The 56519-nt window shown below is 63.2% G+C and carries 51 protein-coding genes and 2 riboswitches (2 of these 53 cut by a window edge); of the genes, 34 read left to right on the forward strand and 17 right to left on the reverse strand.

Going from position 1 to position 56519, the window contains the following annotated elements; genetic code table 11:
• The 10 genes from QQF40_RS09975 to QQF40_RS10020 all read left to right on the forward strand — a co-directional run.
• Positions 1-1809, forward strand: the 3' portion of a protein-coding gene (locus QQF40_RS09975; protein WP_285461210.1) for a response regulator. The gene continues 1005 nt to the left of window position 1, outside the view; the window shows 1809 of its 2814 coding nt (coding positions 1006-2814); its start codon lies off the left edge, out of view; the stop codon is at positions 1807-1809.
• Between the two features lie 73 nt (positions 1810-1882).
• Positions 1883-2665, forward strand: coding sequence for a sulfite exporter TauE/SafE family protein (locus tag QQF40_RS09980; RefSeq protein ID WP_175088491.1), 783 nt, complete (start codon positions 1883-1885; stop codon positions 2663-2665).
• A gap of 127 nt (positions 2666-2792) precedes the next feature.
• Entirely contained in the window at positions 2793-3596 is an 804-nt protein-coding gene (gene lgt, locus QQF40_RS09985; protein ID WP_175088492.1) for a prolipoprotein diacylglyceryl transferase, read from the forward strand.
• Between the two features lie 214 nt (positions 3597-3810).
• Complete coding sequence (locus QQF40_RS09990) at positions 3811-4605, forward strand: thymidylate synthase (RefSeq protein WP_043331428.1); 795 nt, start codon at positions 3811-3813, stop codon at positions 4603-4605.
• Positions 4602-5153 carry a dihydrofolate reductase gene (locus QQF40_RS09995; RefSeq protein ID WP_253061289.1) on the forward strand — a complete coding sequence of 184 codons (552 nt, stop codon included), beginning with the start codon at positions 4602-4604 and terminating at the stop codon, positions 5151-5153. Before QQF40_RS09990 ends, QQF40_RS09995 begins: the two co-directional genes overlap by 4 nt.
• 103 nt (positions 5154-5256) lie before the next feature.
• The gene (locus tag QQF40_RS10000; RefSeq protein ID WP_285461270.1) at positions 5257-6255 is read left to right on the forward strand and encodes a ProQ/FINO family protein; all 999 of its coding nucleotides are present in this window, start codon (positions 5257-5259) and stop codon (positions 6253-6255) included.
• A 406-nt stretch (positions 6256-6661) separates the two neighbouring features.
• A complete protein-coding gene (locus tag QQF40_RS10005; protein ID WP_285461211.1) occupies positions 6662-7651 on the forward strand; it encodes a TRAP transporter substrate-binding protein in 990 nt (329 codons plus the stop codon).
• Positions 7652-7748: 97 nt separating this feature from the next.
• The gene (locus QQF40_RS10010; RefSeq protein ID WP_285461212.1) at positions 7749-8333 is read left to right on the forward strand and encodes a TRAP transporter small permease; all 585 of its coding nucleotides are present in this window, start codon (positions 7749-7751) and stop codon (positions 8331-8333) included.
• Positions 8330-9715 carry a TRAP transporter large permease gene (locus QQF40_RS10015; RefSeq protein WP_285461213.1) on the forward strand — a complete coding sequence of 462 codons (1386 nt, stop codon included), beginning with the start codon at positions 8330-8332 and terminating at the stop codon, positions 9713-9715. The genes QQF40_RS10010 and QQF40_RS10015 overlap by 4 nt, the downstream gene beginning before the upstream one ends.
• 592 nt (positions 9716-10307) lie before the next feature.
• The gene (locus QQF40_RS10020) at positions 10308-11348 is read left to right on the forward strand and encodes a porin (protein ID WP_285461214.1); all 1041 of its coding nucleotides are present in this window, start codon (positions 10308-10310) and stop codon (positions 11346-11348) included.
• Positions 11349-11591: 243 nt separating this feature from the next.
• On the opposite strand, the gene QQF40_RS10025 is transcribed toward QQF40_RS10020, so the two are convergent.
• From QQF40_RS10025 to edd, 5 genes are all read right to left on the reverse strand, one after another.
• The gene (locus QQF40_RS10025) at positions 11592-12575 is read right to left on the reverse strand and encodes a carbohydrate kinase family protein (RefSeq protein ID WP_285461215.1); all 984 of its coding nucleotides are present in this window, start codon (positions 12573-12575) and stop codon (positions 11592-11594) included.
• On the reverse strand, positions 12575-14257 hold the full coding sequence (gene pgi / locus QQF40_RS10030; protein ID WP_285461216.1) for a glucose-6-phosphate isomerase: 1683 nt from the start codon (positions 14255-14257) through the stop codon (positions 12575-12577). The genes QQF40_RS10025 and pgi overlap by 1 nt, the downstream gene beginning before the upstream one ends.
• 204 nt (positions 14258-14461) lie before the next feature.
• Complete coding sequence (locus tag QQF40_RS10035; RefSeq protein WP_285461217.1) at positions 14462-15340, reverse strand: D-hexose-6-phosphate mutarotase; 879 nt, start codon at positions 15338-15340, stop codon at positions 14462-14464.
• Positions 15341-15377: 37 nt separating this feature from the next.
• On the reverse strand, positions 15378-16394 hold the full coding sequence (gene glk / locus QQF40_RS10040; RefSeq protein WP_285461218.1) for a glucokinase: 1017 nt from the start codon (positions 16392-16394) through the stop codon (positions 15378-15380).
• Between the two features lie 55 nt (positions 16395-16449).
• Positions 16450-18300, reverse strand: coding sequence for a phosphogluconate dehydratase (edd, locus tag QQF40_RS10045; RefSeq protein WP_285461219.1), 1851 nt, complete (start codon positions 18298-18300; stop codon positions 16450-16452).
• A gap of 365 nt (positions 18301-18665) precedes the next feature.
• On the opposite strand from edd, the gene gap reads away from it, so the two are divergent.
• The 4 genes from gap (at position 18666) to QQF40_RS10065 (ending at position 24409) form a co-directional block, all read left to right on the forward strand.
• Complete coding sequence (gene gap / locus QQF40_RS10050; RefSeq protein ID WP_043331416.1) at positions 18666-19670, forward strand: type I glyceraldehyde-3-phosphate dehydrogenase; 1005 nt, start codon at positions 18666-18668, stop codon at positions 19668-19670.
• A 695-nt stretch (positions 19671-20365) separates the two neighbouring features.
• Positions 20366-20758: a hypothetical protein gene (locus QQF40_RS10055; protein WP_285461220.1), complete on the forward strand. Its 393-nt coding sequence runs from the start codon at positions 20366-20368 to the stop codon at positions 20756-20758.
• Between the two features lie 283 nt (positions 20759-21041).
• A complete protein-coding gene (locus QQF40_RS10060) occupies positions 21042-23447 on the forward strand; it encodes a PAS domain-containing protein (RefSeq protein WP_285461221.1) in 2406 nt (801 codons plus the stop codon).
• 95 nt (positions 23448-23542) lie between these two features.
• A complete protein-coding gene (locus QQF40_RS10065) occupies positions 23543-24409 on the forward strand; it encodes a dienelactone hydrolase family protein (RefSeq protein WP_254626978.1) in 867 nt (288 codons plus the stop codon).
• 4 nt (positions 24410-24413) lie between these two features.
• Here the strand turns inward: QQF40_RS10065 and QQF40_RS10070 are convergent, their stop codons facing one another.
• From QQF40_RS10070 to QQF40_RS10080, 3 genes are all read right to left on the reverse strand, one after another.
• Positions 24414-24566 (reverse strand): hypothetical protein, encoded by a 153-nt coding sequence (locus QQF40_RS10070; RefSeq protein WP_285461222.1) that lies wholly within the window; start codon positions 24564-24566, stop codon positions 24414-24416.
• Between the two features lie 66 nt (positions 24567-24632).
• Positions 24633-25805, reverse strand: a complete 1173-nt coding sequence (gene pncB, locus QQF40_RS10075) for a nicotinate phosphoribosyltransferase (protein WP_285461223.1) — start codon at positions 25803-25805, stop codon at positions 24633-24635.
• Between the two features lie 159 nt (positions 25806-25964).
• Positions 25965-26207, reverse strand: a complete 243-nt coding sequence (locus tag QQF40_RS10080; protein WP_054555740.1) for a DUF4190 domain-containing protein — start codon at positions 26205-26207, stop codon at positions 25965-25967.
• A 238-nt stretch (positions 26208-26445) separates the two neighbouring features.
• Between QQF40_RS10080 and QQF40_RS10085 the strand changes: the two genes are divergently transcribed.
• The 4 genes from QQF40_RS10085 (at position 26446) to QQF40_RS10100 (ending at position 30440) form a co-directional block, all read left to right on the forward strand.
• The gene (locus tag QQF40_RS10085) at positions 26446-27762 is read left to right on the forward strand and encodes a GNAT family N-acetyltransferase (protein WP_285461225.1); all 1317 of its coding nucleotides are present in this window, start codon (positions 26446-26448) and stop codon (positions 27760-27762) included.
• Between the two features lie 122 nt (positions 27763-27884).
• Complete coding sequence (locus tag QQF40_RS10090; protein WP_285461226.1) at positions 27885-29180, forward strand: nuclease-related domain-containing protein; 1296 nt, start codon at positions 27885-27887, stop codon at positions 29178-29180.
• 412 nt (positions 29181-29592) lie between these two features.
• Positions 29593-29961, forward strand: coding sequence for a phasin family protein (locus QQF40_RS10095; protein ID WP_175088510.1), 369 nt, complete (start codon positions 29593-29595; stop codon positions 29959-29961).
• A gap of 200 nt (positions 29962-30161) precedes the next feature.
• Positions 30162-30440: a peptidylprolyl isomerase gene (locus tag QQF40_RS10100; protein ID WP_043331408.1), complete on the forward strand. Its 279-nt coding sequence runs from the start codon at positions 30162-30164 to the stop codon at positions 30438-30440.
• 132 nt (positions 30441-30572) lie between these two features.
• Here QQF40_RS10100 and thiC read toward each other — a convergent pair whose 3' ends face one another.
• From thiC to QQF40_RS10130, 6 genes are all read right to left on the reverse strand, one after another.
• Positions 30573-32582, reverse strand: a complete 2010-nt coding sequence (gene thiC, locus QQF40_RS10105) for a phosphomethylpyrimidine synthase ThiC (RefSeq protein ID WP_285461227.1) — start codon at positions 32580-32582, stop codon at positions 30573-30575.
• Between the two features lie 126 nt (positions 32583-32708).
• Positions 32709-32849: riboswitch (TPP riboswitch) on the reverse strand.
• 160 nt (positions 32850-33009) lie between these two features.
• Positions 33010-33669, reverse strand: coding sequence for a thiaminase II (tenA, locus tag QQF40_RS10110; RefSeq protein ID WP_043331406.1), 660 nt, complete (start codon positions 33667-33669; stop codon positions 33010-33012).
• Positions 33670-33815: 146 nt separating this feature from the next.
• Positions 33816-33942: riboswitch (TPP riboswitch) on the reverse strand.
• A gap of 153 nt (positions 33943-34095) precedes the next feature.
• Positions 34096-34821: a TIGR04282 family arsenosugar biosynthesis glycosyltransferase gene (locus QQF40_RS10115; RefSeq protein ID WP_285461228.1), complete on the reverse strand. Its 726-nt coding sequence runs from the start codon at positions 34819-34821 to the stop codon at positions 34096-34098.
• A complete protein-coding gene (locus tag QQF40_RS10120; RefSeq protein WP_285461229.1) occupies positions 34814-35626 on the reverse strand; it encodes a TIGR04283 family arsenosugar biosynthesis glycosyltransferase in 813 nt (270 codons plus the stop codon). Before QQF40_RS10120 ends, QQF40_RS10115 begins: the two co-directional genes overlap by 8 nt.
• 453 nt (positions 35627-36079) lie before the next feature.
• Entirely contained in the window at positions 36080-37201 is a 1122-nt protein-coding gene (locus tag QQF40_RS10125) for a PQQ-dependent sugar dehydrogenase (protein ID WP_285461230.1), read from the reverse strand.
• Positions 37202-37487: 286 nt separating this feature from the next.
• Positions 37488-38522 carry a lysophospholipid acyltransferase family protein gene (locus QQF40_RS10130; RefSeq protein WP_285461231.1) on the reverse strand — a complete coding sequence of 345 codons (1035 nt, stop codon included), beginning with the start codon at positions 38520-38522 and terminating at the stop codon, positions 37488-37490.
• A gap of 329 nt (positions 38523-38851) precedes the next feature.
• On the opposite strand from QQF40_RS10130, the gene QQF40_RS10135 reads away from it, so the two are divergent.
• On the forward strand, positions 38852-39586 hold the full coding sequence (locus QQF40_RS10135; RefSeq protein WP_175088515.1) for a class I SAM-dependent methyltransferase: 735 nt from the start codon (positions 38852-38854) through the stop codon (positions 39584-39586).
• Positions 39587-39855: 269 nt separating this feature from the next.
• Positions 39856-41346 carry an MFS transporter gene (locus tag QQF40_RS10140; protein WP_285461232.1) on the forward strand — a complete coding sequence of 497 codons (1491 nt, stop codon included), beginning with the start codon at positions 39856-39858 and terminating at the stop codon, positions 41344-41346.
• Positions 41347-41402: 56 nt separating this feature from the next.
• Here the strand turns inward: QQF40_RS10140 and QQF40_RS10145 are convergent, their stop codons facing one another.
• Both QQF40_RS10145 and QQF40_RS10150 read right to left on the reverse strand, forming a co-directional pair.
• A complete protein-coding gene (locus QQF40_RS10145) occupies positions 41403-42068 on the reverse strand; it encodes a 2OG-Fe(II) oxygenase (protein ID WP_285461233.1) in 666 nt (221 codons plus the stop codon).
• A gap of 197 nt (positions 42069-42265) precedes the next feature.
• Positions 42266-42895: a CoA pyrophosphatase gene (locus tag QQF40_RS10150; protein WP_285461234.1), complete on the reverse strand. Its 630-nt coding sequence runs from the start codon at positions 42893-42895 to the stop codon at positions 42266-42268.
• A 142-nt stretch (positions 42896-43037) separates the two neighbouring features.
• Here QQF40_RS10150 and QQF40_RS10155 point away from each other — a divergent pair, with 142 nt between their 5' ends.
• Positions 43038-43622, forward strand: coding sequence for an NUDIX hydrolase (locus QQF40_RS10155; protein ID WP_285461235.1), 585 nt, complete (start codon positions 43038-43040; stop codon positions 43620-43622).
• Between the two features lie 52 nt (positions 43623-43674).
• Here QQF40_RS10155 and QQF40_RS10160 read toward each other — a convergent pair whose 3' ends face one another.
• Positions 43675-43986 carry a YqfO family protein gene (locus QQF40_RS10160; RefSeq protein ID WP_166018843.1) on the reverse strand — a complete coding sequence of 104 codons (312 nt, stop codon included), beginning with the start codon at positions 43984-43986 and terminating at the stop codon, positions 43675-43677.
• Between the two features lie 153 nt (positions 43987-44139).
• On the opposite strand from QQF40_RS10160, the gene ftsB reads away from it, so the two are divergent.
• From ftsB to QQF40_RS10225, 13 genes are all read left to right on the forward strand, one after another.
• A complete protein-coding gene (gene ftsB / locus QQF40_RS10165; protein WP_054555736.1) occupies positions 44140-44514 on the forward strand; it encodes a cell division protein FtsB in 375 nt (124 codons plus the stop codon).
• The gene (locus QQF40_RS10170) at positions 44511-45308 is read left to right on the forward strand and encodes an IspD/TarI family cytidylyltransferase (protein WP_285461236.1); all 798 of its coding nucleotides are present in this window, start codon (positions 44511-44513) and stop codon (positions 45306-45308) included. Before ftsB ends, QQF40_RS10170 begins: the two co-directional genes overlap by 4 nt.
• An 85-nt stretch (positions 45309-45393) precedes the next feature.
• Positions 45394-45900 (forward strand): 2-C-methyl-D-erythritol 2,4-cyclodiphosphate synthase, encoded by a 507-nt coding sequence (gene ispF / locus QQF40_RS10175; RefSeq protein ID WP_175088667.1) that lies wholly within the window; start codon positions 45394-45396, stop codon positions 45898-45900.
• Positions 45893-47068 carry a tRNA pseudouridine(13) synthase TruD gene (truD, locus tag QQF40_RS10180; protein ID WP_285461237.1) on the forward strand — a complete coding sequence of 392 codons (1176 nt, stop codon included), beginning with the start codon at positions 45893-45895 and terminating at the stop codon, positions 47066-47068. Before ispF ends, truD begins: the two co-directional genes overlap by 8 nt.
• 51 nt (positions 47069-47119) lie before the next feature.
• A complete protein-coding gene (surE, locus tag QQF40_RS10185) occupies positions 47120-47866 on the forward strand; it encodes a 5'/3'-nucleotidase SurE (protein WP_043331401.1) in 747 nt (248 codons plus the stop codon).
• 185 nt (positions 47867-48051) lie between these two features.
• Positions 48052-48708: a protein-L-isoaspartate(D-aspartate) O-methyltransferase gene (locus QQF40_RS10190; protein ID WP_285461271.1), complete on the forward strand. Its 657-nt coding sequence runs from the start codon at positions 48052-48054 to the stop codon at positions 48706-48708.
• Positions 48705-49658, forward strand: coding sequence for a DUF368 domain-containing protein (locus tag QQF40_RS10195; protein ID WP_285461238.1), 954 nt, complete (start codon positions 48705-48707; stop codon positions 49656-49658). Before QQF40_RS10190 ends, QQF40_RS10195 begins: the two co-directional genes overlap by 4 nt.
• On the forward strand, positions 49651-50913 hold the full coding sequence (locus QQF40_RS10200; RefSeq protein ID WP_285461239.1) for a peptidoglycan DD-metalloendopeptidase family protein: 1263 nt from the start codon (positions 49651-49653) through the stop codon (positions 50911-50913). The genes QQF40_RS10195 and QQF40_RS10200 overlap by 8 nt, the downstream gene beginning before the upstream one ends.
• A gap of 61 nt (positions 50914-50974) precedes the next feature.
• Positions 50975-51952 carry an RNA polymerase sigma factor RpoS gene (gene rpoS / locus QQF40_RS10205; protein WP_043331399.1) on the forward strand — a complete coding sequence of 326 codons (978 nt, stop codon included), beginning with the start codon at positions 50975-50977 and terminating at the stop codon, positions 51950-51952.
• Between the two features lie 374 nt (positions 51953-52326).
• Entirely contained in the window at positions 52327-53697 is a 1371-nt protein-coding gene (locus QQF40_RS10210; protein WP_285461240.1) for a TolC family outer membrane protein, read from the forward strand.
• A gap of 380 nt (positions 53698-54077) precedes the next feature.
• Complete coding sequence (alr, locus tag QQF40_RS10215) at positions 54078-55229, forward strand: alanine racemase (protein WP_285461241.1); 1152 nt, start codon at positions 54078-54080, stop codon at positions 55227-55229.
• 60 nt (positions 55230-55289) lie between these two features.
• Entirely contained in the window at positions 55290-56207 is a 918-nt protein-coding gene (lpxL, locus tag QQF40_RS10220; RefSeq protein WP_285461242.1) for an LpxL/LpxP family Kdo(2)-lipid IV(A) lauroyl/palmitoleoyl acyltransferase, read from the forward strand.
• 8 nt (positions 56208-56215) lie between these two features.
• Positions 56216-56519: the 5' portion of a TlpA family protein disulfide reductase gene (locus QQF40_RS10225; protein WP_285461243.1), read on the forward strand. The gene runs 80 nt beyond the window's last position; 304 of the gene's 384 nt are visible here — the first part of the coding sequence; the start codon lies at positions 56216-56218; its stop codon lies off the right edge, out of view.

Genomic DNA, 56519 nt, shown 5'->3' on the forward strand with positions numbered 1-56519 from the left:
CCGCGCGGGACTCAGGTGGTGGTGTGGGACAGCTTGCCAGTCACGGGTTGGCGCCTGGTGTCCAGTACGCGACTCGAGGTGCCCGGTCAGGTGCCGTTGCTGACCCTGTTGCTGGGCAGTGGTGGCGCGCTGCTGCTGGTGTTTGCCGTCATCATGCTCATCTTGCAGTGGCGGCTCAGGCGCATGGATCAGCGCCTGGGGCAGCCCCTGGAATGGTTGGCGCGCCAGAGCGAGCGTATCGAGAACGGTGAAGTGATGGAGGAGTACCCGCCGGTGGGGCGGCAGGCCTATCCGGCGGATGACATCCTGCGTCGCCACCGTGGGGCGGTGGCCTTGCTGCGTCGTGGTCGCGGCCATGAGCTGGATGCCTTGCCGCTGCCGGCCTTCGTGATGCGTCATGGGCTGTTGGCGATGGCCAACCCGGCCTTCGAGAAGCTGTTCGGGCTGGTATTGCATGAGGCGCTGGGCCGGTCGGTGGGCAGCTTGCTGATGCTGGAGCCCAACCCCAGCGTGCCCAGCAGTCGTGAACTCCGGGTACATGACGCCGAGGGGCGCATGCGGCGCATGCGTCTGGAGCTGTGTCGCTTCAACAATGACCCGGCGCAGGTGCTTGGCGTGATGATCGATGAGTCAGAGCACGATCAGGCCAGCCAGCAATTGCTGGTCGCGCGTGACCGTGCTCGCGAAGAGGCGCGTCTGAAGAGTGATTATCTGGACATGCTGCACGCTGAGTTGACGCCGCCGCTGCAAGGCCTGGTGCGCAAGCTTGGTCAGCTCCGGCGTGAGCGCCATATCGAGGATGCCGAGCTCAGCCTGCTGCAGGGCCGCCTCGACAGCGTGGCGCAACTGCTGGATGCCCTGACCGAGCGTGAGGAAGTGGTACGAACGCCGCTGGAAGAGAATGACTTCTCGCCGACCGAGACGCTGGGGGCGCTGCTCGAGGACATGCAGCAGCGTCATCATGATGTCGGCTGCCCCTTCGAGTGGCAGCTGGGACCGATGCCGGAGGCATTGCGCGGTGATGTGCGTCGGCTTGCACAGCTGTTCGAGCATCTGGCGGAAGGCTGCATGCGCCACGAAAGCGCCAGTCATCAATCCTTGCTGCTTGAGCTGCAGCAAGGCTGTGAGCTGCCGGCCTGTCGCGATGCAGCGTTCTCTGCCGAGGGTTCAGATGACGAGGGCGCTGGCTGCTGTTGCCTGCGACTTGAGCTGCGTGGGCATGTCGGGCTCGATATCGGTCATCAATCGCCCTCGAGTCTTGTCATGGCGCGGCGCTTGATCGACGAGCTGGGCGGCAGCTATCGCCAGATCAACCTGGACGACGAGCAGGCGCTGGAAATCCTGCTGCCGATGACATGGCCGGGCAAGCCCACCGAAACCCGTATCCTGGTGGTCGATGACGGGCCAGTGAATGCGATGCTGGCGCGCACGGTGCTCGGGCGGCAAGGGTTGTTGGTCGATACCGCCAGCAGCGGCGAAGAGGCGCTGGCCGCACGTGGACAGCATTTCTACGCCCTGGTGTTCATGGATATCTTCATGCCCGGCATGGACGGCGTCAGTGTCAGCCAGCGCTGGCGCGAGCAGGAAGCCGCCGCCGGCAGTGAGCGGCGCAGTGTCATCATCGCGCTGACCGCCAATGCCAGTGAAGCTGATCGCGAGCGCTTCTTCGCCGCCGGGCTGGATGATTATCTGGGCAAGCCCTACCGGCCCCAGGCGCTGATCGACAAGGTCAGCATGTGGCTGCCTGACGTGACGCTCACGCCACGCGCGTCCGGCAGCGGCGAAGGTCCAGTATCAACAGAGGGCTGACGGTCATGGCGTTGAGAGGCCCTGGCCACTCTCGGCAGACAGTCACCGCAATGCAGCATGAAAGGAGTCAGGTATGTGGTGGTGGTATCCCTTGTTGGGCGCAGTCGCCGGCATGATTGCGGGTCTGTTCGGGATAGGTGGAGGGCTTGTCATCGTGCCGGTGCTGGCCGCGGCCTTCGTGCTGCAAGGCGTCGCGCCGGAGGTATTGATGCACCTGGCGATCGGCACCTCGCTGGCCACCATCGTGGTGACCTCGCTGTCGTCGGCGCGGGCACATCATGAGCGCGGTGCGGTGCGCATCGATTGGCTCAAGCGGTTGTTGCCGGGGCTGGTGGTCGGCACCGGGCTGGGCGTGGTGCTGGCCAGTGAACTGAGCGGCGAGACCCTCAAGCTGGCCTTCGGCGTCTTCGTGCTGCTGGTGGCGGCCAAGCTCGGGCTGGATCTCAAGGTGGGCCAGATGGCACAGGCCCCCGGGCGGGTCGGCCAGTTCGTGGGTGGCAGTACCGTCGGCGTGATTTCCTCGCTGTTCGGCATCGGTGGCGGCACGGTGATGGTGCCGATGCTTTCCAGCTGGCAGGCGCGCATGACCGAGGCGGTGGGGACCGCCGCCGCTGCAGGCTTTCCCATCGCGCTGACCGCCGCACTGACCAATATCGTGGTCGGTTGGCATGCCCCCAACCTGCCGGAACACGCCATCGGCTATGTCCATTGGGTGGCGTGGCTGGGCATCGTGCTGGTGTCCGTGCCGTTTGCGCGCCTCGGGGCGCGGCTGGCGCATGCCTTGCCGGCCCTGCTGCTCAAGCGCCTGTTCGCGCTGATTCTGGTAGTCGTCGGACTGCGGTTTCTGCTGGCGTGAGCGGGAATACGCTGCCTCAGGCAGGTCGTGTTCATGCTTTGACTGTTATGCTCTGCCCGCCTGAGAGGCGATGCCTGCATCGCTCAGTACGTTGATAGAGCCCGACTTCCTCATTCAAGGTTTTCACATGTTGCAATATCCTGAGATCGACCCCGTGGCGCTGGCGCTGGGGCCCTTCAAGATTCACTGGTACGGGTTGATGTACGTGATCGGTTTCGCGGCGGCCTGGGGGCTGGCACGAGCACGTCGCGCACGCGTCGGCCTCAGTCAGGACGCGGTGGGCGACCTGATCTTCTTCGGCGCCCTGGGTGTGGTGCTGGGGGGCCGCCTGGGGTACGCGCTCTTCTATGGTTTCGACAAGCTGCTGGCGGACCCGGTGTGGATCTTCAAGGTCTGGGATGGCGGCATGAGCTTCCATGGCGGCCTGCTGGGCGTGTTGATCGCGATGCTGTTGTTCGCGCGTCGCCATCAGCTGACCTTCTTCCAGCTGACCGATTTCATCGCGCCGATGGTGCCGATCGGCCTCGGCGCAGGACGGCTGGGCAACTTCATCAATCAGGAGCTGCCGGGGCGCATCACCGATGTCTCCTGGGGTATGGTCTACCCGCTCTACGGGCCGGAGCCGCGTCATCCCTCGCAGCTCTATCAGTTTGCACTGGAAGGTGTCGTGCTGTTCGCCATCCTGTGGTTCGTCTCGCGTGAACCGCGCCAGAAGGGCTTGATCTCCGGTCTGTTTCTGCTCTGCTACGGTTGCTTCCGGTTCATCACCGAATTCTTCCGTCAGCCGGACTCCCAGCTCGGCTTCATCGCCTTCGACTGGCTGACCATGGGCCAGCTGCTGTCGCTGCCGATGGTGCTGTTCGGGCTGCTGTTGATGGCCTGGTCGCGCGGTCAGGAAGTGGCGCAGCCGCCGGTGCCTCGGGCTTCCTGAGGTGGCAATGCAGGCGTGAATACAGGGGGCATTCGGTGTAAACTGGCCTCCTGCCAGATACGCAAGAACGCGGCCATCGGGTCGCGTTCTTGCGTATCTGGCAGCGTCACATATCGTCAAGTGAACGATTCGAATTCATGAAGAGGCTGGCGCAGGGCTACCTACGGCTCCGCTCGCCGCGCCAGCCTCTGACACGCCGTACGGACTCGCCACCATGCAACCCTATCTAGATCTGATGCGCCATGTGCTGGAAAACGGCACACAAAAGGGCGATCGCACCGGCACCGGCACCCTGAGTGTCTTCGGCCACCAGATGCGCTTTGATCTGGCCGAAGGCTTCCCGCTGGTCACGACCAAGAAGCTGCACCTGCGCTCGATCATCCACGAGCTGCTGTGGTTCCTGAAAGGTGATACCAACATCGCGTACCTGAAGGAAAACGGCGTGCGTATCTGGGACGAGTGGGCCGATGAGAATGGCGACCTCGGGCCGGTATACGGTTACCAGTGGCGCAGCTGGCCGAACCCGCAAGGTGGTTCCGTCGACCAGATCAGCCAGCTGATCGAGCAGATCAAGACCAACCCGGATTCGCGCCGCCTGATGGTCTCGGCCTGGAATCCGGCGCTGGTGGACGAGATGGCGCTGCCGCCCTGTCATGCGCTGTTCCAGTTCTACGTCGCCGATGGCCGCCTGTCCTGCCAGCTCTATCAGCGCAGCGCGGACATCTTCCTGGGCGTGCCGTTCAACATCGCAAGCTATGCGCTGCTGACCCAGATGGTCGCACAGGTGTGTGGTCTCAAGCCGGGCGAGTTCATCCACACCCTCGGCGATGCCCACCTGTACAGCAATCATCTCGAGCAGGCGCGTGAGCAGTTGACGCGTGAGCCGCTGGCGCTGCCGCAGCTGGTGTTGAATCCGGAGGTCACGGACCTGTTCGACTTCACCTTCGATGACATTGCCATCGAAGGCTATGAATCCCATCCGCATATCAAGGCGCAGGTGGCTGTATGAGCGATAATGAATTCTCTCCGCTGACTGCGGCGGCTGACACCGTCGTGCCCGTCGCGATGATTGCCGCCATGTCGGTCAACCGCGTGATCGGCGTCGACAACCAGTTGCCGTGGTACCTGCCGGAAGACCTGAAGTTCTTCAAGCATGTCACCCAGGGCAAGCCGGTGATCATGGGTCGCAAGACCTTCGCCTCCATCGGCAGGCCGCTGCCCAACCGCCTCAACATCGTGGTCACGCGTGACAGCGAGTTCCATCACGATGGCGTACGGGTCTGCAGTGACCTGGCCGCCGCACTGAGCATGGCGGACCACCACGCGATGATCGAAGGCGTCGATGAGATCATGGTGATCGGTGGCGGTCAGATATACGCCCAGGCGCTGCCAGTGGCGACGCGCCTCTATCTCACCGAGGTTGCGGTCGAGATCGAGGGCGATGCCCATTTCCCGGCGCTGGATGCGAGCTGGCAGGAAGCGCAGCGCGTCCCGGGGGAGAGCGGTGAGGGTCTGCCGGCTTATGACTTCGTGCGTTTCGAGCGCCGCGACGTCTGAGCCACTGGCTGGCCGGCGTGACCTTTACAGTCAGCAGGTACTGACACAGACTGGTGCCAAACGGAACTGCCCATAGCGTGCAAGGGAGGCTCAGGCCTTGACGATGGATCGCCTCGAAGCGCTGTATTCTGCGCTTGAACATGAAGCCGACACACAGCAACAGCAGCGTGACACAGAGCGCCAGGCCCGTACGGCCCTGGAGTCGGAAAATGCCCGCCTGCGCGATGCGCTGGCCCAGCTGGAGCAGCAGGCGGCGTCTGCAGTCACGGCAGATGCCGATGCGCATCAGCGTGCTCTGGCAGAAGCCGAGCGAGCGCTGGCCGCGGAGCGTCATGAGCGTGAGCAGCTCGCTGAGCAGCTCGCGGCGGCGCGCCAGACACTGCAGGAGCAGCAGGCGCAGTTGAACGCGGTGAATGAGGCGTTGCTGGCGCGAGATGCGCAATTGCGTGAACTGGTTGAGCAGGCTGAGCAGGCTTCTGCGCCGCAACCCTCCGCGAATGTGGAGGCGGGTCTGACAGCGCAACAGGAGGCTCAGGCGGAGCGTCTGGCCTCAGAGCGCCTGAACGTGAGTCAGCCGGTAGCTGCCGCGCAGACAGCGGCGGCTGCCGACTCGTCCGAGGCTCAGGCACCGCAAGCTCAGGTACCGCAGGAGCAGGAAGCGCGGCAGCAGAACGAAGTCGCGCAGGACGAAGCCCCTCAGGCGCAGCAGGCGTCTCGGCCTGAGGCAGCGCCTTCTCCCCATGCGCTGCTCAAGCAGTGGTACAAGCGTTATCCGGATACCTTTTTCAAGGGCCATACCCGGCCGTTGAAGATCGGCATCCATATCGAGCTGCTGGAAAACGAGCCCTGGGATGACAAGCTGGTACGGCGCGCGCTAGCGGGTTATGTCCACCTGCCACGGTATCTGAAGGCGGTACGGGCAGGCACGCAGCGCGTGGATCTCTCGGGCCAGTCGGTGGGTGCCGTGACGGAAGATGAGGCGCGCCATGCCCGTCAGCAGCTCGATGAGTTGACGCGCCAGCAGAAGGCGCGAGAAGAGCAGGCAACCGATCAGCGTATCAGCCACAAGCTCAGCGAGCTGATGACCAAGCATCGTCCCTGAGCACGGTCCCTGAGCGCCATCCCTGAAAGTGTGCTGGCAGGTGGTGTGACAGCTGGTGAAGACGCTCGATCGACAATGATCGGTGGTAACAGACAAGGCCCCTGTGCGGATTCCCGCACAGGGGCCTTGTCGTTGATGGGCGGAAATCCGCACAGCTCCCTCATAAACTGCCAGCGCCGGCGGAATTCGGCTCAGTCGTGTGAGAGTCGTGCGCGACTTGTTTGTCTGCAACTCATTGAATTATCTGGATTGTCTTTTCTATCTGGCGGCTGTGGCGCAATGCTCGCAGTGTCTCGGCCGTCCCTGCTCGCGCCGCGCCTCTGCGTGGCTTCGTGTCGGAGCCGCGCAGACGGGATATCGAATGCCCTACAAGACCCACAATATCCGCAATTCAAGAGGATTCGCCATGCGCCTTATCAAGCCAGCCCTGACCGCCCTGAGTGCCGCCATCCTGTTTGCCTCGACGACGGCCATGGCCGATCCGATCACCATCAAGTTCTCCCATGTGGTGGCGGAAAACACTCCCAAGGGCCAGATGGGCAAGAAATTCCAGCAGCTGGTAGAGGAGCGTCTGGGCGACAAGGTGGAAGTCGAGCTCTACCCCAGTTCGCAGTTGTACGGAGATGACAAGGTGCTGGAAGCCATGCTGCTGGGCGATGTGCAGCTGGCGGCCCCGTCATTGTCCAAGTTCCAGAAATACACCGATCAGCTGCAGGTCTTCGATCTGCCCTTCCTGTTCAAGGACATGGGCGCTGTCGAGCGCTTCCAGAGCAGCGAGACGGGCCAGTCATTGCTGACATCGCTGGAATCCAAGGGGCTGGTGGGACTCGGTTACCTGCATAACGGCATGAAGCAGCTTTCCGCGTCATCGCCGCTCAAGACACCGGAGGATGCCGACGGCAAGAAATTCCGCATCATGACTTCCGATGTGCTCGAGGCCCAGTTTGACGCGGTGGATGCCGTCTCGCTGAAGAAGCCGTTCTCTGAGGTCTTCATCCTGTTGCAGACCAAGGCCATCGACGGCCAGGAGAATACCTACTCCAACATCTACTCCCAGAAGTTCTTCGAGGTGCAGCCGTACATCACCGAATCCAACCACGGCGTGCTGGATTACATGGTGGTGTCCTCGGCGCGCTTCTGGAATGGCCTGCCGGATGATGTGCGTGGCGAGGTCAAGTCGGCGCTCGATGAGGCCATCGTCTACGGCAACCAGCTCTCCGAAGCCAAGAACATGGAGGCCAAGCAGGCCATCATCGATTCCGGCCAGAGCGAGATCATCACGCTCGACGATGCCCAGCGTCAGCAGTGGGTCGACGCCATGAAGCCGGTATGGGGCGAGTTTGCCGACGACATCGGTCAGGACATCATCGACGCCGCGGAAGCTGCCAACCAGTAAGCCGTCAGGCCATCCATCACTTGCCCCATCTTGAGCGCCAGGACATCGGCGATCCCGCGTGGGGCAAGTGTCCTTGAGCGACATGAGGGTTCTTGCCATGGCACTAAGATGGCTTCACAAGGCGGAAGAGACGCTGTTCTCGCTGCTGCTGGTAGCGATGGTGCTGCTGGTCTTCGTCGAGGTGGTGTTGCGCTTCGTCTTCAATACCGGCATCAGCTGGTCACAGGAAGCCACGCTGTATCTGGCGGGCTGGTTCGTGCTGATCGGTGTGTCTTGGGGCGTCAAGCAGGGCGCGCACATCGGCGTGGATGTCGTGGTCAAGATGCTGCCGATGCTCTGGCAGCGCGTGGCGACCTTGCTCGCACTGGCGATCTGTATGGCGTACTGCGTGATGCTGCTGGTCGGCAGTTATGAATATCTCTCGCTGATGAAGATGATCGGCATCGAGCTTGAGGACATCGCGATTCCCAAGTGGTACGCCCTCACCATTCTGCCCATTGCCATGTTGCTGCTGATGCTGCGCTTTGCGGTACTGGGCTGGAAGGTGATTCGTGGCGATGCCAGTGGCTTCGGCTTTCATGACGAAGGCGAGGACAGCATGCATCTGGTGCAGACGGAGGCGCCGGATGGCCAAGACAACGGCGATGCTGGCCGTGACAGTGATCAGGGAACACCACGATGACCATAGCCACTCTGTTTGCGCTGCTGTTCGGCGGCATCTTTCTCGGCATGCCGATCGCCTTTGCGCTGGGCTTCTCGAGCGTTACCACGATCCTGCTGTTTTCCAGTGACTCACTGGGGTCGGTGGCGATCAAGCTGTTCGAAGCCCTGTCGCATCACTACACCCTGCTGGCGATCCCGTTCTTCATTCTCTCCAGCACCTTTCTCTCGACCGGCGGCGTGGCACGTCGCCTGATCACCTTCGCCACCGACGCCATCGGCCACGTGCGCGGGGGGTTGGCGATGGCCTCCGTGCTGGCGTGCATGCTATTTGCCGCCGTGTCCGGCTCTTCTCCGGCCACGGTGGCGGCCATCGGCTCCATCGTGATAGCGGGTATGGTGCGCCAGGGCTATACCGAGTCCTTCGCGGCGGGCGTGATCACTAATGCCGGGACACTGGGCATCCTGATTCCACCGTCCATCGTGATGTTGGTGTATTCCGCCGCCACGGAAGTCTCGGCGGCCAAGATGTTCATGGCCGGCCTGATTCCGGGCCTCCTGATGGGCGGTATCCTGATGGTCGCCATCTATATCGCGGCGCGGATCAAGAAGTTGCCGGCTCAGCCTTTCCCCGGCATACGGGTGCTTGCGCGCTCCGGCCTGATCGCCATGGGCGGTCTGATGTTGATCTTAATCGTGCTGGGGTCGATCTATGGCGGCGTGGCCAGTCCCACCGAAGCCGCGGCCGTGGCCACGGTGTATGCCTGGTTGATCGCCGTGGTGGGCTATCGCGACATGGGGCCGTTGAAGAACGTGCCGTGGCGCAAGGGCAATGAAACCTGGGGGAGTGCGGGGTTGCGCGCGCTGTGGCAGGTGCCTGCCGGACTTCTGGGGTCTTTCACCGATCAGGAGGTCAAGAAGGTGGTACTGGATGGCGCGCGTGTCTCGATGATGCTGCTGTTCATCATCGCCAACGCGATGCTGTTCGCGCATGTCCTGACCACTGAGCGCATCCCGCATACCATCGCCGAAACCATCATCGGCTGGGGACTGCCGGCGTGGGGCTTCCTGATCGTGATGAATCTGCTGCTGCTGGCGGCGGGCAACTTCATGGAGCCCTCGGCCATCCTGTTGATCATGGCGCCGATCCTGTTCCCCATCGCGACGCAGCTGGGGATCGACCCTATCCATCTCGGCATCATCATGGTGGTCAACATGGAGATCGGCATGCTGACGCCTCCCGTGGGGCTGAATCTGTTCGTGACGGCGGGGATCACCGGCAAGCCGATGACCTGGGTCATTCGGGCAGCATTGCCGTGGCTGTCGCTGTTGTTGCTGTTCCTGGTGTTTATTACCTATGTGCCGGCTATCTCGCTGTTCCTGCCCAACTGGTTGAGCAGTTGAGGATCACTGCCTGCAGACAAGGTGCGATGGAAAGATTGATTGATGACAGAGCTTGATGACAGGGAGGGCGACTGGGCTTGTTGACTGGATTTTATGACCTAGCTTGATGACCGATATTGATAGCAGACTCATCAATGAATCACTGGCACAGGGACGGTGCCTTTGATGAAGATAAAGCTGAGAGGAAACCACAACTTGGCATCAGACAAGCACAGCAGTTGGCGGGTATTTGTTCTGCGACTTTTGTCGCAAACGAGGCTTTTCCACAATGAATCCGGGATTAACGCTCAGCGATGCGCTCGGTGATGCAGAAATCGGCGTCAAGACGCATGGTTGTCATGAATCCTTCATTCGTGGGCCCTAGAGTATGCTCACGCCAGACAACCGACCGATGGATAGGTTCAGGAGTGGTGATCGAAAACAGTGTTTTTTTCTGTTGCACATCCTGAAAGCCCGGTATATGGTTTCCCTGCGAGCATTGGATAATAACTAGGCCACAGAGTTTTAGAGGCGTCATCAAGCGCCCGGAACCTCGGCCACTGCCACCGGCAGACACGATCGAACAGTTAACGCTAGTTAAGGAACTATCGCGATGAAAAAGACACTTCTGGCTACTGCCATCGCCGGCGCTGCTGCCCTGGCTGCTACCTCCGCTTCCGCTGCAACCGTCTACAACCAGGACGGCACTAAGCTGGACATCTACGGTAACGTTCAGCTGGCATACTCCTATGTCGACCAGCTCGGCGGTGACCCGGAAAGTGAACTGGGCGACAACGGTTCTACCTTCGGTGCCAAGGGTGAGCACAAGATCAACGACGACATCGTCGGTTACTTCAAGGCCGAGTGGGAATATGACGCTGACGAATCCAAGGGCGGCGGCAACGGCCTGAACGATGGCGACCAGTCCTACGTCGGTGCCAAGGGTTCCTTCGGTGACGCGCGTATCGGTTCCTGGGATCAGCTGATGGACGACTGGATCCAGGATCCGATCTCCAACAACGAATACTTCGACCTGACTGATTCCAGCAGCAACATTTCCGATGGGACTGATACTACGTCTCAAACTCGTGAAGGCAACAAGCTGCAGTACATGTCTCCGGTCATGGGCGGCCTGCAGTTCGCTGTCGGTTCCAACTTCGAAGGCGACGGTGAAGACGAGAACGTCACTGATTCCAACCAGGCGTCCTTCTTCGCAGGTGCCAAGTACACCGTCGGCGGTTTCTCTGTCGCTGGTGTGTATGACAACCTGGACCAGTTCGAAGCCACCAACGGCAGTGACATCGGCGACCAGTACGGTATCACCGGTCAGTACACCGTTGACGCCCTGCGCATCGCCGTCAAGGCTGAGCGCTTCGCTGGTGAAGAAGATGACACCGACGTTGATTACTACGGTATCGGCGCACGCTACGGCTACGGCATGGGCGACGTCTACGGCGGCTACCAGTACGTCGACGCTGAAGACAATTCCACTCTTGCTTCTGACAACGGTGGCGACGACAGCTTCAACGAATTCAACCTGGGTGTGACTTACAACATCTCTTCCGCGATGTACACCTACATTGAATACGCCCAGTACGATCGCTCTGGCGACGCTGGTGACGGCGCTGCAGTCGGCATCTACTACGGCTTCTAAGACGCTCTCAAACGTCTAGCAAGCTAACGAAAGCCGGTCCCTCGGGGCCGGCTTTTTTTACGTCTGTCCCTTCTGGGATGGCAGGCTTTGTGCTCGATGAAGGCAGGCCGATTGGGATGCAGAGATCTGCGTCATGGCCACGAAAAAGCCCCTTTGATCTGATGATCAAGGGGGCTTTTGGCATGCGCTTCTCAGGGAAATCATAGCGCTGGCGGATAGCCGGTCAGCGCAATTGTCCGGCCATCATTTCATGGCGTCGAGATCTTCACGCTTGGGCAGTGCGGCATAGGCACCCGGACGAGTCACGGCAAAGGCGCCGCAGGCCGCAGCACGCTCCAGTGCGGCGTTGAGGTGACTCTCGTCTTCGCACCAGTCGCTCAGGTTGTCGGCATGGATGCCAGCTTCGCTGAGGGCTGACAGGAAGCCGCTGATGAAGGCATCGCCACCGGCCGTGGTATCGACCGCCTTGACGGTGGGCGGCGTGATGCTGACAGTCACGATGTCGCCGCTCTGCTTGCGCACCAGGGCACGGATCACGCCCGGGCCATCGGTGAGCACGATCAGGCGCACACCGGCTTTCAGACGCGCTTCTAGCCAGTCGGTCTGCGGCTCACTACCGGTCAGTGCCTCGACCTCTTCCTGGGACAGCTTGAGGATGTCGGCGTTGTCCAGCAGGCGCGTGACCAGGGTCACATCGACCTGCTGGTTCGGCCACAGGTTGTGACGCAGATTGGCATCCACGCTGACCAGAGAGCCTGCAGCACGCGCGCGTGACGCCAGCACGAAGCTGGTGTCCGCGATGCCGGCATCGGTCAGGCTGTTGCTGCACAGGTGGAAGATGGCGGGGGTCGCGAACAGCTCAGGCCCGGCATGCTCCGGGCGGAACAGCAGGTCAGCGGCCGGCGGACGATAGAAGTCGAAGCGGCGTTCGCCCTCTTCATCGCGAGACACGAAGGCGAGCGCGGTGCGCGCATGGCTGGTGCGCTTGACGTGATCCATCTGCACGCCATGAGCGCTCAGTTCGTCGTGCAGGAAGTCACCGAAGCTGTCCTGACCCAGCATGCCGACGAAGTGGCTCGGCAGGCCGAGGCGGGCACAGGCCACCGCGACGTTGGCCGGAGCGCCGCCCGCGTAGGGCGTGAAGGTTTCCTGCTCGACGGCCTGGCCGCCGAGCTTGTTGGAGAGCATGTCGACGAGCGCTTCGCCGAACGCGATTACCGGAGTCATCAGGAGGAGGTTTCCTTGCGAGTGGTCGTCGTGGAGCCTTTGGCTTTCTTGCCCGGCTTGTCATTGCTGTCATCCGCCTGGGTGGCGCCACCGGCTGGGAAATGCTCGCGGACCAGCGCCAGCAGGCCCTGGGTGGACGGATCGAAGGCCTTCACGTCGGTATCGATACGCGCGCTGATTTCCCCGGCGATGCGCTTGCCGAGCTGCACGCCCCACTGGTCGAAGGAGTTGATGTTCCAGATCACGCCTTGCACGAAGACCTTGTGCTCGTAGAGGGCGATCAGTGCGCCGAGATTGCGCGGGGTCATCTCATCCAGCAGCAGGGTGCTCGACGGGCGGTTGCCCGGGCAATTGTAGTGCGGATCGAGGTTGCTGCCATCCTGGCTGCCTTCCATGAAGGCGTTGGCCTGCGCCAGCATGTTGGTGATCAGCGCGAAGTGGTGCTCTTCGGTGCCCGGCTCCGGCTTCAGCGAGGCGATGAAGTCGATGGGCACGTAGCGAGTGCCCTGGTGCAGCAGCTGGAAGAAGGCATGCTGACCGTTGGAGCCGGTCTCGCCCCAGACGATCGGGCCGGTCTTGTAGTCCACCGGGCGGCCGAAGATGTCGACCGACTTGCCGTTGGATTCCATGTCCAGCTGCTGCAGAAAGGCGGGCAGCTGATGCAGGGCCTGGTCGTAGGGCACGATGGCCTGGGTCTCGGCGCCCATGAAGTTGATGTACCAGATGCCGATCAGCGCCATCAGGACCGGCATGTTCTCGGCCATCGGCGCATTGATGAAGTGCTGGTCCATCTCATGGGCGCCTTCCAGCAGCTCCATGAAGCCTTCATAGCCGATGGACAGGGCGATGGGCAGGCCGATGGAAGACCACATGGAGTAGCGACCGCCAACCCAGGCCCAGAATTCGAAGACGTTCTCTTCGCGAATGCCGAATTCCTTGGCCGCCTTGCGGTTGGTGGAAGCCGCGACGAAGTGGGCACCGACGTCGGCATCCTGACCGGCGTGCTCCAGGAACCAGCGGCGCGCCGTCTTGGCGTTGAGCAGGGTTTCCTGGGTGGAGAAAGTCTTGGTGGAGACGATGAACAGCGTGGTGGCCGGGTCCAGGCGCTTGAGCACCTTCTGGATGTGGTTACCATCGACGTTGGAGACGAAGTGGAAATTGATTTCCGGGTGGCGATGCTTGAGCAGCGCACGGCAGGCCATGTTGGGGCCCAGATCTGAGCCGCCGATGCCGATGTTGACCACGTCGCGAATCCGCTGGCCGTCGTAACCTTTCCACTCGCCGCTGCGCACGGCTTCCGAGAAGGCGCGGATCTGCTCGCGCGTCTTGTGGATTTCCGGCATCACGTCCATGCCATCGACGATGACCGGCGTATTGGTCTGGCTGCGCAGTGCGGTATGCAGCACCGGGCGATTCTCGGTGACGTTGATGATATCGCCGGAGAACATCTGCGCGCGACGTTGAACGAGTGCAGAGTGCTCAGCCAGCTCGACCAGCGCCTCCATCACCTCATCGGAGATGTGGTGCTTGGAGTAGTCGAGAAACAGGCCGCCGACGCGCAGGCTCATCTTCTCGAAGCGCTTGGGATCCGCCGCGAAGTAATCGCGGATGCGGTCGTTGCGGGTCACCTCGCCCAGCCGGGTCAGCGCCTGCCAGGAAACACTACGGGTCAATTGCAGCATGGAAGTGTCCATCGTATGGGTTGTTGAAGTTCATCGGGGCGGGTCGCATTCTGTGGCGGCCCGACGCACGCTTGCAGGCGAGGCGAAAGCCACTGTCAGCCGGGAGTCGTGTCGATGACACGATTCAGGCGCTTGGCGCTCTCGGTTGGTCGACAAGGTGCGCAAGGTGCCGGCCACGCCGTGAGCCGCGAGGCCGGCTGTCATTCACTCGCCGCTTGTCTCATCACCGCTCAGCGGTGAGATGTGCTGAGCCAGCAGATGCTGAGCGCCCGGCGGCAGCCAGACCGGATCGAGGCGCGTGCAGGCGGTCTCGACACACAGGAAGCTGCGCGCATTCTCGACGCCGGTGTCGGCCGGCGGCGCGTCACCGGGATGCCAGACCACCGTGGAGTCAGAGCCCTGCTTGGCGATGCGCAGCTGACGCTTGCCGTCCTCGAGCACCTGAACCTGGCTGGTCTGGTAGATGCGGTCCAGCGGGCCACGCACGCCCAGTTCGCCCTGCTGGTCGAAGCGCGAGAAGTCCTGGCGCTTGTCCAGGTAGCTGGCGCCGGCCAGACCGGTGACGCGACACTCGAAGGCATTCGGCACTGCGAAGTAGGTATGCAGCGCGCCGGTCATCTTGATCGGGGCCTCGCCACGGTTTTCCGTGATCAGCTCGACCTTGAGGAAGCGGCGGCTGGCAAAGATCACCACGCGCGGAGAGAGGGCGGTGTGCAGCGCTGAAGCCGGTGAGGCATGGATCTCGACGCCTTCCTCTTCCTCGTCCACCGCATCGATGCGCCAGTCGGCCTTGCGAGCGGGGCCGTGCAGTTCGCTTTCGCCCTCGGGGAACTCATCCGCGAACCAGGGCCAGCACAGCGGAATGCCGCCGCGAATGCTGCCCGGCAGGGCGGCGGGCGTTTCCGTCACCCACAGCCAGGGAGAATCGCCCGTCGGCTGATAGTGCAGCACCTGAGCCCCCTGGTGGCAGACCACCAGCTCGCCCCACTCCTGGTTGAGGATCAACAGCGAGCGGCCCTGCCATTCAGCAGTGCGTTGGCCAGCGGTGTCGGCGATCAGTGCGCGCAGACTTTCGGGGATCATCTCGAGCTACCTCGATGGTTCAGGAGGTGGCGGTGCATCATGCCACCTCTTCATTGTGCAGAGCCTCGGCGGCGCCCAGCAGGCCGGTCCACGGCGCGGTCACCACCCAGGTGGGTATCGCGGCATTGTAACGGCTCAGACGATTCTTGTCGGTGAAGGCGTGGCGGAAATCGCTGCGCATCAGCAGATCCAGGTTGCGCGGCAGCACGCCACCGCACAGATAGACCCCGCCACGCGCCCCCAGCGTGAGTGCTGCATCGCCGGCGACCGCGCCAAGAATCTTCATGAAGCGCATCACGGCATCAAAGGCGAGAGCATTCTGCGGTTCATCGTGATGCAGGTGCTCATGCGCTGCCTGGCTGACGTCAGCGGCGCTTGCCAGCGGTGATTCCTGCTGACGCAGCTCGCCCAGGGCCTGATAGATCTCGAGCATGCCCTGGCCACACAGCAGGCGCTCCACCGAGACGCGACCATGGCGACGGCGGAAGATGCCGAGCAGGCCATCCTCGATCTCGTCGGTGGGGGCGAAGCTTGCATGCCCCCCCTCGGTCGCGAGCGGAATCCAGTTGTGCGTGCCGCGCACCAGTCCCGCGACACCCAGGCCAGTGCCGGGGCCGATCACCAGGCGTGGCGAGGCCGCATCGCCACTACCATCGGTGAGCTCCTCACCGATGGCCAGGCGTTCGCTGGCCTCGATGTGTGGCACGCCCAGCGCCATGGCGGTGAAATCATTGAGGCACTTGAAGCGCTCAAGCCTCAATGATTCGCGCACCTCGCGCTTGAGAAACGTCCAGTGATTGTTGGTCATGCTGACGCGTTCATCATGCACGGGGCAGGCGAAGGCCAGGCAGGCCTCGACGGGTTGCTCGGCCTCTGCCAGTCCCAGCATCCGATAGTAGGCCTGGATGGCCTCCTCGAGTCCGGCATGCTCGGCACAGGCGAGCGTCTGGATGTGCTGCAGGGTGTGGCTGCCCGGCTGGACGAGTGCCAGCCGGGCATTGGTGCCACCGATATCGCCTACCAGAGCAAGGCGATGGGAGGTGTCGCTGGTCATCGTCCGGCATCCTTCCTTTGCGTCAGTGCCTCAGGAGAGTGACAGGGCGCGCCCATCACATCAGGTCGTGGCCGCTGCCCGGCAGGTCGCCGTAGCCTGCAAAGCTGGAGGCGCCTTCCTCGGCACCGCCGACCAGTGAGCGCATGCCGGAGAACAGCTCGCGGCCCAGGCCGTGATGATAGCTGTCGCGAGTGATGGTCGCGGCCTCGCGCTCGGCCCATTCGGCTTCATCGACCAGCGCCGTGAGGGTGCCGGCATTGGCGTCCAGACGGACCACGTCGCCTTCGCGCAGGCGTGCCAGCGGGCCGCCATCGAGCGCTTCTGGCGTCATGTGGATGGCGGCCGGGACCTTGCCCGAGGCGCCAGACATGCGGCCATCCGTCACCAGTGCGACCTTGAAGCCGCGGTCCTGCAGGATGCCGAGGTAGGGCGTCAGCTTGTGCAGTTCCGGCATGCCGTTGGCGCGCGGGCCCTGGTAGCGCACCACGGCGACCATGTCCTGCTCCAGCTCACCGGCTTCGAAGGCGGCCTTCATTTCATCCTGGTCACTGAACAGCTTCACCGGTGCTTCGACGAGACGATGCTCTTCCTTGACGGCAGAGACCTTGATCACGCCGCGGCCGAGGTTGCCGTCCAGCACGGTCAGTCCGCCTGTCGGGGCGAACGGGTTGGCCACCGGGCGCAGCACATCCTCGTCGAGGCTGTCGGTGGGGCCGTCCTTCCAGACCAGCTTGCCGTTCTCGAGGAAGGGCTCGCGGACATAGCCGGCCAGGGTACCGCCGTCCTGGGTGGGGATGTCGTGGAGCAGACCCGCCTTGAGCAGTTCACGGATCAGGAAGCTCATGCCGCCGGCCGCCTGGAAGTGATTGATGTCCGCCTGGCCGTTGGGGTAGATGCGCGTCAGGCTCGGTACCACTGCGGATAGCTCGGTGAAGTCATCCCAGGTGATGGTCACGCCCGCTGCGCCGGCCATCGCGACCAGGTGCAGGGTGTGGTTGGTGGAGCCGCCGGAGGCCAGCAGGCCGACCATGGCATTGACGATGGCGCGGGCATCGATCTGGCGATAGAAGGGACGGTAATCGCCGCCGACTTCACTGTTGCGGATGGTCTGCTCGGCAGCGTGACGCGTCAGGGCTTCGCGCAGCGGGGTGCCCGGATTGACGAAGGACGCGCCCGGCAGGTGCAGGCCCATCAGCTCGACCATCAGCTGGTTGGAGTTGGCGGTGCCATAGAAGGTGCAGGTGCCCGGGCTGTGGTAGGACGCGGACTCGGCTTCCAGCAGCGCATCGCGACCGACCTTGCCTTCGGCGAACAGCTGGCGGACACGCGCCTTCTCGTTGTTGGGCAGGCCGGAGGGCATCGGGCCGGCCGGCACGAACAGCGTCGGCAGGTGGCCGAAGCGCGCGGCGGCGATGAACAGGCCCGGGACGATCTTGTCGCACACGCCGAGAAACAGCGCGCCATCGAACATGTTGTGCGACAGGCCGACAGCAGCGGCCATGGCGATCAGGTCACGCGAGAACAGCGACAGCTCCATGCCCGGCTGGCCCTGGGTCACGCCATCGCACATCGCGGGTACGCCGCCGGCGAACTGGGCGGTGGAGCCCATCGCCTGGACGGCTTCCTTGATGATGCGCGGATAGTCCTCGAAGGGCTGGTGGGCGGACAACATGTCGTTATATGACGAAATAATGCCCAGGTTGGCCGAGTTCATCAGCTTGAGACGATTCTTGTCGGTCTCGCCACAGGCGGCAAAGCCGTGCGCCAGGTTGCCACAGGAGAGCTCGGAGCGGTGCACGCCGCGGCGCTGCTGGCTTTCCATCAACTGCTCATAGGCGGCGCGGCGTTCGCGGGAGCGGTCGATGATGCGCTGGGTCACGTGCTCTACGGTCTGGTTGACTGACATGCTCTTACCTCATGTATCAGGCGGCGCAGGGCGCCGAGGCTGGCGAAAGAAAGCGTTTCCCGCTGTGTGGGCGTGCTGCTACCCGGCGACGCTATCCAGTGGTGATGGCGGTGTAAAGCCTCTCGCATCACCCGTGTCGCGTCGTTGGGTTGCCGGGGTAGCCTACAGTAGCGCGTCATGGCGCTCGAGAAACGGTTTTGTTCGGAATATTCGGTAAATTTAACAAAAAAACTGCTTGAAGACTGGACGACTTTCGGCCAAATTATGGGAAAAGCGTGTAGGATAATTTCATGGAACGTATTGCAAGCTAGCGTTCTTCGATCAGGTCTGGTCCTGCACCCGCCATACGCCACAGGAGTTGAGTCATGACATTACGCGTCGCCATCAATGGTTTTGGTCGCATCGGTCGCAACGTGCTGCGTGCGCTGTATGAAGGTCAGTACAACGATCGTATCCAGGTCGTCGCCATCAACGATCTGGGTGATCCGAAGCTCAACGCTCACCTGCTGAGCCGCGATACCGTCCACGGCCGTTTCGCCGAAACCGTCTCGCACGACGAGGAGAACCTGTTCGTCGGTGACGACAAGATCCGCATCCTGGCTGAGCGTGACCCGGCCCAGCTGCCGTGGTCCAGCCTGGACATCGACCTGGTGATGGAATGCACCGGTCTGTTCACCAAGCGTGCTGCCGCTGCCAAGCACATCGAAGCCGGCGCCAAGCGTGTGCTGATTTCCGCGCCGAGCGGCGATGCCGATGCGACCGTCGTGTTCGGCGTCAACGAAGATGTGCTGAAGGCTGAGCATCAGGTCGTCTCCAACGCGTCCTGCACCACCAACTGCCTGGCGCCGGTCGCCAAGGCGCTGAATGATGAAGTCGGCATCGAGAATGGCCTGATGACCACCATTCACGCCTACACCAACGATCAGAACCTGTCGGATGTCTACCACTCCGACCCGTACCGTGCCCGCAGCGCGACCCATTCCATGATCCCGACCAAGACCGGTGCCGCTGCGGCAGTGGGTCTGGTGCTGCCGGAACTGAACGGCAAGCTTGATGGTCTGGCGATCCGCGTGCCGGTGATCAACGTGTCACTGGTCGATCTGACCTTCACCGCGTCGCGTGATACCTCCATCGAAGAGATCAACGCCATCGTGGCCAAGGCCGCCGAAGGTTCCAGCGTGCTGGCCGTCAACGAGCTGCCGCTGGTGTCCATCGACTTCAACCACGATGCACACTCTTCCACCTTCGACAGCAATCACACTCGCGTCAGCGAAGATCGCCTGGTCAAGGTCATGGCGTGGTACGACAACGAGTGGGGCTTCTCCAACCGTATGCTTGACACTGCGCTGGCGATGCAAGCCGCCAAGTAACCGCTTGATGAGCCCCGCGCGGCCCTTGATCCATGAACGATCAAACGACAAGGCCGCACGGGGCAGCAAGAATTCGGGGGGCTGTCAGTCTGTCGGCAAGACAGCAGGGCAGGCTCCCAACAGGTGAGGACGAGTGGCCCGAGGATTCTCGCGTCGCGCTAAGGCTCCACGGACAAGGCAATGCCATTCGTCCCCTTTGAATCGGTGGTCGGTCAGGGTTGGCGCCAAGACCGGCTTCGATGCTGCTCGGAATGACATCGCGTCATCCATTCTTGAACCTCTCCCAATGGGAGAGGTTTTTTTTGCGCACCATGAAAGTGCGAGAGCTGCTCCAGGGCACAAAGTGTCGTTGCCTTGCGTCAATGGCGTGACCTTATGGCAACTTTTCTGAGCACGATCGCGACAGAGTCGGGTCAGGTGGTGTGAAACGTGCACTGATACGTCGAGAAAGGTGGTCAACATGTCGTCATCGTAATTCACGGTCGAGTGAAATTAGCGAAACTGTGGCGGTGTGTTACACTTCGCACCTGTTGGCCTTGCGTCTATCGGTGAGCCAGGTCATGACAACGTCAAATCATGCAGGCGGTCATATGGCCTGCGAGTGATCCATTGTTGTGCGCAATTCAGGGAAGGTATTGCCACACTGCCGCACACTTTCCGGCAGTTATCTCGACTTCCACAGCAGGCTGTCTCAGATGCACGATGCCATCCGCGAAGCTCATGAATTGATCGGTGCTACCTTGCGCGACCCGCGTACCCAGCGCGAGGGCAAGGTCGTGGGTATGGACCTGGGGCGTGAGCAGCCGGCGATCTATGTGCTATGGCAGGAAAGTGCCGCAGCGGAGCGCATCGGCATGGAGCCGGACGATTTTCGCGCGTTGCTCGAGCACCTGCGGGCGCGCCTGCCGGTCAAGGCGCCTTCCGCCCAGCAGGACAAGGACAGCAGGCAGTCGCGGCGTCACAAGCGCAAGGCCTCGCGCACTAGTGCCCAGCCGGCTGGCGAGGGCAACGACGGCCGCAGCGGCGCACCTGATGGCCCGTCCTCCGCGCTCATCGACGATGCCATGCCGCGTTCCGCGCAAGGCTAGATCTTTCCAGGCCAGCTCTCAAAAAAGCCCGAAGCTTATGCTTCGGGCTTTTTGCATCCTGGGGTTTTCCCTTCGGCGCCGCTTGCGTGATATTCGCCCACAACATTGCGCGTTCGCTGCCGATAAGGGAGATAGTCAGACGCAAGAAGGAAAGGTCGCAGTCGTTCATAAGCCGTCATCTGCCCGGATCTTCGCGCAACCAAGCGTTGGGGGTGCTGCTGGCTGCCAGCGTCATGGATAGGGCATTCTTGGGCAAGCTGCATGACAGAAAAGGGGTTTCACGTTGGCTGAATCATTCGCGGATAGTCGTTTGCTGCAGCATCATTATGCTGTCGTGGCAGATGTGTTGTTCACGCTCAGTGCTGATGGTCAGCGCCTGATTGCCATGAATGCAGCGGCGGAACGCCTGCTGGGATATACGGTGCGGGATTTTCTCAAGCAGCCGGAGCTCTGGCTTTCGCTGGTGATCACCGCCGACCGGCAGCGGTTGAGTGACTTTCGCGCCTCGATGGGGCAGGTCGAGCGCACGACGTATCGCATGCGCGACCGCAGTGGGCAGCTCTTGTTGCTCGAGGAATGTCTGTGGAGTTCCGGCGTTGGGCATCCGCTGTGTGGACGAGTGACGGATATCACGCAGCGCGACAAGGCCAATGAGCAGGAGCAGCAGCTAGCACGTGCCTATCGTCTGATGATGGTGCGCAGTCGTGACCCGATGGCGATCCTGTTGCTCAAGGATGAAAGACTGGTGATCAGTCATGCCAACCCGGCCTGGCACCTCTATCACGACGCGGCCTGTGCACATTCCCGCCTCTCGCTTGAGTATCTCTACCTTCCACATGTCCTGCGTAGCCTGGAGAGAGCCGACCCCTGGCAATGCGATATCAGCCTGTCGCTGCCGCGGGGGGAATCCAGGTTGTCCGTGCAGATGGTCAGTCTGGGGCGCTCACTCGCCGACGAGGGGCGTCAGGTGGCCGTGATGGCGCGCGACATCACGCAGGTACATCAACGTCTCGAACATGTGGTCGATCAACAGCAGCGTCTGGCGCGGCGGGTGGATGAGACGCCCGGCGCGCACTACGCGACCGGTGGTGAATGGCCGCCAGAGGAATTGGAGTATCTGTCGGCAGGCAGCGAGGCGCTCACCGGGCTTTCACATGATCTGCTGATGGCAAGCCCGGGCCTCTGGCAGGCCCGGCTGGTGCCGGATGAGCTGGCCACCTGTCAGCAGCGCTTCGGTGAGGCCGTGCGGGAGCGCCATGGTCGTCTGAGTCTGTGTTACGCCTTCGTGCATGTGGATGGGCGCAAGCGCTATCTCCAGGATGACATGCAGCTGAGCTACTCTCCGGCGGGAGAGGTCACCGCCGTGCTCGGCAAGCTCAGTGACGTCACCCAGCGCGAAGCGCATCGGCGCCAATTGGACAACCTTGTCCAGCAGATGCGCGGCGTCCTCTTCCAGTGCCGCCTGAGCCAGGAGGGCGAGCTGCGTTATACCTACCTATCACCTGTCGCCTCGCAAGTGCTGGGGCTCGACCCGCAGGCCGTCATCGACGACCCCATGGTGCTGTTGACGCGCATCGCGGGTCACGAGAGAGAGCAGCTGCTCGTGTCACTGCAGACCAGTGCCCGGCAGCAATCGCCCTGGGAGGCGGAGATACGCTATCAGCATCCGGATGGTCAGGAACGCAGGCTGGCGTGTGTCGGGCTGCCGCAGATGATCGACTCCCCCGAGGGCGGCGTGATCTGGAATGGTTATTGCGACGATGCCACCGCCCGTTACCGTATCGAGGATGAGCTGCGCCAGAGCGAGGAGCGCTATCGCTTCATCCTCAACTCCGTCAGCGATCTGGTCAGCATCGAGGACTCCCACGGCATCTGCCAGTACATCAGCCCCTCGGTGGAAAAGCTCTGCGGCTATCGCCCGCAGGAGATCATCGGCCAGGAGATCAAGCAGCTGATCCACCCCGATGACATGATGCGCATCGCGCAGGAGGTCCATCGTGCCGCCTGTCTCGGCGAGGTGTTCCGAATCGACTTCAGGATCCAGCACAAGGCCGGGCATACGCTGTGGTTCGAGTCGATCTCGACGCCCTCGATGGACCCCGTCACCGGGCGTTATCAGCGCGTGCTGTCGGTGTCACGCAACATTCATGAGCGCAAGCTGGTCGAACAGCGCCGTGAGCATGAGGCGATGACGGACGCCATGACGGGCGCCATGACGCGAGCCAGCTTCCTCGACACGCTCGATACCCTGCTGAGCTCGTCATCGCGGGAGCAGATGGCGTTGATCCTGTTTGATATCGACCACTTCAAGCGTGTCAATGACACTCACGGCCATGCGGCGGGTGATCAGGTGCTGATCAGTCTTGGCGAGACATGTCGTGCCCAACTGCGGCGCGATGACTGCTTTGCGCGCCTTGGCGGCGAGGAGTTTGCCGTCCTGCTCACCGATGCCGGTACCGCCACCGGTGTCGGAATGGCCGAGCGCCTGCGACAGCAGATCGCGGCGCTGGAGGTGCGCTTCAAGTCGTTGACACTGCGCTGCACCATCAGCATGGGAGTAGCGACACCCCAGCCGGGGGAGACCCGGGATGGCTACCTGCACCGTGCCGATATGGCGCTCTACAGTGCCAAGCGCAGTGGTCGCGATCGGGTGGTGCTGGCATCGCAGTCCTTGAGCGAGGACAATTGAGTCAACGCCGGTGATCAACCGGACACACCTGCAGCCGATGTCTCGGGTTGTGAATCGCGTCATGCAAGTGGATCACGTCATACAAGGAGTGGGCGATGCGAATGTTACGTGGCTGGTGCGCTGGCACCTTGTTGTTTGCGCAGTCGGTATTTTCCGCCGGACAGGCCATGGCCGCCGAGGATGCACCGCTGGTCAATCGTCTCGAGGGGCCGCAGGTGGTGACGGAGACGGTGACCTATCGAGCCAATGGTGAGGAGCACGTAGGCCTGATAGCACGCGATGCCAAGGCGCAGGGGCGCCGACCCGGCATCCTGCTGGTGCATGAGTGGTGGGGCTTGAACAGCTACGCCCGCAAGCGCGCCGAACAGTTGGCAGGACTGGGCTACGTGGTCATGGCCGTCGACATGTATGGCGGTGGGCGCACGGCCGAGCACCCCAAGGAAGCCGGTGCCTTCTCCTCTGCGGTGATGAGTGACTGGCCGAAGGCCGAATCCAGCTTCAATTCGGCGCTGGCGGTGCTGCGCTCACGTCCGGAGGTCGATGGCGAGCGCATGGCGGCGATCGGCTACTGTTTCGGCGGTGCCGTGGTGCTCAACATGGCGCTGACCGGAGCGCCGCTCAAGGCGGTCGTCAGCTTCCATGGCAGCCCGTCGATTGCCGTGACGGAGCCCGAGCCGTTTGCCGGCCGGGTCGTGATCCAGAATGGCGCGGCAGATACGCTGGTGCCGCAGGAGGATCTCGACAAGCTGGTCGCGACCTTCCAGTCACTCGAGACGCGCACCACGTTGATCCAGTATCCGGGCGCCAGGCACGCCTTCACCAATCCGGAGTCGGATGCCAAGGCGGCCAGGTACGATCTGCCGCTGGGCTATGACGCGGCCGCGGATTCGGCTTCGTGGCAGGTCATGCTCAACCTCTTCAATGAGGTCTTCAAGACACCGAAGAAATCCGTCAAGACCTGATGCGTCAAGGCCTGAGCTGCAAGACCTGAGCTGCAAGACCTGAGACGTCGAGACCTGAGCCGCCGTCACCGGTGCTGAAGGTGATCGACATGAAAAAGCCCGCCCGGGAAGTTTCCGGGCGGGCTTTTTCATGGGGCTTTTCCAGAGGCTGTTTCATCAGCCTGTTTCAAGATCTCTGGCAGGAGGCCATGGCAGGGCGTTCAGCGATCGCTGAGCGCGCGCCTCAATCCAGCTCCTTGAGCGACAGCACCTGGTGCGCCAGACGAATCATGTCGGGGTCGCCGGTGTGTTTGCTCGAGACATCCGACAGCTTTATCACCGGCACCCACTCCTGACCCTCGGGGCGGGCTTCGGTCATCTTGATCACCATGTTCATCGGCTGCGGGCCGACATCATTGGTGAAGTTGGTACCGATGCCGAATGACATGCCGATACGCCCGGCGCAGTAGCGCACGATGCGATCGACCTTGTCGGTGTCCAGACCATCGGAGAACACGATGGTCTTGGTCTTGGGGTCGATCCCCAGCGACTCATAGTGACGGATGGTGGTCTCGGCGAACTCGATGGGATCACCACTGTCGTGGCGCACGCCGTCAAACAGCTTGGCGAACTTCTTGTCGAAGCTCTTGAAGAAGGCCTGGCTGGTGAAGGTGTCAGACAGGGCGATCCCCAGGTCACCGCGATAGACCTTGACCCAGTTCTCCAGCGCCAGGATGTTGGCCATCTTGAAGCCGAAGCGCGCGGCATGAAACATGAACCACTCATGGGCGTGCGTGCCGATCGGCTTGATGCCGTGGCGCTGCGCCATGTGCACGTTGCTGGTGCCGATGAAGCAGCCACGGCCGTGGTCCTTGAGGCCCGCGACCACCTTGTCGTGCACATCGTAGGAGTGCCGACGACGAGTACCGAATTCCGCCACGCGGATGCCGAGTCGCTTGTAGTGCTCGATCTTGGCCAGGGTGCTGTCGCGCAGGGCCTGATCGCTGTCGCGTTGATCTCCGCCCAGCTGATACCAGAGCTCGCTGATCATCGCCATCAGCGGGACTTCCCACAGGATGGTGCGATACCAGTAGCCTTCGATATGCACCTCCAGCTCATCACCGGTCTGGGTGATGGTGATTTCGGAGGGATCGAAGCGGAAGCCCGCCAGGAAGTCGCGATAGGTCGGGTCCAGGAAGGGGCAGTGAAGCTCGAGGAAGGATTTCTCTTCCACGCTCAATGCCAGTTCGGCCATGCTGTCCACCGCCATGCGCAAGGCCTCGCCGAACCCCGGCGGGAACGAATGCTCGCCACGGTTGATGAAGGCGTAGCGAGCGCGCGCATACGGAAACAGCTTCACCACGGCGTTCTGCATGGTGAACTTGTAGAAATCATTATCGAGAATCGAGTACAACATCGAGGCTCGCTCAGTATCAAGGCGGCTCGGGGGAACCGGAATCGCTGGCAGGGCAGGCGCTGCGAGAGGCAGGCATGTCCCGCTGGCACGGGGAAGCAATGTCGGCGCATTATCCGTGCAGGCGCGCTGCACGTTCAAGCCGGAGTGCCCAGGCGCAGGTCAGGTGCTGAAGGCCATGATGCCGAACATGGTCAGCATCATGCCGCCGAACATCAGCAGGCCGGCCAGCGACAGGGCGATCAGCAAGTAGCCGAGAATCAGACCGGCCAGGGCCCAGCTGTCACCGGCTTCGCCACTGCGGCGGATCTGGCTGCGCGCGATGTGGCCACACACGACGCCACCAAGAGCCGCAGGTGCGAGCAGGCAGCCGAGCACGCTCAGGGCGAAGGCGGCTACTGCCATGAGATTCGTGCTGGCATGAGTGTCCTGCGCGGGCGGGGTTGGCGCATAGGGCCCTTGGGAGGACTCTTGAGCGCTCCCCCGGGTCTGTGTGCCGCTCGTGGACGTGTCGTCGGGCGGCGTGGGGGTCTCTGTCATGTGGGTCTCGTTGTCCTGCATCATGACGACACACTAGCATGTCCTGGGATATGCGGCATGTCTGCACCAGCGGTGGGCATGGCAAGACCATGAGGAGAGTACGGTGACAGGGCGATGGCAGGCAGAGGATGAGGCAGCTCAGGCGGTGACAGGGGCGGCGCCAGACCAGCAGCAGGCTGCGAGCACCGCAGATGCCGCAGAGAAACAGGGCTGGCGTCTGGAGGTGCTGGGTTCCCTCGATGCCGTCACCGCCAGTGAATGGAATGCGCTGGCAGGCGATGGATATCCCTTTCTGCAGCATGCCTATCTGAGCGCGCTGGAAAGCTGCGGTGCGGCCAGCGCCGCCAGTGGTTGGCACCCTGCCCATCTGGTGGTGCGAGATGCTGAAGGTCGCTTGCTGGCGGGGCTGCTGCGCTATCTCAAGCTGCACTCGCGTGGCGAATATGTGTTCGACCAGCAATGGGCGGAGGCCCTGGAGCAGGCCGGTGGGCGCTATTACCCCAAGCAGTTGACTGCCGTACCGTTCACTCCCAGCGACGGCCCACGCCTTGTCACCTCGCCGCAGTTGACGTCGCCCGCCGCCCGGCGTGCCTTGCTTGAGTGGTTGTGGCCGCATCTCAAGGCCGGCATCGCGCCCGCGGCTGAGCCGGGTAGCGCGCTGCGTCGCTATGAGCACAGCGGGTTTCATCTGCTGTTTGTCTCGGCAGAGGAGCGGCAAGACTGGCAGGCGGCGATTCCGGAGCTGATTTCGCGTCCCGGGATGCAATATCACTGGCAGTCACGCGGTGAGCCTGACTTTGCCACATGGCTTGAGAGTCTGCGTTCCAAACGGCGCAAGGAGATCCGTCGCGAGCGGCGCAAGGTCGCCGAGCAAGGCTTCACGCTGGCAAGGCTCGAGGGGGCGCAGATTGGCTCTGATGATATCGAGGCCTTCTACCGCTGCTACTGCATGACCTATCTCGAGCGCGGTCAGCGCCCTTATCTGCCGCTCGATTTCTTCCAGCAGCTCAGGCGCAGCATGCCCGAGCGGTTGCTGCTGGTGCAGGCGCGTGATGAGCAGGGCACGCCGGTAGCGGCAGCCTTGTGTCTGATCGGCAATGATTGCCTGTATGGTCGTTGGTGGGGCAGCGAAGTCCACGCCGACTGCCTGCACTTCGAGGTCTGCTATTACCAGGGGCTCGAATTCTGTCTGCAGCGAGGGCTCAAGCGCTTCGACCCCGGCACTCAGGGGGAGCACAAGATCAGCCGCGGTTTCGCGGCGTATGCCACCGGGTCGCTGTATTGGCTGATGCATCCCGGGCTTCAGGAGGCGGTGGCAGAGGCGGTCGAGGAGGAGGCGCGCTGGCTCAGCAAGGCGCGTCAGCAGGTGACGGCAATGTTGCCCTATCGGGAGCCCGCTCCCCGACCAGGGCAGGAGTGATGATCCTCAGTCTCCGTCACTGCTATCCGCTGGCGGATTTTTCCGCGAAGTCCGAGGCAAGAAAGATTGCGAATAGAGCACTACACTGAGTTATATATGAATGCTCTAATTCAGAGGCGCCCATGCTGATCAAGGACTGTGATTCACGGGAATATGACCTGCTGGTGCTCGAGGTGCTGGCGCAGGATGCTGCGCTTGCCGCGCCCGAGCGCCACAAGGTGCTGGAGGCGCTGCGCGCGATACGTGCCCGCCAGGCTCGTCGCCGTGCGCTGGCAAGCCAGCTGGATACCTTGTTGGGGACGCGGGATGATTGGGTCGTGCTGCATGATGTGAGGCTGGCCCAGGCAGAGGGCGTGATCGAGATCGATCACCTGCTGATCAACAGCCTCATGCAGGTCTGGGTGCTGGACGCCTCCTGTTTTGATCTGACGCTCTCGATCACCCCCTTCGGTGAGCTGTTGGCTCATGATGGGCGAGTCGCGCAGGAGGGCGAGGTTCCCGCGGACGAAGATGGCGTCATGGCGCACGCCGTGACGCCTTGTCCCTTGCAGACGATTCCTGAGCGCAGTCGCGCCATCGTGCAATGGCTGGAGGCCTCCTCGTTGTTGCCTGTGCGTCTTGGGATGACGCTGCAGCCGCAATTGCGCTATCGCATCGTGGTGGCTGATGCGGCTCAGGTCAGTCGCCCGCCGGAAGACATCTTCGACAGTCGTGCGCTGCTGTCCTTCGCGCGCCTCAAGCGTCAGTGCCTGCAGGTAAGCAGCAAGACCGCTTACGTGACTCGGCTGCGCAGTTTTACCCACCGCCTCGATCAACGCCGCCTGCGCCAGCTGGGGCGCGCCATCGCGACCCGGCATGTGGCCCCCAATACCGATTGGGTGGCGGAGCTGGGCCTGGCCACTGACACACGCTCGCCGGAGGGCGGTGGTGCCACTCCAGTGTCCACGCTGGCCTATCTATGGCAACCGCCTCTATCGCCTGAAGGGCAGTCGCGGATCTCAGGCGAAAGCGCTGCCATGGTGGCAGAGTCCGATGACATGGAGGGGGCGTCGGAGGACACGACGCTGGCGGTCCAGCGTGGCGTGACATCCACGGCTGCTCTGAAGCGACAGTGCGGTTTCGGGGGCCGAGGGCTGCAGGCTGCACATTGGCAGCCCGGGCACCAGGATCCGGGGCAGGGCAGCCAGGAAGGCTCCGCGAGCCAGCAAGGGGCAGGCGAGCAGCAGGGTACTGCGCCCGACCATCAGCAGGGCGTGTCTTCTGCCCGGTCGCAGGATGAGGAAGGCTTGCCGCGCTGCCAGGGCTGTCGGCGGTGGCTTTCCTCCCAGAGTGTCGACTTCTGTCGCCAGGCAGAACAGGCACGTGCGCTGGGCGGGCGCCTGCTCTGCAAACGCTGTCGCGATGCCTCAGCCCAGTAAGGCAGTAGCACGGTGTTGTATTTGACTCCGGTCCTGTGTCCCAGGCCTATGGCGCCAGTCTGGCGCTCAAGGGTGTGGTTCATGGCGTGACGGGAGCTCAGGGCGTCAATTTTATTTCTGATTTCTGATTGTTTTTTTCCAGTGTAATCAAGCGACTGCATCAACCAGGGCGTACAGGCCAGTCGTTGCAATGTTTTTGATGTTGCAGTGCAACAAAGACTGTCTTATGCTGCGTTGCAGCGAGGATGGAACCTGGTCGATAGCACTATCTGACCGTGACGGCTTGTTAGTGACGGCTTGACAATGATGGCTCGGTCACTACGGTGCACCAGCCCGGTTCAATCCTGATAATCGAACGGAGCAAGGCTCCGGTTCATTTCAGCGTGATGCCAATACCCTGGAGGGTGCCTACATGTTCAATGCCAACTTCGAGAAGTCCGCTCAGCAGTTCGACGATATGTTCCTGTCTCCGCTGCGTGCGTTCAGCGCCCTGAGCATCGATTACAGCGAGAAGCTGATCGGCGCACAGATGGAACTGACCAAGTCCTATGCTGATGCTTCCCTGACCCAGGCGCGTTCCATGCTCGAGATCAAGGACAGTGAAGGTCTGAAGAACTTCGTCAAGGAGCAGCAGGAAACTGTGAAGTCTCTGGGTGAGAAGCTGCAGAACGACACCCAGAAAGTGGTCGAGCTGAACCAGGAATACGCCAAGAAAGGTCAGGAACTGGCAGAAAGCAACGCCAAGTCCGCCTCCGAGGCCATGCAGAAAGTCGCCAAGTAAGCGACTGCTGCCGACGCTCTCAGGCGAGCGTCCCCAACGCCCATCCGGTCTTCCGGGTGGGCGTTCGCGTGTCTGGAGCATCGTTGAGCAGGTGGGGAGGCGCGCGACGCTAGCGGCGAGCGCTGCCTTGGGCCACAATGACCTGCCACGCCGCCGGTGATTGCCGACGGCATTTATTCGATCAGTGACAGGTGATAGACATGGCACAGGCCACAGCGCGTCATATTCTCGTTTCCAGCGAAGAACAGTGTGCAGCTCTCAAGACCGAAATCGAGAACGGCCGCGATTTCGCTGATGCCGCTCGCGAGCACTCCTCCTGCCCGTCCGGCCGCAGTGGCGGCGACCTGGGTGCCTTCGGCCCGGGCATGATGGTCAAGGAATTCGACGAAGTCGTGTTCAGCGCCCCGATCAACACCGTGCAGGGCCCGGTGAAGACCCAGTTCGGTTATCACCTGCTGGAAGTCACCAGCCGTACGTGAGCCTTCTGTCACGCTCATGAGATGTCATGAGCGTTTGGCAGGATGTGACGAAAACGCCCCGACCATCACTGGTCGGGGCGTTTTTTGTGTCGCTTGGCAAGTCAGCTTCCCTGTGCGCCGTCAGGCGCTTGACTAGACCTCCTGATAGAGCTGGCTGCCTTCACGCTTGAACTTGTCTGCCTGCTCCTGCATGCCGGCCATCACGCTGTCGGCATCGCCGGTCAGGCCATGCTCATTGGCGTAATCACGCACTTCCTGGGTGATCTTCATCGAGCAGAACTTCGGCCCGCACATGGAGCAGAAGTGGGCGACCTTGGCCGAGTCCTTGGGCAGCGTCTCGTCGTGGAAGCTGCGCGCGGTGTCCGGGTCCAGGCCCAGATTGAACTGGTCTTCCCAGCGGAATTCGAAGCGTGCCTTGGAGAGCGCATTGTCACGACGTTGCGCGCCTGGATGGCCCTTGGCCAGATCGGCGGCATGCGCGGCGATCTTGTAGGTGATGATGCCGGTCTTGACGTCGTCCTTGTTGGGCAGGCCCAGGTGCTCCTTGGGGGTCACGTAGCAGAGCATGGCGCAGCCGAACCAGCCGATCATCGCGGCACCGATGCCGGAGGTGATGTGGTCGTAACCCGGGGCGATGTCGGTGGTCAGCGGACCGAGGGTATAGAAGGGCGCCTCGTCACACTCGCTGAGCTGCTTGTCCATGTTCTCCTTGATCAGGTGCATCGGCACGTGACCCGGACCTTCGATCATGACCTGGACATCGTGCTGCCAGGCGATCTTCGTCAGCTCGCCGAGCGTCTCGAGCTCACCGAACTGGGCGGCGTCGTTGGCATCGGCCACCGAGCCCGGGCGCAGGCCATCGCCCAGCGACAGGCTGATGTCGTAGGCCTTGCAGATTTCGCAGATGTCCTCGAAGTGGCGATAGAGGAAGCTTTCCTCGTGATGCGCCAGACACCACTTGGCCATGATCGAGCCGCCGCGCGAGACGATGCCGGTCACGCGACTGGCAGTCAGCGGCACATAGCGCAGCAGGACGCCGGCGTGGATGGTGAAGTAGTCGACGCCTTGTTCGGCCTGCTCGATCAGCGTGTCGCGGAAGATCTCCCAATCGAGGTTCTCGGCCACGCCATCGACCTTCTCCAGCGCCTGATAGATCGGCACCGTGCCGATGGGCACGGGAGAGTTGCGCAGAATCCATTCACGGGTCTCGTGGATGTTGGCGCCGGTCGAGAGGTCCATCACGGTGTCGGAACCCCAGCGGATCGCCCAGGTCATCTTGTCGACCTCTTCCTCGATGGAGGAGGTGACCGCCGAGTTGCCCAGGTTGCCGTTGACCTTCACCAGGAAGTTGCGGCCGATGATCATCGGCTCGCTTTCCGGGTGATTGATGTTGGCGGGAATGATGGCGCGGCCGCGTGCGACTTCCTCACGCACGAATTCGGCGGTGATCTCGTCGGGCAGGTTGGCGCCGAAGCTGTGGCCCGGGTGCTGGTGGCCCAGAATGCTCTCGACGGCTTCGCTGCCCTGATATTCCTCACGCAGCGCGATACGACGCTGATTCTCGCGAATCGCGATGTATTCCATCTCCGGCGTGATGATGCCCTGGCGCGCATAGTGCAGCTGGGTGACATTCTTGCCCGGCAGGGCACGACGCGGGCGATGGTCCAGCTCGAAGCGCAGTGACGACAGGCGCAGGTCGGCCTGGCGCACGCGGCCATATTCACTGCTCAGCTGATTGAGCTGTTCGGTATCACCGCGTTCCTCGATCCACTTTTCGCGCAGCGGTGCCAGACCCCGGCGAATATCGATCTCGACCGCCGGGTCGGTGTAGGGGCCGGAGGTATCGTAGACGACGATCGGCGGGTTCTCTTCCAGACCGCTGGAGGTCTGGGTCGGAGAGCAGACGATCTCGCGCATCGGCACGCGGATGTCCGGACGGGAGCCTTCGATATAGATCTTGCGCGAGCCGCTCAGCGGCGCGATGGCGGCGGCGTCGACTTGTGCTTCGCTGGCGAGGTGGCGGCTGCCATCCTTGCGAACGGCGCGCGCGCGTGCCTTGGGGGCAGACTCAGGCTGCGAGGCGAGCGGTGACTCGGCGGCGTTGGTGGCTTGCGGGTCTTGTGTTGTCGGGACAGTGCTCATGCAGGTCTCCTCAAAGGGCGACGTCACGGCTGACGTCATCATGGGAAGACCGTGCGCAGGGAGAGGATGGTCGTCGCCGACTCCTTGCCAACAGGTGGCCCGGGAGCGAGGCGGCCGCGCGCAGCGGCTGGCCATCAGCTTGATTCCTACGCCGGTCCTAACCGGTTCAGGTTCCACGGGACCCCTTGCTGGCAAGCTCGCGCGTCAGGGCGGCGAAGCATGCATGCAGGATCTCAGCCGGTTCCACCGGCACCCCGTCAAGCGTGTGCAGATTTCAATGCGAGAGTGTGTTGCCCGAAGCGTCAGGCTTGCCCCGGGGAGCGTTCTCTCATCCAGGCTCTGTTGGCCTGTCAGTCGTGCCATCCATGGAGGATGGCGTCATCCCGAGCGGCTCATGGCGAGCACCGGGACGTCAGTCTGTGATGACTCAAGCGCGATCGAGACCCATCTGCCAGAAGTCGATCTCGAGTCGCGTGGCGTCACGGAAGACATCGACCAGTTCACCCAGTCGACGCTCCGAGACCTCCGAGAGTCGCGCATCCAGCCATTCACGCTCGGCTTCGACGGCTTCCTTGAAGTCATCGCTTGAGTACATCGCGATCCAGTCCGCGTACGGGTTGTTCTCGATCTCGGTGGTGTCTTGATCGAGCAGCCACTCGGCGATCTCGCCGTAGCCGATCAGGCAGGGCGCGAGCGCCACGTGCAGATCGAGCAGGTCGCCGCGCTGGCCGCAATCGAGCACGTAACGGGTATAGGCCAGGGTGGCGCGCGATTCCGGCAGCTCGCTCAGATCATCCTCGCTGATGCCCCACTCGCTGCAGTAGCCGATATGCAGATCGAGCTCGGTATTGAGGATGGTGTCGAGACTGGCCGTGGCCTGACGCAGCTCCGCGAGGGTGCGGCTCTTGTAGGCGGCCAGCGCCCAGGCACGCGCGAAGTGGATCAGGAACAGGTAGTCCTGCTGCAGGTAATGGCGGAAGGACTCCTCCGGCAGACGACCTTCGCCCAGCTGGCGAACGAAGTCGTGCTCGAGATAGTCACGCCATTCCTCGGCGCAGGCACTGGTCAGGTCGTTGAAACTAGGCATGACGCATCCCTCGGTGAGCGTGCTGACGACCCGTGATGGGGCGGCAGTTCTCTGGCGCAAGCGTGGCCAGTACCGGAACAGGAGCAGGGGAAAAGCGGGGGAGGTGCCGACAGTCACCGTGAGAAAGTGGTGACGTTATCGAGTGGCATCGCTTCACGCTTGATCCCTACGCCGGTACTAGCCGGATCAGGTTCGGCGGGATCGTCATTCACGCAAGGACATTGCCTGCGCATGACATCTCAGCCGGTCTTACCGGCACCCCGTCAAGCTGTGACATATGAGTCACGATGCAGCGAGTGTAACAGCCCTGTGGCGCAGAAGAAGGGCAGTGTGAGCAAAAATGCATACGACTTTGGGAGGCCTGCCGAAGGTGTGAAGAGCCTCAAGCGGGCTTGTGATGAGCCTCGAGCGGGTTCATGGACAGTCTCAAGCGGCAATGTCCGCCATGAGCGCCGGCAGGTGGCGCGACAGTCGCGCAAGGTCACGCGGCTCATCGACATCCCAGCTGATCGGCAGGCAAGAGTACGTTCTGCCTGCCCGTGCCAGCCGCGCCAGGGTGTCCCGGCAGACATGGGCGTGGCTCCAGCGGGGCAGCAGGAAGGCTTGCGGGCAGGGCGCCTTGAGGCCGATCAAGCCATAGCCCCCATCCTCGGTGGGCTGCAGGACCGCGTCGTGAGTGCGTAGTCTCTGGGCTGCCTCGCGCAGGCGCTGGCTGTCCAGCGCCGGCAGGTCGGAGCCCATCAGCAATACCGGCCCCTCGGGTAGATGTCGGGCCATGGCCCGGGACATCCGTTCACCGAGGTCCCCCTGTGGCTGTACCTCGAAGGTGAGGTCGGCTGAGGTGTCGACAACGCTTCGCAGCCGGGCTTCCAGCGCCACCTGCAGAGCCGCCTGTTCAGGTGTCTGTCTCGACGGCTCGGCAGCGGGCGTCAGCATCACCACGACCTTGCCAAGGCGCGCGGCGCAGGCCTGGTCAACGATATGGCACAGCATCCGCTCATAGAGTCGAGCTGCACCCTCGGGGCCGAGTGCGGGGATCAGGCGTGTCTTGCAGTGGCCGGCGATGGGCAGGCGACCGAAGATGATGAGGGTCGGGCGCACCTCTGACGCGGCATCAGTTGTAGGCAAGGTAGGCAACGCCGCATCACGCATGGGGCATTCCGCGCTGCTCACAGGCCTGCGCCGCGGCGCGATAGCCGTAAAGGCGTGCCAGGCGTGCAGGGGAGACGCCGCACCAGGCCGCCAGCCGCAGTCCCCACATCTTGACGATGGTGCGCCAGACGCCGTGGGTCTCCCAGCGCCGACCGCTGGTGGTAACGCGCGCCGTCAGGTTCATTGGCGGGGTCAGATGTTTGAGCTGGGCACTCAGCCAGATATCTTCCATCAGTGGCATGTCGGCAAAGCCACCGATGGCCTCGAAGGTCGAGCGCTGCACGAACTGGGTCTGGTCGCCCGTGCTGATGCTGGTCAGCCGCGAGCGCAGATTCATCATGGCGGCGATCATCGGTAACCACGGCGACTCGCCCTTGATGCTGACATCGAAGCGGCCCCAGTCGCTGCGGCGATGCGTCGTGACGGCCTCCTTGAGCAATGCCAGCGCATTGTCGGGCAAGTCGGTATCGGCATGCAGAAACAGCAGCCATTCTCCGCGTGCATGCGCGGCTCCGGCATTCATCTGGCGTGCCCGGCCCGGCTCACTGCCCAGCACGGCATCACACAGCGGATGGGCCAGTGAGGGGGTGCCATCCGTCGAACCGCCATCCACCACGATCACTTCACAGTCCCCTCCCGCGCGCAGGCGATTCAGGGCGATCAGGGTTTGCACGATGCCGGCTGCCTCGTCATGCACCGGCATCACGATGCTCAGCCAGGGAGCGCGCGTCAGGTGCGTGCAGGTGCTCGGCAAGGAGTCCCGGTTGGCGGGCGTCCGTGCTGCTGGGGGTGGCTGCTGGTTCATGGCGGCAGGCTCCGACGATGGCGTATCCGTTGGATCATACGCAGGAGTTCGTAGGCTGGATGCACGAGCGAGAGACGCTCTCTCAACGCGTCATCGTTCATTAAACGCTTGGCGTCGACCCAGTGTCGCTCCATGGCCTCACAATGCCTAGCTGGCCATTGGGTGCATGCGGGGATACAGGACTACATTTCTGTAATTCGAAGGCGGGGCATGAACGGCAGGTTTTCAGAATCTGCAGCAGGCAACCACTGCAGCCATAGGCCCTATTCATGGGCTCTCTGCCAAGCAGCTCCTGGAAAGAGCGCCTGGAGAGGGGCATGGAGGGGGGCTTGGACAAAGGGCTTGGAGAAGAGACTTGAAGAAGAGGGCCTGGAGAGAGGGCCTGGAGAGAAGGCCCGGAAAGAGGGCCAAGACCTCGCTTCTCAAGGGAGCGTTCTGTTGGAGGTCAGGCCATCAATCGAAGGTGAGGCGATAGAGGCCAGCCGCGCCGCTATCCGAGGTGAAGTACAGGCTGCCATCAGGGCCGAACAGGACATCGAGCGGGCGAATCCAGCGCTGGCCGCTGCTGCTGTCCTGCAGACCGGTCAGCACTGGCACCAGGCGTGCTTCAGTGTCTGGCGTCGCCAGCTTGAGGCCCAGCAGGCGAGGCTCACGACGGCTGGCCGGATCACCTGCGGCGCTGCCGGAGGGAGCCGTGCCCCAGCTGCCGTGGACGGCCACCACGACATCCATGTCTGCGGCCAATGGATGTTCTGGCGGTACCACCGCGATTCCCATCGGCGCACTGCGAGCGGGAACCTCGGCCAGTGGCGGCGCAATCTCGTCACGCTCGCGCGGTGAATCGCTCGTGATGCAGTCATCCGTCTGCCAGCGGCCATCGACCCACTGATACCAGGGCATGCCATGGAAGCTGCCTTCGCGGGCTGCGACCACCAACTCGCGAGGTTGCTCGTAGCCCCAGTGGTCGGGGCCGTTGTTGGTGGCCAGCAGACGTGGCTCATCTTCCCTACCTGGCTGCCAGGCGAGGCCTACCGGGTTGCGCAGCCCGCTGGCCCAGGGCTGCCAGTGCGGGGCATCGCCGGATTCCTCAAGGCGCAGCACGCCACCGCGGCGTTCACTGAAGGAGTAGCCCTGCTCGCTGCCTGCGAGATATTGATTCGAGCAATTGCCCTGGATGCCCAGCGCCAGATAGAGGCCGCCATCAGGCCCGAGACTCAGGGTGCGCGAGTTGTGGCCACCGCCGCCGGGCAGGGCGATCAGCTCACGAAAGTCATCGCGGGTGAGAGATTCGCCGTGTGAATAGTCGGCGACCAGCAAGGCTGCAGTGGTCGCGACATAGAGCTTGTCACCGCGCACCACCAGCGAGTGAGGGTAGCCCGACAGTTCGACCAGCGTCTTCACGGCAGAGAGGTTGCCGTCCGGCCTCAGCTGAGCGCGATAGACACGCTCGGCCCGCGAGCCGATCAGCAGCTCGCCAGCGTCAGTGAGATGCAGCATGCGTGGACTGTCGAGCGAGGCCAGCCGCTCGAGCGTGGCGCCTTCAGGCAGCTTGAGCGCTGGGGCATCGCTGGGCACTTGCTGAGCGCTCATCAGCGACAGTGAGGAGGAAGTTCCTGTCTCTGCCTGGGCTGGCAGAGACAAGGCGAGACAGGCCGCCGCGGCACCTGTGACCAATCTTGTCGGCAAGCCTGTCACCAGGCTTGCCGGCAGGCATGTCGACACCGCTCGGGACAGTGAGGGGCGACGGGACGATGCGCTTGTGAGGTGAGCGGCGTGAGTCTCGATCGGCATCCCTGCCTCCTGTCATTGAGCCATGCGCATTCAGTCTGGGAGCTGATGGCCTGTTGCGCCAGTGCTGCCCTCAGCCGTGCTTGCTGGCCTTGCGGCGATGCTTGAAGTAGCGGCGCCAGCCCTTGAGCGAGAAGAAGGAATAGGTGCGCGCATAGAAGCGGGATTCCTGCCAGCCCGGTTGTTGCTCCATTTCCTGCGGGCTCTTGCGCCAGCGCTTGTATTCCCACTGATACTGGGCCGGCGCCAAGGCGATCGCCGCTTCCACCGAGGCATTCACCCCGCGTGCCGAGGCGACTTCCTCTTCGCAATAGACACCTTCATCCGCGGCGAGGAAGTGGATGGCGAAGCCATGGCCATCTTCCAGACGCTGGGCGACACCGGTGACGACGCGTGCATCGGTTCTCGCCACCAGCTTGGGCAGCAGGGTGGCGGTATAGGCGGGGCGGCCATAGAAGTCGGCGAAGACGCCGCTGCCACGACCCGGCTCCTGATCCGGCAGTATGCCGATCGCTTCGGCGCGCTTGAGTGCCTTGAGCAAGGCGGCCACGCCGCGCGAGTTGGTGGGCACCAGGCTCGCGCCCATGCGTTCACGGCCGTTGCGGATGATCGGGTCGAGACGCTCGAACTTGGGCGGCTCATACATGGCGGTGAACGGGAAGTGGCTGGAGAGCCAGAAATTGAGCACTTCCCAGTTGCCGAAGTGCGGCGCCAGCACGATGACGCCGCGCCCCTCGGCACGCGCCTCGTCGAGCAGGTTGCGACCGTGGACCTCGAGAATCGAATCGCGCACGGCGTCTTCATCACCCAGCCACACCTTGCCCAGTTCCAGCATGGTGGCGGTGGAATGTGCGAGGCTGTCGCTCGCCAGACGCGCGCGCGCCTGCTTGTCGAGCTGCGGGAAGGCCTGGCCCAGATTCTGGCGCGTGACCCGGCGCTCGCGGGGATTGCACAGCTGCACCACACGCGCCAACGGGCGCGCCAGCCACCAGAGCTGGCGGGTGCTGAGCCCGGACAGTCGTTGCCACAGACAGGCCACGGAATTGGCCTTGAGAGGAGTCAGGCGCTGTTCCATGGCCTGTTCGAACCGCTTGAGAGTCTTGTCCATCGTCACACGTGAAGTTCCGGTGGTCTGGCGTGAAAGATCGCGCCTGTCTGACGCGAAGGCAGGCGCCGTGACATCGTCAGGTGTCGCGGTGCCGCACTCGAATGATGCTCATTGTGCCAGAGGGGGGCGGTGCCTGCAGGCTCCATCGTGGCAGGCGCAAGACACTGGCGCGGGGTATCATTCAGCACTCAGACAGTCGCCACCTGCGATACGTTCACCTGCTGCTGAATTGCCCGTGTCGCCGCGGTAGCGTGCGTGGCGCCGAGTTGTCACCGCCAGCCGTGTGGTGACATCCACCCACCGGCAGTGTCCCCAGCCACGGAGCCCTGATGTCAGCCCCTGATTCCCTCGTTCCCTATCCGCCTTCAGATACTGTCTGCCCGCTGTGTGAGGCGCCCCGGAGCCAGCATGTACTGCACCTGGTGCAGCGGCGCAGGCCATGCCCCGAGACCGGTCAGCGCCCTCCCGCCGATGAGCGCGATTACCTGCGCTGCCCGGAGTGTCATCTGCTGTATCTGGCGCCGTCCCAGCGCCTGGATGCCAGGGCAGAGCAGGATATCTACGACCAGCACGAGAATGACCCGGCAGACCCGCGTTATCGAAGCTTCCTGGCCAAGCTCTTCACGCCGATGTGCGAGCGGCTCGCGGCCGGTGCCAGCGGGCTCGATTTCGGCTGTGGACCGGGGCCTGCCCTGGCGCAGATGTTCGAGGAGGCGGGCCATCCGATGGCGTTGCACGATCTCTATTATCATCCGAACCCGGCAGCGCTCACCCGCCAGCATGACTTCATCGTCAGCACCGAGGTGATCGAGCATCTCTACGCGCCGGGGGAAGTCTTCCGCCAGTGGTTGCGCTGCCTCAAGCCCGGCGGCCTGCTGGGGGTGATGACGCAGCCCGCCTCGGATGACCCGGAAGCGCTCAGGCGCTGGCACTACCTGCGTGATCCGACGCATGTGTGCCTGTTCAGCCCGGCGACCTTTGCCTGGCTGGCGCGCACGCACGGACTCGAGCTTGAACAGGTCGCCAACGACAGTGTCATCTTCCGCGTGCCCCGATCCGCCTGACAAGGCGCGGGACAAGGCGCGGGACAAGGCGTGGAACAGGGCATGGATAGAGCGCAGGACAGCGCATGAATAGGGCGCAGGGCAGCGCGCAGCGACACGCAAGAAGACATGGTCGCCAAATGACGCAAAAATGCTTGGATTTGGCGCGGACTGTCACTATATTGCCCGCGCCTTGACGTATTCACGCAGGGAAAACTTCCCCTCCCGACGATATCCGCACCTTGCGGCATTGGCTGATCGCTGACTGGCGGCCGGCCGAGGATCTGGTCATGCCCCGTCATCTGCTGTTGATGTCCCTTGCGCCCCTGCTCGGCCTTGCCTTGCTGGGGATCGGTAACGCCATGCTGACCTCGTTGGTCCCGTTGCGGCTGTCTGCCGCCGGTGTCTCGAGCGAGGCGATCGGCCTGATCAGCTCGGCCTACTATCTGGGCCTCGGGCTCGGCGCGCTGGTCAACGACCGCCTGCTGCTGCGCATCGGCCATATCCGCGCCTATGCCGGCTTCGGCTCGCTGGTGGCGGTCGCGGCTCTGGCCATGGGGTTGGGCGATCACCCGGTGGTGTGGTTCCTGCTGCGCATGATGATCGGCTGGTCGCTGGTCGGGGTGTATCTGGTCATCGAGAGCTGGCTGCTGAGCGCTGCCGATCCCGCTGTGCGCGGGCGTCTGCTGGCGCTCTACATGATCGTGCTCTATGGCGCGGGGGTGCTCGGTCAGCTGCTGCTGGGCGTGACTGCCATGCTGAGCCTCGAGGCGGCCTTCATGCTGGTGGCGATGCTGGCGGCGGCCTCGGTATTGCCGCTGGTGCTGCTGCCGCGTGTCTCGCCGCTGATCGAACAGTCCGAGCCCCTGAGCCCGTGGCGCCTGATTCGCATCACGCCGACAGGCGTGTTCGGCTGCCTGGCCTCGGGGCTGGTGGTGGCGGTCATCTATAGCCTGCTGCCTCTGGCGTTGGGCGATGGCGGTATCCTGAGCACCGCGGAGATCGGTCAGCGCATGGCGCTGGTGATTCTCGGCGGCATGCTGCTGCAATACCCCATCGGCCGCTGGTCTGACAGCCACGATCGCCAGCAGGTGCTGATCATCCTGTCGATCGCCATCGTCGGCTTCGCCGCCTTGCTGATGGGGCCGGCGCGCGAGGGCATCGCCCAGCTGACGGTGCTGTTCCTGCTCGGCGGTGCCGCCTTCACGCTCTATCCGGTGGCGGTCAGCCATGCCGCCGACCGTGCGCCCGCCGGTGCCCTGGTACGGATGAGTCAGGGCCTGCTGTTGATCAATGCGGTGGGGTCGACCCTGTCACCGCCGGCGGTATCGCTGCCGATGGCCGAGATGGGCGCGATGCCCGGCATGGCGCTGAGTCTGGCGGTGATGGGGGGCGGCATGCTGCTCTTCTTTGTCTGGCGGCGTGTGATGCGTCCGGCGCCGCAGCCGTTGGCGCCCTTCGAGACCCATGCTCCGCAGACACCGCTGGGCACCGAGCTTGCGGTCGGGCCTGAACTGGTCGAGGCCGCCGAGGAGCACCTGCGTGACGCCGAAGCCGATGACCCGCTGGTCGAGGTCACGCGTGAGCTGGTCGCTGATATGCCGGAGCTGATCACGGAGGCCTCACTGGACAGTCTCGAGGAGATCGAGGTCAAGGAGGAGCAGGCGCTGCACGACGAGCAGGCCTTGAATGATGAGCAAACATTGCAGGTTGTGCAGGCCTCGCAGGACGCGCAGCGGCAGGGGCCGCCACGCGATGACGCGCCGCTGGCGCGCGGCTGAGGGCCACTGGCGCGGTGCTGTCCAGACCTGTCTGGCCGGGACTTCCCGCCCGGGAATCAGCGTGCGGGATCGACCAGGTTGCCCTGTGAGCTGTTGCGCCGGAACCAGCCGGTGACACTGGCGCGCGCCTGATGCGTCGGCAGCACCTCATGGGGGATCTGCTCGGAGAGGAAGCACACGAAGGTGCCGGCCTCGGGGGTGACGCGTGCCATTTCGCTGCTGTCATCCTCGGGGTCGTAGAGCACGATCTCGCCGCCGCCATCGCGCGGCCAGTCCTCATTGAGATAGAGCACGCTGGAGATCAGGCGGTTGCCGCGGCCGCGAAAGCTGTCGAGATGCTTCTTGTAGAAGCTGCCGACCGGATAGTGGGCGAAGTGGGCCTCATACTCGAACAGCCCCAGATAGAGGGCGCGGTTGAGCTCATCCTTGAGCACGTTCATCGCTTCCAGGTAGGCGCGCTGGGCGCGTGAGTTGCGGTCCAGCCAGCGAATCGCGTCGCCACGGATGTCCGGGCGCAGATCATGCTCGCGCCCGCGACCGATACCCGCCGCTGTCAATTGCTGCCGCGTCTCCAGCGCCGTCAGTTCATCATTGAGCTGAGCGATGACCTGCCGCGGCAGGAAGTCGGGGCGCACGCTGTAGCCATGCTCGACCAGTTCATCGATCAGCAGGTTGAGTGCGACAGGGTCCAGCAGTGGGGCGGGTGCAGGTGCAGCGGGCATCAGGCGCTCCGAACGGGAAGTGGCGTGGCATCGTGGGCGAGGAGTTATAGTCCAGTGCCATTGTCGGTGCAATATCGTCGGGGCAATGGCAGTGCTGCAAAGCCATCAGGGCAATGGCGAGCCGCTCGGCGGGAACACACCTTGTCTGGTTCAGCTGCTCAGGAGCTCAGTAGCTCAGGAGTTCAGGATCTTGAGCTTCAGGGCCGAGGCGGCACGGGGCGCGGCGGCAGATGGCGCAGCGGGGCACCGGGCGGTGGCGCTGCCTTGAGGCTCACGGCATGGCCGAAGCCGATGGCCATCAGTTCGACCAGCATCATCGAAGACAGTCCCCACAGTACCTGGTCGGCCACACGATAGCTGGGCACGTACCAGGTCTCGTCACCGACGGTGATCACGTCGGTATGCTCGCGCTCGTCTCTCAGCAACATGCTCAGCGGCATCTCGAAGATCTGCTCGATCTCGCTGGGGTCCGCGCGCAGCGGCAGGTCGGCGGGAATGCGTCCGACAAAGGGCGTGACACGCATGCCGTGCAGGGAAATCACGTCGCTCAGCTGGCCGAAGACCTCCACGGCGCTGGGCGGCAACGCGACTTCTTCCTCGGCTTCGCGCAGCGCGGTGGCCAACAGGTTGCTATCATCGGGTTCGGCCTTGCCGCCGGGGAAGGCCACCTGGCCGGGATGCTGGGTGAGATGGCTGGCACGCCGCGTCAGCAGCAACGTCGGTTCGGGACGATCGATCAGCGCGATCAGGACGGCGGCGCGTGGCAGCTGGTGGTCAGTCGCGAGGGGGTGATGTGCTTGCAGGCGTTGGCGCAGGGCTTCTAGCATGTCGTTTCCTCGTAGTCATCCATCATGTGGCGCGAGGGTCCTGGCGGTCAAGGCGACTGCCATGCCGCCGGGCCCACCGCGCAGCGAGGAAGCGGAGACGGGATGTCACTGAAGGGCGCCTTGAGATTTCATGGGAGAGCGAATGAATTATTGCAGTCACTGTGGTGAAACGGTGCGTCTGGCAGTGCCGCAGGGCGATGATCGTCTGCGCTACCTGTGTGACAGCTGCGGCACCATCCATTATCAGAATCCGCGCATCATCGCGGGCACCTTGCCGGTACAGGACGGCAAGGTGTTGCTCTGTCGGCGTGCCATCGAGCCGCGGCTGGGGTATTGGACCTTGCCGGCCGGCTTCATGGAGAACGCCGAGACCACCAGCGACGCCGCTGCTCGCGAGACACGGGAGGAAGCCGGCGCCGAGGTCAAGCTGCAGGGGCTCTATACGTTGATCGACCTGCCGCATATCAATCAGGTCTACATGCTGTTTCGGGCCGAGCTGATCAGCGACTACTCGGCGGGCGTCGAGAGTCTCGAGGTGGCGCTGTTCAGCGAGGAGGAGGTTCCCTGGCAGTCGCTGGCCTTCCCGACTATGGAAGTCACGCTGCGCCGCTACTTCGAGGATCGCCGCCACGGCGAGGGTGACGAGCATTTCCCGCTGCATCTCGAGCAGATCGACCTGGAAGCCCGCGAGCACTTCTTCAACACCACCTTCCTGCCCGCGAGCTAGATCGTCTGGCCATTGCTGACCTCGCGTGCCTCGTTCTTCGGGGGACGCGGGGTCAGAACGTTTCCAGTCGCCAGCAATCGAAGGCGACTTCTTCATAGGGATGGGCGTCGCGCAGCGCCGCCACGGCAGCGGCGATGAGCGAATCGTCACATACCAGCTCTATCTTCAGTTCGGCGACGCGCTCCAGCGTGCCGCAGGTCCCGATATGCGGATTGGCGCTGGCCAGTGGCCGAAACTGGCCGGTGCCGCGTGTCTCGAAGCAGCAGGCCTCGTAGTCGCCGATGCGCCCTGCACCGGTGGCAAAGACGGCTTCCTTGACGTGTTCGGCGTCATTCTCCGGGACGAAGAACGCAAGCTTGTACATCGGATGACTCCTGGCAGAAGGGTGAGAGGGCGCTGTCATCAGGTGGCCCTGATCGACAGGGGGGCGTCAAGCGTGGCAACGGATGCTGGCAGTGCCTGCGTCGCGCTCCCGGATGATGGCATAATGCGCGCTGCAACGGCCAAGGACATCGCCATGCTCAAATGGATCAATATCTCGCTGCTGCTGCTGCTGGCACTGCTCCAGTATCGGCTGTGGTGGGGCGAAAATGGCATCACCGAATTATTCGATATTCGCGCACGCGTGCAGCAGCTGTCCAAGGAAGATGCGGTGCTGGACAACCGCAATCAGCGACTCGGTGCGGAAGTGGTCGACCTCAAGAATGGTCTGGCGGCCATCGAGGAGCGTGCACGCAATGACCTCGGCATGGTGCGCAAGGACGAGCAGTTCCTGTGGGTGCCCAATGTCGCGGTGCCGGAACGCAAGGCGCCATCACCCGATGAAGTGGCGGACGGTGCGCTGGAGGGCAAGGGCCTGGAAGGCGGGCTGCCCAAGGTGATCACGCCATGATGCCGACAGACGCCTCGCGCGAGCCCCGTCTGTGGTATCTGGTGCCGGCCGCCGGCGTGGGCAGCCGCATGCAGGCCGACCGGCCCAAGCAGTATCTGGAGCTGTCGCCCGGCGGCTGCGTGCTGGAGGCGACGCTGGCGACGCTCAAGCGCGCGCTGCCCGAGGCAGGGCTCTGTCTGGTGCTGGGCGCCGACGATGGCTATTTCACGCCGTCGATGGTGCCGTGGCAGGACTGGCTGCGCGCCGATGGCGGCAGCGAACGTGCCGACAGCGTGCTGGCGGGCCTGGATTGCCTGAGCCGCCACGCCCATGACGATGACCTCGTGCTGGTGCACGATGTCGCGCGTCCCTGCGTTCGCGAAGCCGATATCCATGCGCTGGTCGCGACCGCTCGCCGCAGTGCCGATGGCGCCATCCTCGCGGCCCCCGCCAGCGACACCATGAAACGCGCCGCGCCGGCCGTCGACTCGCGTCCGCATGGCGATGGCGGTGGCGATGAAGAGCGTGCGCCGAGCATCGCGCACACCGAATCCCGCGTCGGCCTGTGGCATGCCTTCACGCCGCAGGCCTTCCCGTTGGGCCTGTTGCGACGGGCGCTGCGTGAAGCGCTTGGGGAGAACCCCGCGCTCATCACGGATGAGGCCTCGGCACTGGAGGCCTGTGGCCGTGCCCCCGTGCTGGTCGCCGCCGCCCGCGACAATCTCAAGATCACCCATCCGGAAGACCTCGCCATGGCGCGCCTGCTGCTGGCCGCGCGCGAGGCGCTTCCCGATAGCCCCCGGACGTCTGCCTGACATGACTGAGCAATCTGCAACACCCGCTGCTGCCACTTCCTCCGCGCAATCTGCGACCTCTCCCCAACAGGCTGGCCATGTGCCGATGGCACTGCGCATCGGCCACGGCTTCGATGTGCATCGCTTCGGCGATGGCGATCACCTGATGATCGGGGGCGTGAAGATCGCCTACGAGCATGGCTTCGTGGCGCATTCCGACGGTGACGTGCTGCTGCATGCGCTGTGCGATGCGCTGCTCGGCGCCTGTGCCATGGGCGATATCGGCAAGCATTTTCCGGACACCGACAGCGAGTGGTCCGGCGCTGATAGCCGTGACCTGCTGCGCCATGTGATCGGGCTGGTCAATGCCGCCGGTTTCGGGGTCGGCAATGTCGATCTCACCGTGCTGGCGCAGGCGCCGAAGATGGCGCCGCACATCCAGGCGATGCGGGAAGTGATCGCCGAAGACCTGCGCGTGCCGCTGGCGGTTGTCAACGTCAAGGCCACCACCACCGAGCGGCTCGGCTTCACCGGTCGCAAGGAAGGCATCGCCGCCGAGGCCGTGGTGCTGCTGGGCGCGCTGCCAGCCGCGGGCGGAGCCGAGCATGTCTGAAGTGAATGACATGTCTGAGTCGCCCGAGGCGAATGCGCTGTTTGCCGAGGCGCTGGCGGCACTGGACGCTGCGGGCAGCGAGGCGTGGGTCAAGGAAGCCGAGTTGATGCAGCGCTGGCCGCATGCGCATGGCGGCTCGCTGGGAGCAGGCGACTTCCGCCACACGCCCGAGGACTTCCGGGTCACCGAGCTGATGGACTTCGTGCCCGAAGGCCACGGTGAGCATCAGTGGCTGTGGGTCGAGAAACGCGGCCTGACCACCGATGAGCTGTGCCGTGAACTGGCCAGCCTGTGCGAGGTCGCGCCGCGTGATATCGGCGTGGCCGGTCTCAAGGACAAGCAGGCGATCACCCGGCAGTGGGTCTCCGTGTGGTTGCCGGGGCGTGAAGCGCCGCAGGATCTCAGCGATGCGCTGGCCGAGAAGGGCGTCCGCGTGCTGGCCAGCGTGCGTCATCCGCGCAAGCTCAAGCGGGGCGTGCATCGCGGCAACCGATTCGCGCTGCGTGTCAGCGGTGAGGCCGTCGCGCATCCCGAGTTCGAGGCGCGCTGGCAGACGCTGATACGCGATGGTGTGCCCAACTATTTCGGGCCGCAGCGCTTCGGTCATCAGGGACATAATCTCGGTCGGGCACGTGCCGTGCTGGTGCGTGGCTGGCGCAAGCGCGATGACCGCAGCGGCATGCTGCTGTCGACCGCGCGCAGCTTCCTGTTCAATGAGGTGCTGGCTGCGCGCCTCAAGGCGAATTGCTGGGCGACGGCGTTGAGCGGAGAGGTATTTGCGCTCAACGGGACGGGCTCACGCTTCATCACCGACGGCAGCGAGTCGGCCGAGACGCTGGCGCAGCGTCTGGCGAGTGGCGATATTCATCCCACTGGCCCGCTTTGGGGCACCGGGCGTGCGGAGGCTCATGCGCAGGTCGCCCAGCTCGAGCAGGTCCTGGCCACGCGTTGGCCACAGTTGTGCGAGGGGCTCGAGAAGGCCGGCGTCAAGACGGAGCGTCGTCCGCTGCGCCTGATGCCCGGCAAGCCGCGTCTGGAGTGGGATATCACGCCAGAGCAGGCGCACGCCGAAGGCAGTGAGGCCAGCGTCTGGCTGCATTTCGATCTGCCGCGCGGCAGCTTCGCGACGGGCCTGTTGCGTGAACTGATCGCCCACCCGCTGCTGTAGTGCCGTCAGGTGACATGACGACTATCCGATGATTCGCAAAGGAGTGAGATGATGCGCAGGATTCTGCTTTCCAATGATGATGGCGTGCACGCTCCGGGGCTCAAGGCGCTGCATGACGCGCTGGCCGGGCAGGCACGCATTCGTGTGGTCGCGCCGGACCGTGACCGCTCAGGAGCCAGCAACTCGCTGACGCTGAGTCGGCCGTTGTTGCTGTCCGCGATGGAGAACGGCTTCTACAGCGTCGACGGCACACCCGCGGATTGTGTCTATCTGGGCGTCAATGGCGTCTGGGACGAGAAGCCTGACATCGTGATTTCCGGCATCAACCATGGTGCCAACCTGGGCGATGACGTGCTGTATTCCGGCACAGTGGCGGCGGCGATGGAAGGGCGCTCGCTGGGCATGTCGGCAATCGCGATGTCACTGTGCGGCAAGACCCACTTCGAGACCGCCGGACGCGTGGCGGCGAGCCTCGTCGGCGCGGCCGAGACCCTGGCATTGCCGCCGCGCTCGTTGCTCAACGTCAATGTGCCGGATGTGCCGTGGAGCGAGATTCGCGGCTTTCGCGTCACGCGTCAGGGCCATCGTGGCCCGGCGGGCGCCCCGATCGAGGTCAAGGACCCGCGTGGCCGTACCCGCTACTGGATCGCGCTGGCCGGCGATGGCATCGATGATGGTGACGACACCGACTTCGCCGCCATCGCGGCGGGCTATGTGTCCATCACGCCGTTGATGACGGACCTCACCTCCCATGGGGCGCGCCATGATGTAGCGCAGTGGCTCGAGGCGTTGACCTGAGCGATGCAGCGCCAGGCAAGGCTCAAGATTTCGCTGTGAAGTCCTCGCTCGACAGGATATGAATCAAGACCATGAAGGACGCGTATCAGAACGCTTTCCCGCTTGCGCAGTCAGACAGCGCAGCGGGAATCGCCGGGCCCTTGCATCTCAGGCGACCGGACACGGCGCAGCTGAGCGGTATCGGCATGACGTCCCAGCGCACGCGAGACCGCATGGTGGCGCGCCTGGAGGATGCCGGCATTCGTGATGAGCGGGTGCTGGAGCTGATGGCCAGTGAGCCGCGTCATCTGTTTCTCGATGAGGCGTTGGCGCACCGTGCCTATGAAGATACCGCGCTGCCGCTGGGGCAGGGGCAGACCCTGTCCCAGCCTTACATGCACGCCCGCATGACGGAGCTTGCCCTGGCGCAAGCACCGCGCCCGCGCGAGGAGTGTCGGGTGCTGGAGGTCGGCACCGGTTCGGGCTATCAGACATTGCTGCTGGCGCGTCTGTTCGCTCGGGTGTCTTCGCTCGAGCGCATCGCCGTGCTGCATGCCAGGGCCGTTCAACGCCTTGACTGGTTCGGGCTCGACAATGTCGAGTTGCGCCATGCCGATGGTGGGCATGGCTGGCAGGACGATGACTCGGCATTTGATCTGATCGTGGTGACCGCCTGCGCACCGCATCTGCCGCAGGCGTTGTTGAAGCAGTTGGCCCCGCAGGGGGTGATGATCGTGCCATTGGCCGAGGACGACAGTGATCGTCAGTGGCTGACACGAGTGCGCCGCGTCGGCGACACTCAGGATATTCAGCGGTTCGAGGCCGTGCGCTTCGTGCCGTTGCTCGAGGGAGTGATCAGGTGAAACGAGCTTTGAGCGTGTTCTTCAAGGGCGCTGGCATGGGGGCGGCGGATGCCGTGCCCGGGGTATCAGGCGGCACGATTGCCTTCGTGACCGGCATCTATGAAGAAATGATCGAGTCCATCAAGCGCTTCGGCCCCTCCGCCATCGGCGTATGGCGTGAGCAGGGCTTCAAGGCGCTGTGGCAGCATTTGAATCTGGCCTTTCTGCTGCCGTTGGTCGCTGGCATCTTCGCCAGTCTGATCAGCGTGGCGCATCTGGTGACCTGGTTGATGGAGGCGCAGCCGCTGCTGCTCAATGCCTTCTTCTTCGGGCTGGTAGTGTGCTCCGGGGTGGTGGTCGCGCGGCGTATCACCACCTTCCGGATCGGGTATCTTGTGTGGTTGGCGCTGGGGCTGGTGCTGGCCAGCAAGTTGCCCAGCCTGTTGCCTGCCGCCACCGATGCCTCCTGGGTGCTGGTGGTCGGCGGTGCCATCGCCATCAGTGCCATGCTGCTGCCGGGCGTTTCCGGCAGCTTCCTGTTGCTGACCATGGGCCTCTACGGCACGGTGATGACTGGTATCAAGAGCTTCGATCTGCAGCTGATCGTGCTGTTTGGCAGCGGCTGCACCATCGGGCTGTTCACCTTCTCGCGTTTGTTGTCGTGGTTGTTTCGTCATCATCACACCGCGACACTGATGCTGCTGACGGGCTTCATTCTCGGCTCGCTGCCGGTATTGTGGCCGTGGCGCACCATCACCGATTATCGTCTGGGGCCCAAGGGTGAACAGGTTCCGCTGGATTACCACTTCATGATGCCGGATACCTACACCAGTGTGACCGGTGAGCCTGCCCAGCTGTGGGCGGCACTCGCCCTGATGCTGGCCGGCGTATTGCTTGTCTGGTTTGCCGGAGAACGCTCCGGCCCGGATGACGACTCCAGCAATTCCCGCAAGGAGCAGGAACATGCGTGACAGGATGGACAAGGGAATCAAACTGACGTTGGCAGGTCTGGCGCTGGGTGCGCTGACAGCCTGCAGCACGGCGACCACTCGCCCGCAGGTTCAGGACCTCAACGCCGGCAATGCGCGTATCACCTCCGACACCTATACCGTTCAGCGCGGTGACACCCTGTATGGCATCTCCTGGCAGAGTGGCCAGGATTTCCGGGATGTGGCGCGCATGAACGGCTTGAATCCGCCCTACACCCTGCAGCCGGGGCAGACGCTGCGTCTGGACCCCAACACCCAGCTGCCGGCGAGTGGGGCGGGCGCTTCCGGTACGAGCGTCGCCTCGAGCGGTGGCGTCGTTGCCACGCCGATGGGCGGGGGCAGCGATGGTTCGATCGCCGGCGGCAGCGAACTGCCGGACTGGCTGGCGCCGGATGAGTCCGCCATGGCTCAGCAGCAACAGCGCACCAGCCAGGCCCAGTCGCTGACGACCGGCTCGAGTGGCGTGTCATCGGCCGCCACCGGGGCCGCGGCGGCGGCCGGGCTGGGGCCTGTCTACCAGGAAGGCAGTGAAGAAGCGCTCGCCGAGACGGCGCGCAACGCCGCCAATGACAGTGCAGAGCAGGTCAGCAGCGGTGCTGCGCAGGCCAGTAGCTCGTCCAGTCAGACAGCCAGCCAGACGGCCAGCGAGGCAGCTGCCAGTGCGGCCGGCGCCCAGGCCGAGGCGCGCAAGGCCGCCAAGGAAAAGGCCGAGCAAGCCGCCGCTGCCGCCGCTGCCGCCGCGGCAGAGCGCGAGAAAGCGGCCGCTAGCGTGAAAAATGAGGCTGCCAAGGTTGAAAAGGGCACCAACGTCGCTGGCGAAACCGCCAAGGCTGCACCGGCCAGGAAGACCTATGTTCCGGTAAAAAACGTTGACTGGCAGTGGCCTACGCAAGGCGAGATCATCGGCAAGTTCGGTGAGTCCGAGAGTGTCACCGGCGGCATTGATATCGCTGGTCAAAAGGGGCAACCTGTCAAGGCAGCAGGGCCGGGAATCGTGGTCTACGCCGGAAGTGGAGTACGTGGTTACGGAAACCTCATCATTCTCAAGCACAACGACCGCTATCTGAGCGCCTACGCCCACAACGACACTTTGCGTGTATCAGAGAACGATGTGATCGACGCCGGACAGGTCATCGCCACTCTGGGAGCCACTGACGCTGAACGTGCGCAGCTGCACTTCGAGATTCGCGAGGATGGGCAGCCCAAGGACCCATTGAAATTCCTGCCTAAACGCTGATTCCCACCGCTGCCACAACAACAAGTTCCTGGCACCAGACCAGAGACAACGGGGTATCGACATGAGCATGCTGGAAAAGGATATCGATCAGGCTGAGGTTGAGTTGTCCCTTGAGGATGTCGAGGAGGACGACGATACGCTTGAGGCAGAAGCGGAAGAGGCGGCATTCGAACGCGCCTTGAATCGTGAAGAGCGCAAGCACTACCAAAGCCTGGATGCGACCCAGATCTACCTCAACGAGATCGGTTTTTCCCCGTTGCTCAAGCCCGAGGAGGAGGTCTACTTCGGGCGCCTGGCACAGGCGGGCGACCCTGCCGGTCGCCAGCGCATGATCGAGTCCAACCTGCGTCTGGTGGTCAAGATCGCGCGGCGCTATCTGAATCGTGGTCTGTCGCTGCTCGACCTGATCGAGGAGGGCAATCTGGGGCTGATCCGCGCGGTGGAGAAGTTCGACCCTGAGCGCGGCTTCCGTTTCTCGACCTACGCCACCTGGTGGATTCGCCAGACCATCGAGCGGGCGCTGATGAATCAGACGCGCACCATTCGTCTGCCGATTCATGTCGTCAAGGAACTCAACATCTATCTGCGTGCCGCGCGCCAGCTGACCCAGAAACTGGATCACGAGGCCACCGCGGAGGAGATCGCCGACTTCCTGGACAAGCCGGTCGATACCGTCAAGAAGATGCTGGGGCTCAATGAGCGCGTGTCATCCGTCGACTATCCGATGGGCGGCGAGAGCGACAAGCCGCTGATCGAGACGATCGCCGACGAGAATGACACCAGCCCGGAGTCCAGCCTGGTGGATGTCGACGTCAAGGCGCATGTCGATGAGTGGTTGGCGGAACTGACCGAGAAGCAGATGGAAGTGGTGGTGCGTCGCTTCGGGCTGCGTGGTCACGAAGCCGCGACGCTGGAGGAAGTGGGCGAGGAAATCGGTCTGACGCGGGAGCGGGTCCGTCAGATTCAGGTCGAGGCGCTCAAGAAGCTGCGACGCATGCTCGAGAAGCAGGGGTTGACGCTCGAATCCATCTTCGAATGATGCGCGGGCACCCTCGTCATGGCTGTCGGTGCCTTGATGCAGGTTGCCAGTGAAAACGGCCCGCTCGTGATTCGAGTGGGCCGTTTTCATATTGTGTCATCATTATACTGGCAGAGTGGGGTGTTCTGACGTTCGAGCGCAGGGTGCTCCCTGACATTGTTGTCAATTTGGAAACGCTGTATCGTGCAATAAAGTTAGCCAACTAACTGGACGCCCAAATGGGTGGCGATTAGACTAAGGCCACTTTTTCACGACTCGCTTGAGCAGGGCTGAGGCAGTAGTCCAGCCGATGTGTGAGCTACCTTTTACCTTGTCCTGGTGCTTTCGAGGCGCCATGCAGGTCACGACTGTCACTGATCAGGAACAACGCATACATGGCCAACATTCGCATACTGCCACTGGTGCTGGCGATGGGTTTTGCGACCCAGGCTCAGGCTGCCAATCTGCTCGACATCACCCGTGATGCATTGACCCACAATGCCAGCCTGTCCTCCTCTCGCTCGCTCTATCAGAGCGTCGAGGACAATGAGCGTATCGAGCTTGCTGACCTGTTGCCCCAGATCACTGCCACGGGGACCGTGTCGCGTACCGATGTCACCGGCAATTCCCAGAGCGGCACCGAGGGCGATTACACCGACAGCAACATCGTGGTCAACGTGAACCAGCAGCTGTTCGATGCCGCCGACTGGTATGAGCTCGCGACCAGCAAGGACACCACCCGTCAGCAGAAATTGCTGCTGGATTCCGATCAGCAGCAGCTGCTCTATGACGTGGCGTCTGCCTATTTCACCATTCTGAACAATCGTGATGTGCTCGATGCGCGTATTGCTCAGGAGAAGGCCTTTTCCCGCCAGCTGGACCAGGCCAATCAGCAGTTCGAGGTCGGTTTGATCGCGATCACGGATGTGCAGGAAGCCAGGGCATCCTTCGATGATGCGCGCGCCCAGCGCATCGCGGCCGAAGCCGATCTCCAGGTCAGCTTCGAGGCCCTGCAGCAGTTGACGGGCCAGCAGTACGATTCCATCGATGGCCTGGAAGAAGATCTGGCGATCGAAGCGCCGGTGCCGGCCAGCCGCAGCAAGTGGGTCGAGATGGCATTGTCCAACAATCCGCTGATCGGTGCTGCCAAGAAGGGTGTCGATGTCGCCAGAGGCGATGTGAAGACCTCCCGCGCAGGCCACCTGCCGGAAGTCGGCGCCTTCGCGACCTACTCCTACGATGAAACCGACATCGATACTGCCGGGGGGTATCAGGAATACAACCAGATCGGTATCCAGGCCTCCCTGCCGATCTATACCGGTGGCCGCACCTCCGCCCAGGTACGTCAGAGCACTCATCTGCTCGAGCAGAGCCAGTACGACCTGCTCGACCAGCAGCGCTCCACCACCCAGAGTGTGCGCTCGCTCTACAGTCAGGTGCGCAGCGACGTCCTGACCGTCAAGGCGCGAAAGCAGGCGATCGTCTCCAGCCGCAGTGCACTGGAAGCGACTCGCTCCGGTTATGAAGTCGGCACGCGCAACATCGTCGATGTGCTGGACGCCGAGCAGACCCTGTATCAGGCGCTGGCGGACTACGCCTCTTCGCGTTACACCTATGTGCTTGATCTGCTCAACCTGCGTCAGGCGGCAGGTATCATCGATATCAACAGCGTGCGTGACCTCAACGAGAGCCTCAAGGCAGATCGTCAGGTATCACTGGTGCTGAATGATGAGAGCTCCGATGAGCTGGAAAACGCGACGCCCTGATCGTTCCGCGCTGGCTGTCGCCACGTACTGCATGCACCTCCACAGGCCCTGCCTGCGGGGGTGCATGCATTTTGGGAGCATGCGTTTGAGGGCATCAATTGGTCAGGCCACTGATCGCCAGGCATGTGTTCATCAGGCAAGTGATGACTAGCCAGAAAGGTGCCGAAAATCAGCGTGCAAGGGCAGCGCGGCCTGGAAGCAGGTGGCTTCGTGGCGGTGTTGGTCTAAAATCCTGTATTTATTTTGACAGGCAGTGGTTTCTATCGGTGATCTGGGGAAAGTTTGGTGGTTTGTAGCGTGACCTGACGGCGATGATGGAAAATAATTGAGGGGCTTGCTCTGCTGTCTGTCATCTTCCCCTATCACTCTGGAGTCCCCTCATGTCCCGCCCACTGCGCGCTGATATTGATCTCGATGCATTGCGTCATAATTATCAGCTGGCCTGCGAGCTGGCGCCGCATTCGCGCGCCCTGGCCGTCATCAAGGCGGACGCCTACGGGCATGGTGCGGTGGCGTGCGCGCAGGCACTGGCGGATCTCGCCCCCGCCTTTGCGGTGGCCACGATAGAGGAGGCGCTGGCGCTGCGGGCTGGCGGCATCTCTCATCCGGTCGTGCTGCTTGAGGGGGTGTTCGAGGCCGCGGAGTACGCCTTGGCGGCCGAGCATGACTTCTGGTGCGCCATCCACAGCGAATGGCAGTTGGCGGCCCTCGAACAGAGTGAGCTTGCGCAGCCGCTGTCCTGCTGGATCAAGTTCGACTCGGGGATGCATCGTCTCGGTTTCACGGCCGAGCAGGTGCTGGACGCCAAGGCGCGCCTCGAGGCGTGTGGCAAGGCGCGTGACCTGCACCTGATGACGCACTTCGCCAGCGCTGATAGCCTGACACCGGACTACTTCCAGCAGCAGATGGCGGCGGTGACGGCTTTGGCGGCCGATGCGGGGCTACCGCTGTGTCTGGCCAATTCACCGGCGACGCTTGCCTGGCCAGAGACGCATGCGGCCTGGAACCGCCCGGGGATCATGCTCTACGGGGCAGATCCGCTGGAAGGCGCCAATGACGCCAGCCGGCGTCTGAAGCCGGTGATGACGCTGTCTTCAGCCATCATTGCCGTGCGTGAGATCGCCATCGGCGAGCCGGTAGGGTACTCGGGCCGCTTCGTGGCGACGCGTCCGACGCGTATCGGTGTCGTCGCCTGCGGCTATGGTGATGGCTATGACCGCCACGCCGTGGATGGCACGCCAGTACTGGTGGATGGTCAGGAAACGGTGCTGGCCGGCAAGGTGTCGATGGACATGCTGACGGTGGATATCACCGACCTCCCCGAGGTGGGCGTCGGTTCACGGGTGGTGCTGTGGGGCGAGGGGCTTGAGGTCAATCGCGTCGCCGCCAGCTGCGACACCATCAGCTATACACTGCTCACGGGGCTGCTGCCGCGCGTGCCCAGACACTACCATGGCGGCGTTGGCAGTGTGGCGGACGACCAGGATGTCGCGCAATTGGCCAGCGCTCAGTCGCTGGATACGCACGCCTGACCTGACGGCAAGGCTCGCGCGGTCTACAATGGCCGCCGTTGCCCGTCGAACGAGAGAGTCATGGCCAAGAAGAGCTATCCCGAGAGTTTTGCACACCCCCGCTACTGGCTGACCTGGCTGGGCATCGGTGCCATGAAGGCTTCGGCCTATCTGCCCTGGTGCGCCAAGTTGTGGTTGGGGCGTGGCCTGGGTGAGCTGGCATGGCGCTTCGGCAAGCGTCGTCGTCATATCACCGACACCAACCTCAAGCTGTGCTTTCCCGAATGGAGCGAGGCGGAGCGCGCGCGTCAGGTACGCAAGACCTTCCACGCCAACGGCATCGGTATCTTCGAGACGGCCACCGGCTGGTGTCGTGATCCTGAGCACATGCGTGATCGCGTGACCTTCAAGGGGCAGGAGCACATGGAGCGCGCCATGGCCCGGGGCAAGGGGGCGCTCATCGTGGGCATCCACTTCTCGACCCTGGATCTGGGCGGCGCTCTGCACTCGCTGTTCTTCCCGGCCGATGTCGTCTATCGCCCCCACGACAACCCGCTGTTCGAGCGCTTCATGACCCGTGCGCGCAATGGCATCTTCGGCACCGCCATCGATCGTCACGACCTGCGGGGTGTGGTACGTCGTATCAAGAGCGGGCATGGCGTGTGGTATTCACCAGATCAGGACTTCGGTCGCGAGGTCAGCGTGTTCGCGCCGTTCTTCGGCATCGATGCCGCCTCCATCAAGCTGACGGCCAAGATCGCCCGCATGACGGGCGCGCCGGTGATGCCCTTGATGTTCCACCGCAATCCGGACAATCGTACCTATACGCTGGAGTATCTGCCGGCGCTGGACGACTTCCCAAGTGGTGATGACGTCGTCGATGCCACGCGCATCAACGCCTTCATCGAAGGGGCGATCCGCAAGCATCCCGAGCAGTATCTGTGGCTGCACCGTCGCTTCAAGACACGCCCCGAGAAAACCGATCCGTCCCTGTACTGAGGTGAACCATGAGCAACGACATCTCTTCTCACGTCACCCTGGCCGAGGTGGAAGCGCGGCTGGCCGCTGGCGATACCTTCGTGCTCAATCAGGTCGCGGAATGGTGCCCGGATTGCACCGAACGTCAGCGCCCGGCACTGCCTGTCTTCGAGGCGGCGCTTGCCCGTGGCGGTCTGCCACTGGTGACCTTATGCGTGCAGCAGACCCGTGGGGTCTATCTCAGCGATGCACATGCTCAGCTGAGTGAGCGCATCGGCGGCGCGGGCTATCCGCGCACCTTGCTGGTTCGCCATGGCCAGCCGGCGAGCCTCG

Origin of the sequence: Cobetia sp. LC6, assembly GCF_030264805.1 — a bacterium.
Taxonomy (GTDB): domain Bacteria; phylum Pseudomonadota; class Gammaproteobacteria; order Pseudomonadales; family Halomonadaceae; genus Cobetia.

Coding starts and splice junctions, on each gene's coding strand:
- QQF40_RS09980 (WP_175088491.1), top strand. CDS start 1,883: ATGTGGTGGTGGTATCCCTTGTTGGGCGCAGTCGCCGGCATGATTGCG.
- lgt (WP_175088492.1), top strand. CDS start 2,793: ATGTTGCAATATCCTGAGATCGACCCCGTGGCGCTGGCGCTGGGGCCC.
- QQF40_RS09990 (WP_043331428.1), top strand. CDS start 3,811: ATGCAACCCTATCTAGATCTGATGCGCCATGTGCTGGAAAACGGCACA.
- QQF40_RS09995 (WP_253061289.1), top strand. CDS start 4,602: ATGAGCGATAATGAATTCTCTCCGCTGACTGCGGCGGCTGACACCGTC.
- QQF40_RS10000 (WP_285461270.1), top strand. CDS start 5,257: ATGGATCGCCTCGAAGCGCTGTATTCTGCGCTTGAACATGAAGCCGAC.
- QQF40_RS10005 (WP_285461211.1), top strand. CDS start 6,662: ATGCGCCTTATCAAGCCAGCCCTGACCGCCCTGAGTGCCGCCATCCTG.
- QQF40_RS10010 (WP_285461212.1), top strand. CDS start 7,749: ATGGCACTAAGATGGCTTCACAAGGCGGAAGAGACGCTGTTCTCGCTG.
- QQF40_RS10015 (WP_285461213.1), top strand. CDS start 8,330: ATGACCATAGCCACTCTGTTTGCGCTGCTGTTCGGCGGCATCTTTCTC.
- QQF40_RS10020 (WP_285461214.1), top strand. CDS start 10,308: ATGAAAAAGACACTTCTGGCTACTGCCATCGCCGGCGCTGCTGCCCTG.
- QQF40_RS10025 (WP_285461215.1), bottom strand. CDS start 12,575: ATGACTCCGGTAATCGCGTTCGGCGAAGCGCTCGTCGACATGCTCTCC.
- pgi (WP_285461216.1), bottom strand. CDS start 14,257: ATGCTGCAATTGACCCGTAGTGTTTCCTGGCAGGCGCTGACCCGGCTG.
- QQF40_RS10035 (WP_285461217.1), bottom strand. CDS start 15,340: ATGATCCCCGAAAGTCTGCGCGCACTGATCGCCGACACCGCTGGCCAA.
- glk (WP_285461218.1), bottom strand. CDS start 16,394: ATGACCAGCGACACCTCCCATCGCCTTGCTCTGGTAGGCGATATCGGT.
- edd (WP_285461219.1), bottom strand. CDS start 18,300: ATGTCAGTCAACCAGACCGTAGAGCACGTGACCCAGCGCATCATCGAC.
- gap (WP_043331416.1), top strand. CDS start 18,666: ATGACATTACGCGTCGCCATCAATGGTTTTGGTCGCATCGGTCGCAAC.
- QQF40_RS10055 (WP_285461220.1), top strand. CDS start 20,366: ATGCACGATGCCATCCGCGAAGCTCATGAATTGATCGGTGCTACCTTG.
- QQF40_RS10065 (WP_254626978.1), top strand. CDS start 23,543: ATGCGAATGTTACGTGGCTGGTGCGCTGGCACCTTGTTGTTTGCGCAG.
- QQF40_RS10070 (WP_285461222.1), bottom strand. CDS start 24,566: ATGAAACAGCCTCTGGAAAAGCCCCATGAAAAAGCCCGCCCGGAAACT.
- pncB (WP_285461223.1), bottom strand. CDS start 25,805: ATGTTGTACTCGATTCTCGATAATGATTTCTACAAGTTCACCATGCAG.
- QQF40_RS10080 (WP_054555740.1), bottom strand. CDS start 26,207: ATGGCAGTAGCCGCCTTCGCCCTGAGCGTGCTCGGCTGCCTGCTCGCA.
- QQF40_RS10090 (WP_285461226.1), top strand. CDS start 27,885: ATGCTGATCAAGGACTGTGATTCACGGGAATATGACCTGCTGGTGCTC.
- QQF40_RS10095 (WP_175088510.1), top strand. CDS start 29,593: ATGTTCAATGCCAACTTCGAGAAGTCCGCTCAGCAGTTCGACGATATG.
- QQF40_RS10100 (WP_043331408.1), top strand. CDS start 30,162: ATGGCACAGGCCACAGCGCGTCATATTCTCGTTTCCAGCGAAGAACAG.
- thiC (WP_285461227.1), bottom strand. CDS start 32,582: ATGAGCACTGTCCCGACAACACAAGACCCGCAAGCCACCAACGCCGCC.
- tenA (WP_043331406.1), bottom strand. CDS start 33,669: ATGCCTAGTTTCAACGACCTGACCAGTGCCTGCGCCGAGGAATGGCGT.
- QQF40_RS10115 (WP_285461228.1), bottom strand. CDS start 34,821: ATGCGTGATGCGGCGTTGCCTACCTTGCCTACAACTGATGCCGCGTCA.
- QQF40_RS10120 (WP_285461229.1), bottom strand. CDS start 35,626: ATGAACCAGCAGCCACCCCCAGCAGCACGGACGCCCGCCAACCGGGAC.
- QQF40_RS10130 (WP_285461231.1), bottom strand. CDS start 38,522: ATGGACAAGACTCTCAAGCGGTTCGAACAGGCCATGGAACAGCGCCTG.
- QQF40_RS10135 (WP_175088515.1), top strand. CDS start 38,852: ATGTCAGCCCCTGATTCCCTCGTTCCCTATCCGCCTTCAGATACTGTC.
- QQF40_RS10140 (WP_285461232.1), top strand. CDS start 39,856: ATGCCCCGTCATCTGCTGTTGATGTCCCTTGCGCCCCTGCTCGGCCTT.
- QQF40_RS10145 (WP_285461233.1), bottom strand. CDS start 42,068: ATGCCCGCTGCACCTGCACCCGCCCCACTGCTGGACCCTGTCGCACTC.
- QQF40_RS10150 (WP_285461234.1), bottom strand. CDS start 42,895: ATGCTAGAAGCCCTGCGCCAACGCCTGCAAGCACATCACCCCCTCGCG.
- QQF40_RS10155 (WP_285461235.1), top strand. CDS start 43,038: ATGAATTATTGCAGTCACTGTGGTGAAACGGTGCGTCTGGCAGTGCCG.
- QQF40_RS10160 (WP_166018843.1), bottom strand. CDS start 43,986: ATGTACAAGCTTGCGTTCTTCGTCCCGGAGAATGACGCCGAACACGTC.
- ftsB (WP_054555736.1), top strand. CDS start 44,140: ATGCTCAAATGGATCAATATCTCGCTGCTGCTGCTGCTGGCACTGCTC.
- QQF40_RS10170 (WP_285461236.1), top strand. CDS start 44,511: ATGATGCCGACAGACGCCTCGCGCGAGCCCCGTCTGTGGTATCTGGTG.
- ispF (WP_175088667.1), top strand. CDS start 45,394: ATGGCACTGCGCATCGGCCACGGCTTCGATGTGCATCGCTTCGGCGAT.
- truD (WP_285461237.1), top strand. CDS start 45,893: ATGTCTGAAGTGAATGACATGTCTGAGTCGCCCGAGGCGAATGCGCTG.
- surE (WP_043331401.1), top strand. CDS start 47,120: ATGCGCAGGATTCTGCTTTCCAATGATGATGGCGTGCACGCTCCGGGG.
- QQF40_RS10190 (WP_285461271.1), top strand. CDS start 48,052: ATGACGTCCCAGCGCACGCGAGACCGCATGGTGGCGCGCCTGGAGGAT.
- QQF40_RS10200 (WP_285461239.1), top strand. CDS start 49,651: ATGCGTGACAGGATGGACAAGGGAATCAAACTGACGTTGGCAGGTCTG.
- rpoS (WP_043331399.1), top strand. CDS start 50,975: ATGAGCATGCTGGAAAAGGATATCGATCAGGCTGAGGTTGAGTTGTCC.
- QQF40_RS10210 (WP_285461240.1), top strand. CDS start 52,327: ATGGCCAACATTCGCATACTGCCACTGGTGCTGGCGATGGGTTTTGCG.
- alr (WP_285461241.1), top strand. CDS start 54,078: ATGTCCCGCCCACTGCGCGCTGATATTGATCTCGATGCATTGCGTCAT.
- lpxL (WP_285461242.1), top strand. CDS start 55,290: ATGGCCAAGAAGAGCTATCCCGAGAGTTTTGCACACCCCCGCTACTGG.